Annotated in this window: 56 protein-coding genes, 1 pseudogene, 2 riboswitches and 1 other annotated feature (1 of these 60 cut by a window edge); of the genes and pseudogenes, 4 read left to right on the top strand and 53 right to left on the bottom strand. The window is 39.2% G+C overall.

Features of this window, described 5'->3' with window-relative positions; all coding sequences use genetic code 11:
• From UFO1_RS15895 to UFO1_RS15975, 18 genes are all read right to left on the bottom strand, one after another.
• Positions 1-191 carry the start of a 4Fe-4S binding protein gene (locus UFO1_RS15895; protein ID WP_038672384.1) on the bottom strand. The gene continues 262 nt to the left of window position 1, outside the view, so only the first 191 of its 453 coding nucleotides appear in the window; the start codon lies at positions 189-191; its stop codon lies off the left edge, out of view.
• Position 192: 1 nt separating this feature from the next.
• A complete protein-coding gene (locus tag UFO1_RS15900; RefSeq protein WP_038672385.1) occupies positions 193-1,281 on the bottom strand; it encodes an NAD(P)/FAD-dependent oxidoreductase in 1,089 nt (362 codons plus the stop codon).
• Positions 1,278-1,583, bottom strand: coding sequence for a (2Fe-2S)-binding protein (locus UFO1_RS15905; RefSeq protein WP_038672387.1), 306 nt, complete (start codon positions 1,581-1,583; stop codon positions 1,278-1,280). Before UFO1_RS15905 ends, UFO1_RS15900 begins: the two co-directional genes overlap by 4 nt.
• A gap of 268 nt (positions 1,584-1,851) precedes the next feature.
• On the bottom strand, positions 1,852-3,324 hold the full coding sequence (locus UFO1_RS15910) for a sigma-54-dependent Fis family transcriptional regulator (protein WP_038672389.1): 1,473 nt from the start codon (positions 3,322-3,324) through the stop codon (positions 1,852-1,854).
• 158 nt (positions 3,325-3,482) lie between these two features.
• The gene (locus tag UFO1_RS15915) at positions 3,483-4,130 is read right to left on the bottom strand and encodes an alanyl-tRNA editing protein (RefSeq protein WP_038672391.1); all 648 of its coding nucleotides are present in this window, start codon (positions 4,128-4,130) and stop codon (positions 3,483-3,485) included.
• Positions 4,131-4,170: 40 nt separating this feature from the next.
• Complete coding sequence (ilvA, locus tag UFO1_RS15920; RefSeq protein ID WP_038672393.1) at positions 4,171-5,409, bottom strand: threonine ammonia-lyase; 1,239 nt, start codon at positions 5,407-5,409, stop codon at positions 4,171-4,173.
• Between the two features lie 53 nt (positions 5,410-5,462).
• Positions 5,463-5,687, bottom strand: a binding site (T-box leader).
• Between the two features lie 169 nt (positions 5,688-5,856).
• Positions 5,857-6,480 (bottom strand): DUF47 domain-containing protein, encoded by a 624-nt coding sequence (locus UFO1_RS15925; RefSeq protein ID WP_038672395.1) that lies wholly within the window; start codon positions 6,478-6,480, stop codon positions 5,857-5,859.
• Positions 6,481-6,497: 17 nt separating this feature from the next.
• Positions 6,498-7,523, bottom strand: coding sequence for an inorganic phosphate transporter (locus UFO1_RS15930; RefSeq protein WP_038672397.1), 1,026 nt, complete (start codon positions 7,521-7,523; stop codon positions 6,498-6,500).
• A gap of 82 nt (positions 7,524-7,605) precedes the next feature.
• A complete protein-coding gene (locus UFO1_RS15935) occupies positions 7,606-7,965 on the bottom strand; it encodes an MmcQ/YjbR family DNA-binding protein (protein ID WP_084159850.1) in 360 nt (119 codons plus the stop codon).
• A gap of 139 nt (positions 7,966-8,104) precedes the next feature.
• The gene (locus UFO1_RS15940; RefSeq protein WP_038672399.1) at positions 8,105-8,566 is read right to left on the bottom strand and encodes a chemotaxis protein CheX; all 462 of its coding nucleotides are present in this window, start codon (positions 8,564-8,566) and stop codon (positions 8,105-8,107) included.
• 176 nt (positions 8,567-8,742) lie between these two features.
• Complete coding sequence (locus UFO1_RS15945) at positions 8,743-9,057, bottom strand: immunity 53 family protein (protein WP_038672401.1); 315 nt, start codon at positions 9,055-9,057, stop codon at positions 8,743-8,745.
• Between the two features lie 118 nt (positions 9,058-9,175).
• Positions 9,176-9,511, bottom strand: coding sequence for an immunity 53 family protein (locus UFO1_RS15950; RefSeq protein WP_038672403.1), 336 nt, complete (start codon positions 9,509-9,511; stop codon positions 9,176-9,178).
• A 223-nt stretch (positions 9,512-9,734) separates the two neighbouring features.
• Entirely contained in the window at positions 9,735-10,958 is a 1,224-nt protein-coding gene (locus UFO1_RS15955; protein ID WP_256380551.1) for a WG repeat-containing protein, read from the bottom strand.
• Between the two features lie 167 nt (positions 10,959-11,125).
• Entirely contained in the window at positions 11,126-12,841 is a 1,716-nt protein-coding gene (locus tag UFO1_RS15960; protein ID WP_038672407.1) for an adenine deaminase C-terminal domain-containing protein, read from the bottom strand.
• A 21-nt stretch (positions 12,842-12,862) separates the two neighbouring features.
• Positions 12,863-14,191, bottom strand: coding sequence for an NCS2 family permease (locus UFO1_RS15965; RefSeq protein ID WP_038672409.1), 1,329 nt, complete (start codon positions 14,189-14,191; stop codon positions 12,863-12,865).
• Positions 14,192-14,692: 501 nt separating this feature from the next.
• On the bottom strand, positions 14,693-14,842 hold the full coding sequence (locus UFO1_RS24935; RefSeq protein WP_236639219.1) for a hypothetical protein: 150 nt from the start codon (positions 14,840-14,842) through the stop codon (positions 14,693-14,695).
• A 260-nt stretch (positions 14,843-15,102) separates the two neighbouring features.
• Positions 15,103-16,389 carry a homocysteine synthase gene (locus UFO1_RS15970; RefSeq protein WP_038672411.1) on the bottom strand — a complete coding sequence of 429 codons (1,287 nt, stop codon included), beginning with the start codon at positions 16,387-16,389 and terminating at the stop codon, positions 15,103-15,105.
• A 13-nt stretch (positions 16,390-16,402) separates the two neighbouring features.
• Positions 16,403-17,560: a homoserine O-acetyltransferase gene (locus UFO1_RS15975; protein ID WP_236639220.1), complete on the bottom strand. Its 1,158-nt coding sequence runs from the start codon at positions 17,558-17,560 to the stop codon at positions 16,403-16,405.
• A gap of 79 nt (positions 17,561-17,639) precedes the next feature.
• Positions 17,640-17,740, bottom strand: a riboswitch (SAM riboswitch).
• Between the two features lie 305 nt (positions 17,741-18,045).
• On the opposite strand from UFO1_RS15975, the gene UFO1_RS15980 reads away from it, so the two are divergent.
• A complete protein-coding gene (locus UFO1_RS15980) occupies positions 18,046-19,362 on the top strand; it encodes a 6-phospho-beta-glucosidase (RefSeq protein ID WP_038672413.1) in 1,317 nt (438 codons plus the stop codon).
• Positions 19,363-19,424: 62 nt separating this feature from the next.
• Here the strand turns inward: UFO1_RS15980 and pepF are convergent, their stop codons facing one another.
• The 19 genes and pseudogenes from pepF to thiD form a co-directional block, all read right to left on the bottom strand.
• Positions 19,425-21,329 (bottom strand): oligoendopeptidase F, encoded by a 1,905-nt coding sequence (pepF, locus tag UFO1_RS15985; protein WP_038672415.1) that lies wholly within the window; start codon positions 21,327-21,329, stop codon positions 19,425-19,427.
• A gap of 105 nt (positions 21,330-21,434) precedes the next feature.
• Positions 21,435-22,253 (bottom strand): Cof-type HAD-IIB family hydrolase, encoded by an 819-nt coding sequence (locus tag UFO1_RS15990; protein ID WP_038672417.1) that lies wholly within the window; start codon positions 22,251-22,253, stop codon positions 21,435-21,437.
• Positions 22,254-22,401: 148 nt separating this feature from the next.
• On the bottom strand, positions 22,402-23,121 hold the full coding sequence (locus tag UFO1_RS15995) for a KDGP aldolase (RefSeq protein WP_038672419.1): 720 nt from the start codon (positions 23,119-23,121) through the stop codon (positions 22,402-22,404).
• On the bottom strand, positions 23,121-24,242 hold the full coding sequence (locus UFO1_RS16000) for a DgaE family pyridoxal phosphate-dependent ammonia lyase (RefSeq protein ID WP_038672421.1): 1,122 nt from the start codon (positions 24,240-24,242) through the stop codon (positions 23,121-23,123). The genes UFO1_RS15995 and UFO1_RS16000 overlap by 1 nt, the downstream gene beginning before the upstream one ends.
• A 37-nt stretch (positions 24,243-24,279) precedes the next feature.
• Entirely contained in the window at positions 24,280-24,942 is a 663-nt protein-coding gene (locus UFO1_RS16005; protein WP_038672423.1) for a DUF4310 family protein, read from the bottom strand.
• 1 nt (position 24,943) lies between these two features.
• Positions 24,944-25,729 carry a DUF4311 domain-containing protein gene (locus tag UFO1_RS16010; RefSeq protein WP_038672425.1) on the bottom strand — a complete coding sequence of 262 codons (786 nt, stop codon included), beginning with the start codon at positions 25,727-25,729 and terminating at the stop codon, positions 24,944-24,946.
• Between the two features lie 32 nt (positions 25,730-25,761).
• Positions 25,762-26,100, bottom strand: coding sequence for a DUF4312 family protein (locus UFO1_RS16015; protein WP_038672427.1), 339 nt, complete (start codon positions 26,098-26,100; stop codon positions 25,762-25,764).
• Complete coding sequence (locus UFO1_RS16020) at positions 26,100-26,480, bottom strand: SFCGS family glycine-rich protein (protein WP_038672429.1); 381 nt, start codon at positions 26,478-26,480, stop codon at positions 26,100-26,102. The genes UFO1_RS16015 and UFO1_RS16020 overlap by 1 nt, the downstream gene beginning before the upstream one ends.
• A 21-nt stretch (positions 26,481-26,501) precedes the next feature.
• Entirely contained in the window at positions 26,502-26,810 is a 309-nt protein-coding gene (locus tag UFO1_RS16025) for a PRD domain-containing protein (RefSeq protein ID WP_158442838.1), read from the bottom strand.
• Positions 26,811-26,848: 38 nt separating this feature from the next.
• Positions 26,849-27,979 (bottom strand): amidohydrolase/deacetylase family metallohydrolase, encoded by a 1,131-nt coding sequence (locus UFO1_RS16030; protein ID WP_038672432.1) that lies wholly within the window; start codon positions 27,977-27,979, stop codon positions 26,849-26,851.
• A 12-nt stretch (positions 27,980-27,991) separates the two neighbouring features.
• Complete coding sequence (locus UFO1_RS16035) at positions 27,992-29,935, bottom strand: transcription antiterminator (RefSeq protein WP_371256731.1); 1,944 nt, start codon at positions 29,933-29,935, stop codon at positions 27,992-27,994.
• Positions 29,936-30,249: 314 nt separating this feature from the next.
• On the bottom strand, positions 30,250-31,602 hold the full coding sequence (locus UFO1_RS16040) for a lipase family protein (RefSeq protein ID WP_038672436.1): 1,353 nt from the start codon (positions 31,600-31,602) through the stop codon (positions 30,250-30,252).
• A gap of 38 nt (positions 31,603-31,640) precedes the next feature.
• Entirely contained in the window at positions 31,641-32,537 is an 897-nt protein-coding gene (locus UFO1_RS16045) for a radical SAM protein (protein ID WP_038672438.1), read from the bottom strand.
• 177 nt (positions 32,538-32,714) lie between these two features.
• A complete protein-coding gene (gene sfsA / locus UFO1_RS16050) occupies positions 32,715-33,401 on the bottom strand; it encodes a DNA/RNA nuclease SfsA (protein WP_038672441.1) in 687 nt (228 codons plus the stop codon).
• Positions 33,402-33,414: 13 nt separating this feature from the next.
• Positions 33,415-33,849 (bottom strand): annotated as a pseudogene (msrB, locus tag UFO1_RS16055) (peptide-methionine (R)-S-oxide reductase MsrB); the annotation flags it as partial.
• Between the two features lie 162 nt (positions 33,850-34,011).
• Positions 34,012-34,641, bottom strand: coding sequence for a thiamine phosphate synthase (gene thiE, locus UFO1_RS16060; RefSeq protein WP_038672445.1), 630 nt, complete (start codon positions 34,639-34,641; stop codon positions 34,012-34,014).
• A complete protein-coding gene (thiM, locus tag UFO1_RS16065) occupies positions 34,634-35,446 on the bottom strand; it encodes a hydroxyethylthiazole kinase (RefSeq protein WP_038672446.1) in 813 nt (270 codons plus the stop codon). Before thiM ends, thiE begins: the two co-directional genes overlap by 8 nt.
• Positions 35,410-36,642, bottom strand: a complete 1,233-nt coding sequence (gene cytX / locus UFO1_RS16070) for a putative hydroxymethylpyrimidine transporter CytX (RefSeq protein WP_038672448.1) — start codon at positions 36,640-36,642, stop codon at positions 35,410-35,412. The genes thiM and cytX overlap by 37 nt, the downstream gene beginning before the upstream one ends.
• Positions 36,632-37,441, bottom strand: coding sequence for a bifunctional hydroxymethylpyrimidine kinase/phosphomethylpyrimidine kinase (thiD, locus tag UFO1_RS16075; RefSeq protein WP_038672449.1), 810 nt, complete (start codon positions 37,439-37,441; stop codon positions 36,632-36,634). Before thiD ends, cytX begins: the two co-directional genes overlap by 11 nt.
• 154 nt (positions 37,442-37,595) lie before the next feature.
• Positions 37,596-37,707: riboswitch (TPP riboswitch) on the bottom strand.
• Between the two features lie 374 nt (positions 37,708-38,081).
• Between thiD and UFO1_RS16080 the strand changes: the two genes are divergently transcribed.
• Positions 38,082-38,510, top strand: a complete 429-nt coding sequence (locus UFO1_RS16080) for a hypothetical protein (RefSeq protein WP_038672452.1) — start codon at positions 38,082-38,084, stop codon at positions 38,508-38,510.
• Positions 38,511-38,586: 76 nt separating this feature from the next.
• On the opposite strand, the gene UFO1_RS16085 is transcribed toward UFO1_RS16080, so the two are convergent.
• From UFO1_RS16085 to UFO1_RS16105, 5 genes are all read right to left on the bottom strand, one after another.
• The gene (locus tag UFO1_RS16085; protein ID WP_038672453.1) at positions 38,587-41,751 is read right to left on the bottom strand and encodes an efflux RND transporter permease subunit; all 3,165 of its coding nucleotides are present in this window, start codon (positions 41,749-41,751) and stop codon (positions 38,587-38,589) included.
• Between the two features lie 11 nt (positions 41,752-41,762).
• Positions 41,763-42,881, bottom strand: a complete 1,119-nt coding sequence (locus tag UFO1_RS16090) for an efflux RND transporter periplasmic adaptor subunit (protein ID WP_371256732.1) — start codon at positions 42,879-42,881, stop codon at positions 41,763-41,765.
• Between the two features lie 576 nt (positions 42,882-43,457).
• Positions 43,458-44,120: a glucosaminidase domain-containing protein gene (locus UFO1_RS16095; RefSeq protein ID WP_038672456.1), complete on the bottom strand. Its 663-nt coding sequence runs from the start codon at positions 44,118-44,120 to the stop codon at positions 43,458-43,460.
• A gap of 28 nt (positions 44,121-44,148) precedes the next feature.
• A complete protein-coding gene (locus tag UFO1_RS16100) occupies positions 44,149-44,901 on the bottom strand; it encodes a fumarylacetoacetate hydrolase family protein (RefSeq protein ID WP_038672458.1) in 753 nt (250 codons plus the stop codon).
• A 121-nt stretch (positions 44,902-45,022) separates the two neighbouring features.
• A complete protein-coding gene (locus UFO1_RS16105) occupies positions 45,023-45,649 on the bottom strand; it encodes a YitT family protein (protein WP_038672460.1) in 627 nt (208 codons plus the stop codon).
• Positions 45,650-45,869: 220 nt separating this feature from the next.
• On the opposite strand from UFO1_RS16105, the gene UFO1_RS16110 reads away from it, so the two are divergent.
• On the top strand, positions 45,870-46,127 hold the full coding sequence (locus UFO1_RS16110; protein WP_038672462.1) for a hypothetical protein: 258 nt from the start codon (positions 45,870-45,872) through the stop codon (positions 46,125-46,127).
• A gap of 189 nt (positions 46,128-46,316) precedes the next feature.
• Here the strand turns inward: UFO1_RS16110 and UFO1_RS16115 are convergent, their stop codons facing one another.
• The 9 genes from UFO1_RS16115 to chrA form a co-directional block, all read right to left on the bottom strand.
• Positions 46,317-47,546, bottom strand: coding sequence for an aminopeptidase (locus UFO1_RS16115; protein WP_038672463.1), 1,230 nt, complete (start codon positions 47,544-47,546; stop codon positions 46,317-46,319).
• 187 nt (positions 47,547-47,733) lie between these two features.
• The gene (locus UFO1_RS16120; RefSeq protein WP_038672466.1) at positions 47,734-48,540 is read right to left on the bottom strand and encodes a polysaccharide deacetylase family protein; all 807 of its coding nucleotides are present in this window, start codon (positions 48,538-48,540) and stop codon (positions 47,734-47,736) included.
• A 281-nt stretch (positions 48,541-48,821) separates the two neighbouring features.
• Positions 48,822-50,318: a DASS family sodium-coupled anion symporter gene (locus UFO1_RS16125; protein ID WP_038672467.1), complete on the bottom strand. Its 1,497-nt coding sequence runs from the start codon at positions 50,316-50,318 to the stop codon at positions 48,822-48,824.
• 15 nt (positions 50,319-50,333) lie between these two features.
• Positions 50,334-50,861 (bottom strand): 2-oxoacid:acceptor oxidoreductase family protein, encoded by a 528-nt coding sequence (locus UFO1_RS16130; RefSeq protein WP_038672469.1) that lies wholly within the window; start codon positions 50,859-50,861, stop codon positions 50,334-50,336.
• Position 50,862: 1 nt separating this feature from the next.
• Positions 50,863-51,681, bottom strand: a complete 819-nt coding sequence (locus UFO1_RS16135; RefSeq protein WP_038672471.1) for a 2-oxoacid:ferredoxin oxidoreductase subunit beta — start codon at positions 51,679-51,681, stop codon at positions 50,863-50,865.
• Between the two features lie 18 nt (positions 51,682-51,699).
• On the bottom strand, positions 51,700-52,827 hold the full coding sequence (locus tag UFO1_RS16140) for a 2-oxoacid:acceptor oxidoreductase subunit alpha (protein WP_038672473.1): 1,128 nt from the start codon (positions 52,825-52,827) through the stop codon (positions 51,700-51,702).
• Between the two features lie 15 nt (positions 52,828-52,842).
• On the bottom strand, positions 52,843-53,025 hold the full coding sequence (locus tag UFO1_RS16145) for a 4Fe-4S binding protein (protein ID WP_038672475.1): 183 nt from the start codon (positions 53,023-53,025) through the stop codon (positions 52,843-52,845).
• A gap of 196 nt (positions 53,026-53,221) precedes the next feature.
• Positions 53,222-54,208 (bottom strand): Gfo/Idh/MocA family protein, encoded by a 987-nt coding sequence (locus UFO1_RS16150; protein WP_038672477.1) that lies wholly within the window; start codon positions 54,206-54,208, stop codon positions 53,222-53,224.
• A gap of 31 nt (positions 54,209-54,239) precedes the next feature.
• Entirely contained in the window at positions 54,240-55,421 is a 1,182-nt protein-coding gene (gene chrA / locus UFO1_RS16155) for a chromate efflux transporter (RefSeq protein WP_038672479.1), read from the bottom strand.
• A 256-nt stretch (positions 55,422-55,677) separates the two neighbouring features.
• Here chrA and UFO1_RS16160 point away from each other — a divergent pair, with 256 nt between their 5' ends.
• On the top strand, positions 55,678-56,151 hold the full coding sequence (locus UFO1_RS16160; RefSeq protein WP_038672481.1) for a hypothetical protein: 474 nt from the start codon (positions 55,678-55,680) through the stop codon (positions 56,149-56,151).
• A gap of 80 nt (positions 56,152-56,231) precedes the next feature.
• Here the strand turns inward: UFO1_RS16160 and UFO1_RS16165 are convergent, their stop codons facing one another.
• Both UFO1_RS16165 and UFO1_RS25475 read right to left on the bottom strand, forming a co-directional pair.
• Entirely contained in the window at positions 56,232-57,185 is a 954-nt protein-coding gene (locus UFO1_RS16165; RefSeq protein ID WP_051788969.1) for a DMT family transporter, read from the bottom strand.
• A gap of 145 nt (positions 57,186-57,330) precedes the next feature.
• Positions 57,331-57,483 carry a hypothetical protein gene (locus tag UFO1_RS25475; protein ID WP_173406225.1) on the bottom strand — a complete coding sequence of 51 codons (153 nt, stop codon included), beginning with the start codon at positions 57,481-57,483 and terminating at the stop codon, positions 57,331-57,333.
• Positions 57,484-57,671: the final 188 nt, after the last annotated feature.

Below are 57,671 nucleotides of genomic sequence, written 5' to 3' on the forward strand. Positions count from 1 at the left end.
AATCCTGGGCAATGGGTCATACAGATACCACAACCATTGCAAAGTTCTTCATTTAAAGAAGGACAATCATTTATTTCTTTCACCGTAATGGCTCCTCGCGGACAAGCATCGGCGCAGGGATTACAGGGAATTTGCTGCAAACATTCAAACAAGGCAACTGGACCTTCAGCAAACCGTTCTTTTGATGGCATTCTATCCGACCTCCTCTAAGACAACTTTGCTAAGTCCATTACATATTTTCACACTTGCAGGGCCAGACCGTAGAGCACTTAATTGAGATTTTGCTTCTTGAAGGTCCTTCAAAAACGTAGTAGTTGTATAGCCTAGAGCTGACGCAACGTAAAGTCCTGCTATTTTTCCTTCTACCATAGCCGCCGAGGCTTCTTCCACACCAGAAACATCACCTGCAACATAAATATTCTCGTGAGTCGTTCTCATATTTGCATCCCGCAAAGGCACATAGCCACCTAACTCTCCTGCATACTTCATCTTACAGCCAGCCTGCCACAATAATTCTGTCAAGGGACTTAAGCCAACAGCTAGGCAAAGTCCATCTACAGGAATATATTGATCACTTCCCTCAATTGGTTGCCAATTTTCGTCTAGTTTGCAAATGGTAACGCCTTCTAAATAAGAATCGCCGTGAGCTGATTTCACAGAATGAGAAGTATAAATTGGTACGCCATGACGTTTTAACTTAGCGGCATGAACTTGATACCCACCTACTTGAGGCGCTGCTTCTACGATACCTGCTACCTCAACACCTGCCTGCAATAGTTGATAGGCAACAATTACACCAATGTTTCCTGCTCCTACCATTAATAATCGTTTGCCTGGTATAACACCATGTACGTTCATTAAGGTCTGCACTGCCCCTGCACCATAAATACCTGGTAGATCATTATTAGGAAATGCCATTGTTTTTTCCGAAGCACCTGTTGCAATAATGATTTTCTTTGGCTTTACAGTGCAGAATGCACCTTCATGAGAAATGGTAACAACTCCGTCAGGATAAATTCCAAGTACTGCTGCATTCTTCCAAAGTGTTATATTTGAACATTCTTGACTTGAACTAATTAACTTATTTGCTATATCGATTCCTCGTTCACCAGCAAATTCAGCTTTTGAACCAAAAAACTTATGCGTTTGTTTGATGAGCTGCCCACCTAAGCGATCGGCCCTTTCTACTAAAAGTACCTTTGCCCCAGCTTCTGCAGCATGGATGGCTGCCATTAAACCAGCAGGACCAGCACCAACCACTAGTATTTCTGTAGTGATCATAGTATCTTCCCCTTCCCTTCTTGCGTCTCAACAGCCATACCAGCACGAAGGGGTTCGACACAAACTCGTACATTTGGAATTTTATCTACAGTCATTAAACAAGAAGAACAGTTTCCAATCGCACAAAAAAGACCACGAGGACGATGACGTTCATGACTATGACGCAATACCTTTATATCAGCCGCATGTAATGCAGCAGCAATAGGCTCTCCCTCTACTCCTTCTAACCTTTGACCATTTAAGGTGAAGGAAACCATGGTTTGTTGTGGAAATGTCAAAATTGGATGGTTGACAATTCTCATAGTTAAACACCTCCTGCCTTAAACTATTGCAACAACCGTGCCAACTATATAAAAACATTTATTTTTTTGACACACACTACTGTAATTTATAAATAAAAAAAGCCTCTACATCCTTTAAAATCAATATTTTAAAAGATACAGAGGCGTTTGGAAAAATAAATCTACAGACATAAATAATAGTAATAAAAGCTTTCTTGTTTACTTGAATAATACCTTCCTGCTTTTCGGTTCTCCCAAACTTTATCTAAGCGTTGACGATAGTGTCAGTTTATTGACACTCTAATCCTAATCTTTGCATTTTGTAGTAGAGAGTACTGCGAGGGATGCCTAATTTTTTCGCTGCCGCAGCTTTATTATAATGCTGCTCAGATAATACCTTGGCAATCATTTCTTTTTCTAAACTAATTGTTACCTCAAGAAGACCAGCATCCATTACCCTAGTTTCCGAATCCACTACATGGCAGACCAGTTGATTGAAATTACTCGGTAAGTTATCCATACCCAAGAAATTACTATCTGCTAGAACAACCAACCTTTCTAGAACATTAAATAACTCTCTAATATTTCCGGGCCAAGAGTATTGAATCAGGGAAGCCATAAGGGCCGGATCTACTTTGCTAATCTTTTTATCGTGAAGGTTACCGTAATATTGAATTCCTTTATGAACCAGTTCCGGAATATCATCTAAACGTTCCCTTAATGAGGGCAAAGATACTGCCACTACATTTAAGCGGTAATATAAATCTTCCCGAAATTCACCCTGGCGGATCATTTCTTCCAAATTACGATGGGTAGCTGCAATAATTCGCACATCAATATGGATGGCTTTATTACCACCAACTCGAAAAAAGCTTTTATCTTGTAAGACCCTTAATAGCTTAACTTGCATATCTTTAGGCATATCACCTAATTCATCCAGTAATAAAGTTCCCCCATTTGCTTGCTCTAATAAACCTACTTTTCCCTTTCGATCTGCTCCTGTAAAGGCGCCTGGTTGATAACCAAATAACTCGCTTTCAAATAAATTAGGCGATATCGCTCCGCAATTTATGGCAATAAAAGGTCCACTACATTGACTGGCATCGTGAATTGCACGGGCAAAGAGTTCTTTTCCTGTACCACTTTCACCTCGCAGTAATACTGGCACCTTTGTCGAAGCAACCCGTCTAGCTATACTAATGGCTTCGCGAATCGCTGCACTGTGACCATATATAGCCGCAAAATAATCGGCTTGGGAATGAATCTTATCAATTTCTTGCTTTAAGGATTGCACTTCCTGATGGGTTTGCGATAATTTTTGATTTAATTGTACTACCTCTGTAATATCCCGTTCTGCACAAACTCCACCAATCACTTGACCCCACAAACGTACGGGCCTAGCATTAATGAGCACATGAGTATCAGGACAAGGTGTATGATATTCTTCATGAACGGTTCGACGCTCTTTCATCACTTTAGTTAACATCAAATTCGAGAAAAAGCCTTCGATGGGTTTCTCTATAATCTCATCCGCAGCAATGCCGTATAAAAGCTCTGCATGATGGTTCCACACTACCACTTTATCAGATTCATCAATAACACATACCGCTTCATTTACTGTATCTAGTAAGGCTTCTAACCTAGCTTGCTGCAATTGATATAAAGACAATAGTTCTTGAAAACCCTCGATAATCTTATCTGACTGCTCTGCTTCAATATATGTGGATAATTGTTCCAGCGTCAAGGGAATTTGCATGCTCATAGTAGAATACCTCCCTCATAAATACAAAAAAGATGCCCAATACAGAACGACAATCGTCCCTGTACAAGCATCTTTGCTTGTGTCAGTTTGCTGACACTTTTTTCTTTCATTATAAGATAAGGATTATAAATAGGCAATAGTATTTTTTTAACATCCTGCTACTCAGTCAGATATATTTCAATTCTTTCTTTGTTTTTCCCTAAGCCTTTTCCTCTTTTTAGACGAATTCCCCCTACTTCACCAGTCCGTTTAATATGGGTTCCACCGCAAGGAACCTTGGCGAAACCGTCTATTTGCCAATAACGAGTTTCCTTTTCTTCATCACTAAAGGCACTGGTTATTGGAACATCCGCTTTTATTATTTCCTCCGATTTTTCTTCAAGCAAAGGAAAGGCTGCTGAAATGTTTCCTTCCCATTCAAAATCCACTCGTGCTTTATCTGAAGTAATATTTGCGCCGATTTTTTTAGGATTATGAAAGTGTTGCGTCATTAATTCTAAGATAATTTCGGCAGCAAAATGCAAGCGCATAATTTTGTATCTTTTCTCCCAGTCAACAACAAGGTTAACTGTATCACCAACTTTCAGATCTTGCTCTGTGTCTAACCTATAATATATTTCCTTTTCGACTTTTTTTGCCTCTATAATCTGGTAATCATTCATAGTACCAGAATCTGACGCCTGTCCACCAGAAAAGGCATATACTATAGTTTCATCCAAAGTAATGCCATTTTCATCAATAGAAGTTACTGTTGCAATATGTTCTTTCAAGTATGGATCTTCCCAAAATATTTTTTTGACAGTCATATTGTCACCTCATATGTTAGGATAATTTAACTTATTCTTTCTAATAAATTTTTTGAATTTCTATCCCATGCTTCTGGAATGCTGATTCAATTTCTTCCACATGACAATGTCCATTTGTTTCCACTGTTACTTCTAGCTGAACTTGTTTAAAGCTATCCATAACCTTAGACTGATTATGATCTAATTTTATTACATTTGCATTTGAATCAGAAAGAATTTTTGCAACATGTAATAACTCACCTGGTTTATCTGGTAGATTGACAGTAAAGCAAAACAATCTGCCACGAAATACAAGTGCTTTATTAATGATGGCAGAAATGGTTAAAATATCAATATTTCCACCACTTACTAAACAAACTACCTTTTTCCCCTTCGACTGTAATTTTTTTAGCCCTGCTAAAGATAATGCTCCTGCACCTTCGGTAATCAGCTTATGTTTCTCGATTAAAAGTAGTATTGCCTCTGCTATATCAAAATCAGAAACCGTAATAATCTCATCTACAAATTCTCTAATAAACTCAAAAGTTAACGTCCCCGGCCTCTTAACTGCTGCCCCATCAGCTATGGTATCCACTTTCTCTAGTTCCGTTACTTTTCCCTGAGCAAGGGATTCCTTTATACAGCAGGCTCCATCTGGTTCCACTCCGATTACCTTTATGCTTGGTTTTAGCATTTTTGCAACAAAAGCCACCCCGCTAGCCAAACCGCCTCCCCCTATGGGAACTAGTATCTCATCAACATCTTCTAAATCATTTAGGATATCTAAAGCCACAGTACCTTGCCCAATGATAACATCCAAGTCATCAAAAGGATGAACAAAAACATAATTATGCTCCGCCTCAAGCTCTCTCGCTTTTTTATATGCTTCGTCATAACTATCACCATATAAGACTACTTCTGCACCATAGTTTTTCGTCGCCTCTACCTTGATGATCGGTGTAGTAGCCGGCATAACAACAGTAGCCTTAACTCCAAGTAATTGAGCAGCATAACCAATACCTTGGGCATGATTTCCCGCAGAAGAAGCGATAACACCTCTGCTTTTCTCTAATTCATTTAGTTTACTCAATTTATTATAAGCACCACGGATTTTAAAAGCACCTGTCATTTGCAGATTTTCTGGTTTTATGAATACACGATTTCCACACTCACTACTAAAAACTGGACTTTCAATGAGTTCTGTTTTTTTTATCACGCCTTGCAATTTTTGGTTTGCTATATAGATATCTTCCATTGATACATAAGAATTTTCTAGTTTAAAAGGTTTGCTGTTTGACATAAAGTTACCTCCATATATTTCAATATAAATAAAAAAGCCCGTCCTTGAAAATATCCAAGGACGAGCTATACCCGCGTTACCACCTTAATTGCATAATAATGCCTCTTATCAGTTCTATCAAACCTAAGCCCAATAACGAGGCTACCCCGGTATTTCTTACTACCTTTCAGAAATACAGTTCTAGAGTGATCTTCCCCCACCGCTCATTGTCAACTCACACCAAACGTCAACTCTCTGAAAATTTGCTAGTAGGCTACTATCTCTATCATTACTATTGTTCTTTATGCTTTGAGATGAATTTTATCATTGCGCTTATACAATGTCAATGTTTTTTACGATTTATCCCGCGTTTTTGTAATATTTTTATTTTACGATACCATACCAAGAGACTATTGTTGTTCTTTTTTAATACATACATATTTCTCAAGATTAGGACAAGTTTATCTCCTACGTAATTCGCACTATAACCTTATGCAAAATATCTGTAGTATATCCTAGATGGATGGCCGCATCCTTAATATGATGATATACCTCCCTATATTTCATTGCATACATAAGGTCTCCCCGATTAAAAAGCTCTACCATACCGTCGCGATAATCAGCTTCCACCCGTAACTGTACTTCACGAATGCTTTCTATATAAGTTTGCGACTTAATAGGATCTCCCTTTAATAAGTCAATTGCCTCAGCAAGCTGCTCCGTTCCTTTATATAATTGTTCTACCATTTTTATAATAACTGAGTCAGCAAAGACTTCAAATGCTTCCATTTCTTCTAAGGTAGACTTAGCATATTCAACAATCCTATCCATTTCTACAGAAAGAGAATAAATATCCTGCCTATCAAAAGGAGTAACAAAAGCCTCTACTAGATTATTTTCCATAGTAAATCGAATCCCATCTGCCCGATCTGCCTCACGGAACACTAGCTGATAATCTTCCTTTGATCTACTAGAAATCCATTTTTCTAGACTTTTCATACCACTACAAGTAACCAAAGCTTGATCATGTAACATCTTATTAAAATCCCATTTGACAGGAAATAATCTTTCCCAAAAGTTATTTTTAGCCATAGCACCCTCCTTAATTACTACCCTACTATAGAATATAGGAACGCCGCTACCATCGCAGATGCTGGTATGGTAACGCACCAAGCAACAATAATTTCTTGACCAATCTTCCAATTGACCATACGAAATTCGTCTGCCGCTCCTACTCCTACCACACTACCCACTACTACGTGGGTTGTAGAAACAGGTGCTCCTAAAGCTGTTGACAAAATAACGGAACCACCTGAAGACAATTGAGAATTCAAACTATGGATAGGACGAATGGTATAGATATCCCGCCCAATCGTTTTCATAATTGACCATCCGCCAAGCATGGTTCCCAGAAACATAACCGTACCACCAAATGCATTAATCCATAAAGGTTCTACATGACCAAAAGGTTCATTGGCAGCTGCTAAAGCAAGGGAAATAACGCCAACCACTTTTTGTGTATCATTGGCGCCATGACTATAAGCTAATAAAGCAGCAATAATCCATTGCACTCTTTTTATCCAACTATTTATTGTTATTTTAGCATTCCGCAATATAAGATTCGAGGTAAACTGGAGGAGGAATGCAACTATAAAACCTAATAAAGGGGAAAACAGTAATGCGATCACAATTTTGCTAATTCCAATGACTTGATGTTCTGGTGATAGGAGTTCTTTCCACCCCCATAAAATATATTCTGTGCCACGAGAAACCCATACTGCCCCTACTAATCCCCCTACCAACGCATGAGTAGAGCTGGAAGGAAAGCCAAACTTCCAAGTTACTAGATTCCATATTACAGCCCCCATCATAGCCGCTAATAATATTTTTAGTAATGCTGTTTCTATAGGGACAGCAACAATTGCAGAGACTGTATTTGCCACTGCACTACCACTCGTTACTGCACCAATAAAGCCCCCTATTGCCGCCAAACAAATTGCTTGAACTGGAGTGGCAGCCCCGCATGAAATAAAAGTCGCGACAACAGAGCTTGCATCATGTAAACCATTTGTTAATGTGAAAACAAGCGCCGTCAAGATTACTATAACTAAAATTAATTCAGTAGAAATACCCATCCCTCAATTCAACATAAACTTCTATCTACAATAGAGTACCCATAATACAATATCATTTACTCTTTTTAACAATCTTTCATGCCTATGTTGTTATTTTTAACCTAGCTCGCTTTTCCCGAGTAAGGGACTTAACGACCAAATCATAAGAGTGATCTATGAAACTCCTTATCTCCTTCTCAGGAATACTGCCATCCAGTAATAAGGTGTTCCAATGGCGCTTATTTAGATGGTACCCTGGTAAAACGCTTACATATTGCTGACGTAAAAGTTCTGCATAATTAGGATCACATTTTAAGGAGAGATTTACCTGTCCCTCCCTACGTGATAAAAGTGCAAACATTTTTCCCATCACTTTCATAACAATTACATCTGGGCCAAAAGGATAGTCCTCAATTGCACCTTCCTTACACAAACAGTAAGTAAAAAACTTTTTAGAATCCACATTCACTCCCCCTGCTATAACTCTTTGCCTTACCACAAATACGTAGTAAGTGACTACATTCCATTTAATATAGTAAAACCCTGCAAAAATTCACAAGAACTCTTACAGGGTTTTGCATGTATAACAATGTCTTTGACACTTACCCAGCATTAAGGCCAATGGACATTTCCACTGGGCAATTATCTACTATCATTTCAATAGCAATATATGTACTATTACATACCTGAATTTTTGTATTCTCCTGCAAAAAAACAGGAGGGTTGACTTTTACCATGAATCCTTCCTTATTTAAGGAAGTAGATGCATGAGAAACAACCATATTAAACAATTCACAGACTGCACTTTTAGCCATATCATCAATCGTATTGATTACAGTCCCCATCATCATAACTGATGAAATTTTCTTAGCCGTCTGTTCCGACATATTAAAAACAATATTTCCATCGCTTTGACTTTTCACACCAACCTGCACACTAACTCCAAGACTATCAACAAACTGTTCTTTGGAACAAATTTTACCTCTAACAATATTTACAAATCCAACTTGAGGCATCACGCCCGTAAATGCAATTAAAAAAGGGTTAATAAATTTGGCATCCAAACCTTTGTCCTCCCACACCATAATACATGATCAGAAAATAAATTACTCCACCTAATTTCATATATTTATGCAATTTATCGAAAGTCTAATCAACAGTAGATTAAATATAGAAGATGTACTCTAGTCATTAAAGCCTGTCAGAAATTTGCTTGAGTAATTCTTGCCAAAGCACCTGATTATTTTTTCTTTCTAAAATTTTTATCGACTTTGACTAGCCAGGTTATAAATACGATTAAAATTTCTTCTAAATTTCCAGCCCCACCGGAACCGTTAAAAATACTATTTTCTACTTTACAATGCACCCAATCATCAACACTTCTTTCCACTTTATATACAGGAAACTCCTTGCCATCAACTCTCGTATCAACTAAATTAATAGAAATAAGCCATCCTAGCATGTCAACGCTTTGAATTTTAACATTCCAGTCATGTTCCCAATCACCTTCGCAATTGCTGATGTACCATTCTTCTAACAATTTAATAACATTCATTATTTATCTCCTACCTTGGTATTTTACTTAAATAATGGTCATCCACCTCATAAACTTTAGGGGAAGAGTTACTTGAAAGAAATTATCTACTACAAATCTTCTTGGAATATTCAGAGTATTAAAACTCATATTTGCTGCAAGGCGATTTAAATTCTTCTTTCTTGCTTAAGTCAGTAACCCATTCTTTGAATATCTCTAGTATCTCTTCCAAATTTTCAGGTCCTCCAAATCCTTTGAAAATATTATCATTAACAAGGCACCGAATCCAATTATTATCGCTCCTGTCAAGATAAACAGTTTCAAATGTTTTTTGTTCAAATCCTGTACCCGTCAAATCAATTTTTATAGACCATCCTGGATTATCTACTGTTGTAATCTTCACACCGTAACAATGCTCACAATTGTCATTACAATTTTTTTTATACCAGCCAGCCAACCATTTTACTAAGCTCATTTCTTCAGACTCCTTCTGGATTTGTCTATTCTAATCATTTTCCCGTTTCGAACCGTTACAGATACAATAATACATTTTGATTTTTTTTTCGTCTGCCAAAAGGTATATGTTTTAACATTTTTTATTATATTTATATATTTTTTTACAAAAAGTGAGGTCAATGGATTTTATCCATTGACCTCGTTGTGCTAAATAGTCTTTAAATTTTATAACAATTCCTTTTTTAAGATTGTATATAGTAACTCTTTTCATTGTCTAATAGTGCTTGGTTCCAAAAAATTCCTACATCACTAAATTGCGGAGTAATAGCCATCTTCCCGTTTGTGTCCATATAACCCCATTTGCCATTCTTCTTCACAGCTAAGAGCCCAAAGGATCCCCCCATAAGATCTGAAGAACTGTTAATTTCCGCTGGAACAACAAACTTCCCAGTTGTATCTATAACTCCCCATTTTCCTTGCATCTTTACTTTGGCAAAACCGCAAAAGAATCCGAGTTTTTCTTCAAGAAAAGAATTATTCGCTGGAAATCCAATTTCATCAAAGCGAAATGGTATTACTATTTTACCATTTGTATCAACAAACCCCCATTTATCATGTACATTTACGGCAGCCAGTCCCTCATGAAATACGCTGGAAAAGTCATACTTAGTTGGTACAACCTCTTTTCCCGTTTGATCAATATATCCACGTTTCGTATTTTGCGGTAAAAGAGCATTATTAAATTCCGGGCCGCCAATACTCATTGTACCGGAACCATACCCTACAGCTGCAAAAAGTGAAAATGATGTTTTTTCGACTCTCACTTCTGCAATTCCGTTTTTAAATGGAAAAACCTGATCATAACCTGATGCTATCACATTACCTTTCCGATCTATGTAGCCAAATTTGTTACCGTTTTTTACTGTTGCAACGCCTTCTTGGAAACTGCTATTTACATCAGCAAATTGTTCCTTTATCACTAGAACTCCACTTCGGTCAATAAATCCATATTTCCCATTTACCTTTACGACTGCTACTCCCTCGCTGAAACTATAAGCATCCTCAAAGTGAAATGGTATAATCACCTTACCGGTTTTATCAATATAGCCCCATTTCCCCTCGTTCTTAACTGGTGCCAGCCCTTCAGAAAATAAGCCGGCAGCCTTATATTTAGGTGAAATTACCATTTGATCACCAACTTGGTAATACCCCCACTTTCCCCCGCTCTTGACTAGAGCTAGATTTTCTTTTGGTCCCGACACTTCCTCAAATTCTACTGGAACGGCAACTTTTCCCTGCGCATCATAATATCCCCACTTCCCGTTACGCTTTACCGTTGCAAATCCACCATCAAAGTTGCCCACATCAGCAAACTCTGCAGGAATCACCATCTGGCCATTTTTGTTATAAAAACCCCAACCAGATTCTTTCCTTACTGCAAGGAGCCCTTCTTGGAATGATCTAATTTCTTTGCATTCCGCAGGAACTTTCTATCACAACCTAATCCGCATTCCTGGACTTGATATTCGACTTCACCATCCTGGTAAACACTAAAATACTAGCCAAAAAACCATTTTATCAACTGATGTAACCCTTGAAGAAGACTACGGCTCTGTTAGTTCTTCCCCCCTCATTATTCGATAATAAGCGGAACCAACTTTTGCTCATTTACTTTGATAAGTCCTTTATCCGTCAATTTCAATTCCTGGCTGACAGGCAACGACAACGTACTTATGGACATAATGCTGTTTGTATGCTCATATCCCAAGTGTTGCAGGGCCTTTTTAACACCTGCCATTTCTTTCCCCAGTTCGGCCAATGGCTTATCAGACAAGATACCAGCTATGGGAAGATCGGCTTTTCCTATCACTGCATCATTTTCTACCACATAGTAGCCACCTTGTCTTTCAATGACACAATTGGCTGCTTTTAGCATATCTTTATGATTCTTGCCTAGTACCAGCAAATTGTGATGATCATGAGCATAGGTCGTAGCCACCGCACCGTGCTTGATGACATCACCGCCGACCAGTCCAAAGCCCATATTTCGATTTTTCCCGTGTCTTTCCAGGACTACAGCCAAACAGCAGGAGGTACTTTCCCAATCCAGCACATGATTGCGCACCGGAATTTCGAAGAACTCCTCTTTAGTAAAAGTGGTACCGGAACTAACTATCATAACACGACAAGTAACTAGGCCGTCAGCTTTGTCTGTTTTTATGGTAAAACAGTCCTCTGTTAGCAAGGGTAACTGGACGCTTTTATAAAAGTGGGGTGGAAAGGAATGATCAACTTTTTCCTCAACTGCCACTTCCCCTTGATTAAATACTTCCTGTCCCTTTTTAAAAGTTCGGCAAATATTAAAATCCTGTAGATTGTCTAATAAAACAAAATCCGCAATTTTCCCCGGAGCAATGCTTCCCCGGTCTTTTAGTCCCATCCTTTGAGCAGGGGTGAATGTTGCAGCGTAAATGGCATTTTCAGGCTTCATGCCTAGGGCAATGGCCTTTTTTACAAGAACATTTAAGTGTCCTCTTTGGACTAAGGAATCGGGCATCACGTCATCGGTTACAAAGGCAAAATGTTCATAGAGCCTATGTTCCATCAGATAATCAACAATTTCTTGTTTCAGGGATTTTTCCTGGATTTCAACAAACATACCATTTGCGATTCTCTCTTTGAGTCCTGCCACCGTCTGCTCGGTATGATCAGAATCGACTCCGGCGAATATAAACCTAGACAATTCTAGCCCGACAAGCCGCGGACAGTGGCCCTCTATGGCTAAATGGGGCTTGGTTTTTTTTACATGCTGAATGAATTGATTACTTTTTGAATCTTGTTTATACACAACATCTACATAATTCATCACTTCACCCAGACAAATTACACCATCCATGTCCAGCATTTCCTGCAAATCTTCAAAGGCAATCTCTCTGCCACTTGTTTCCAATTCAGGACTGGTGGAAGGAACAGAACTGGGGATGGCAATCAGCACATCTACAGGGCAGTCCTTGGCAGCGTCTATCATGGCTTTAATTCCTTCCAAACCAAAGACATTGCCCATCTCGTGCGGCTCGGCCACAATAGTAGTTACGCCATTTTTGGCCATTGCCTGAGAGAATGTCAACGGTGCCGCCATGGAACTTTCGATATGCATGTGAATATCAATCAACCCTGGAATTACATACTTTCCTTGTCCATCGATGATTTTCTCAGGCTGGAATATATCAGTTTCTTCTGTGCCAATGTAAAGAAACTTTCCATCTAGTATGGCAATATCACCAGAGACAAATTGTTTAAAATACGCATTAAAAATCCGCGCATTTTTTAGCAATAAATTAATTTTCATTCGAGGCTCTCCTTCTTACACCTATTTCATACTGGTCAGCGAATAGAAATAATACATCAGCACCAAACTTAACAGGTAGTGCCCATAAACCAATTCTTTAGAACGACCGGCAGCTACCTTCATAATGATATAAGCGATAAACGCCGCTGAAATTCCATTGCCAATGTTAAAGGTGAATACGGTAAGAGCAATACACAGAAAAGCCGGGATATACTCGGTAATATCGTTATAGTCAAGATTGCGCAATCCGCTCAACATGCTCATTCCCACATATACCAGAATGGGAGCTGTCGCCGCTGCCGGGATCATCAAAGCCACAGGAGTAATAAATAATACCAGTAGAAAGGCAATAGCAGTCGTAATAGCCGTCAATCCAGTGCGTCCGCCAGCTTCAACGCCCGCACCGGATTCGAGGTAAGTAATTAATACCGGAATGGTGACGAATGAACCTAATGTAGCGGCAATGGAATCTACCAAAAATACCCGGTTTAACCCTGGAAGATCACCGTTCTTATCTAAAAAACCTGCTTTACTGCCAACCCCAAGGGCTGTACCCATGCTGGAAAAGAAATCAGGCAGAAAGAAGGCAAATAAGAAGGGTATATATTTCACATCAAGAGCACCCACAATATCAAAACGGAAAATTACATCACTTATGCCGGCAGGCATACTAAAAAACGCAGTAGGAATTTTGGTAACTCCTAAAGGAATTCCGATTAAAGTCGCCAGCAAAATGGTAATTAATGCGCTGCCGCGAATTTTGCGTGCCTCTAAGATCAATAGAATGACGAAGCCAATCACAGCCAAAATAACAACAGGTTGGGCAAGATTATCGAAAGACAATGCAGTTTTTTTCGCATCGGCAGCAATAATATGAGCATTGCGCAAGCCAAGCACACAAATAAATAAGCCTACTCCAGCACTAATAGAAATCTTGATTCCCTTAGGAATAATGGCAGTAATAAAATCTCGAATACCAAATATGGTAACAATTATAAATAATAGACCACTAAGAAAAACAATGCCGCTGGCCACTTCCACAGGCACTTTCTGCAATTGAACAAGGGTAATCGAAAAAATAGCCACACTCCCCATGCCAGGCGCTAAAACAAAGGGCCTGTTAGTATACAGCCCCATGGCAACCGTGGTCACAAAAACCATCATCACCATTGCTGTAAGGATCTGCCCTGTCGGTAGCCCTGCTTCTCCCATCAATTTCGGAACCACTGCCAATGAATAGGCCATGGTAGCAAATGTTGTAATGCCAGCAATAATTTCCGTTGTAACATTGGTACCAAGTTCCTTCAGTTTAAATTGTTGTTCAAATACTTTACCGAATCCATTGTCCATTATATCTGCCTCACATTTCTTGAATTATCTTTTACGTTTTCCCGTTGTTATTTCGAGTCAGGTGACGGTTCTTCGACTCGAACCCGCCACATACTCATAGTTTTTCTTTGTAAAATATAATACCTTTAACACTTTATTTACCTTTAAACACAAAAATCCTGCAAAACTTATCTACCTTTGGGAAATCTCCGGAATCAGTATAAGCCGGCCCTCTATTATTTGTTTCCTGCTGCATTAAGAAAAGCCTGTCCTTTGCAGGAAAAATATTGGATACTGTAGAAAGAATAGCAAAAATGCAAATTTTTCCCATTACATAGATATACTTCAGTGAATGGCAAGAAGTAGCGTCATCTTTGAGTGAAAGGGTGAGAACTTGTCGAATCTAATCGAAGAATATATCGTGAAGCTCAAGGCGGCGGATAGTCAGCTAGAGCAAATAATCAACCTGCGTCAGGAAGCGGAGCCACAAGTGTCAAGGGGACGGGGTTATCGACATCTTAGTCAAGCTTTTAAAACAATACCTCTATTAATACCCGTAAGTCTTTCAATTTGTCGAATCGATAAATTATACTTCTGTTTTAGCTTTCTTAAGTATGTATTTCTTATTAGAGTAATTCCGCTTTCACTTTTCTTTCTAGCCGTTCGTGGCATACATTCCACCCCCAAGATCATCTTACTTTGGTATAATTTAGTTGTCAATAACCCCGTCCCCTTGACATCCCGTTGATAATTTTTTCGTCTGCCAAAAGGTATATGTTTTAACATTTTTTATTATATTTATATATTTTTTACAAATTTCATCGCCAAATAGTAAAAGGCTACAACTATGATATCCTCTACTGATATCATAGTTGCAGCCCTTTTTACTATATTGTTTTATTTTATAAGGAGGTTACCTCAAGCCTTACAGTTTACTTCGCAACAGCCAAAGCTTGATTCAAGTCTTCAATAAGATCTTCCACATCTTCAATGCCAATAGACAATCGTACCATGTCATCCGGCACTCCAGCACTGGCACGTTGCTCTGATGTGAGCTGAGAGTGAGTGGTACTTGCAGGATGAATGACAAGAGACTTAGCATCCCCAACATTTGCTAATAAGGAAAATAACTGTAGAGAATCAATAAATTTTCTACCTGCTTCTAACCCACCTTTGATACCAAAGGTTAATATAGCACCTGCTCCACGAGGAAAATACTTTTTCGCCAAATCATAATCTGGGTGATTGGTCAACCCTGGGTAGCTTACCCAACTCACACTTTCATGTTTTGCTAAATGCTCAGCAACGGCTTGCGCATTCTCGGAATGACGTTTCATACGTAAATGAAGAGTTTCTAACCCTTGCAAAAATTGAAAACTATTAAACGGGCTGAGGCACGCTCCTAAATCCCGCAGCACTTGAATTCTCAGACGAATGATAAAAGCCAAAGGCCCCAAGGCTTCTGTATATTTTAGTCCATGGTAACTTGGATCTGCCTCACTCAATAATGGAAACTTGCCGTTGTCCCAGTTAAATTCACCACCATCAATCACTAAGCCACCCATAGATGTACCATGCCCACCAATAAACTTCGTGGCAGAATGAACAACAATGTCTGCACCAAAATCCAAAGGACGACATAAATAAGGTGTGGCAAACGTGCTATCAACAATTAATGGGATCCCATTTCGGTGGGCCACTTCGGCAACTTTTTCAATATCAAAAATATCAATTTTAGGATTTCCAATCACTTCACCATATAGTGCTTTTGTCTTTGGCGTAATCGCCTTTTGGAAGTTTTCTGGGTCCCTTGGATCAACAAAGGTTACCTTGATCCCTAAATTAGGCAAAGTATAGGAAAACATATTATAAGTACCACCATACAGCGTCGAAGAGCTGACAATTTCATCTCCTGCTTGAGCAATGTTTAAGATGGCTCCACTAATTGCAGCATGCCCAGAAGCAAAGGCTAAAGCCCCGACGCCACCTTCAAGCGCTGTAATACGTTTTTCTAAGACATCAGTAGTAGGATTAGTCAAGCGACTATAAATATTACCAGACTCTTTTAAACCAAACAAATTGGCAGCGTGCTCGCTATCACGAAAGTTATAAGCAGTGGTTTGATAAATGGGAACTGCTCGTGATCCTGTTGTCGGATCTGGCTCCTGACCACCGTGAACAGCTAAGGAATCAAAACGTAATTTTTCTTGTACTGACATGTTATACACCCTCCTAATTTTTAGTTACTTTACCTATAGTTAGCTTTTTTATAAACTCATTGATCAAGGGCCTTAATAAATGAAAATCAATTAAAAAGCCATCATGACCATGAGGACTTTCAAGTAAGGCATACTCGGCATCCACTCCGCAATCACGCATAGCTTCCACCAATTCTTCTTGCTGGTAAGGAGGATATAAAATATCAGAACTTACCCCCACAACCATTACTTTCCCCGTAATTTGGGCTAAGGCATCCTCATAGCTTTTACAGCTATCTGACAAATTATAATAATCTAAGACTCGTAGTAAATATAAGTAGGAATTCGCATCAAAACGGCGCGCTAAGCTATTCCCTTGATGATCTAGGTAATTTTCAATTTCAAAACATCCATTGCGGCGTTTCCGTCCAAATTTTCCTTCCATAGACAATTCGGATTGATAGGTAATCATACCTACCGATCGGGCAATTGCTAATCCTTTTTCTGGACCATTCCCGCCATAGTAATTTCCACCTTGCCAACCTGGGTCAAGAGTTATAGCTTGCCGTGCTACCTTATTATAAGCAATGGACTGAGAAGATGAATATCCCGGAGCGGCAATTGCCATAACACCATCCATAAAATCAGGATAAGTTACAGCCCACTCCAAAGATTGCATTCCACCCATAGAACCGCCAATAATTAACTTAACATGTTTAATCCCCAGCAAATCTAGTAATCGTTTCTGTACCTGCACCATGTCTAATAAAGTTATTTCCGGGAAATCCATGCCATAGGCAAGCCCATTTTCTAAGTTAGGAGAAGCTGGACCTGTTGTCCCTTGACAACCACCAAGCACATTGGCACAAATAATAAAATACTTATCTGTATCTAGGGGGCACCCTGAACCAACCAGTGGTTCCCACCAACCTTTTTCGTCATGTTGGTTATGGGCGGCTGGATGACTATCACCTGTCAAGGCGTGATGTAAGAGTATAACATTATCGCCTTTTTCGGATATATGTCCATAGGTTTCATATGCTACAATAACCTCTTTTAATATTCCCCCTAATTTGAGGTGCAAGGGATTTTCTGTATCAGCTACTTTAGCCATCTTTAAATAAGGCCGCCACTTAAATCCTGGAAAGTAAGTTAACGTTGTCTGCATGCTACGGCTGTTATCTAACAGCATCCATATACCCTCTCCTCACCATCTCAAATATATAAAAAACCCCTCTTATAAATAAGAAGGGTTTTTTATATAGTAAACCTTCTTATCTCCCAGGATTGCTCCTGCTGGAATTAGCACCACTGCATTACTGCCGGTTGCTGGGTGTCATTGGGCCAGTCCCTCCACCACTCTGGATAAGATTCAAATATTTAGTTGTAACGTTGTAAACCTAATGTTGTTACTATATCATGAAGTATCCCTAATAGCAATACTTATGATTTGTTTCATTGGTGATTTCGTAAAATGTTTTTGCAATATTTGGCATTCATACTATCTTTTTATATCCCTGTTGTATTCATTACAGAAAATGTCTAATGTGTATTCCCTTCTCTTAAAGTGAAACTGTACTAGTACAGTTTCACTTTATCCTAATTGCGCTCCTTCTTTTAGAACTATATGATTATTTTATAGAGATAAAAATTCCAAGTGTATTAGGAGGTTTTATTATGAAGGGGTTAAAAATTGTGACAATCGGTGGTGGCTCAAGTTATACACCGGAGATTATTGAAGGATTTATAAAAAGATATGATGAACTGCCCGTTCACGAACTGTGGTTAGTAGATATTGAAGCAGGCAAAGAAAAATTAAGAATTGTAAGTGATCTTGCCAAAAGAATGGTCCAAAAATCCGGGGTACCAATGGAAATACACACGACTCTAGATAGAAGAGAGGCTCTGCCCAATGCCGATTTCGTAACGACACAATTTCGCGTAGGGCTCTTAGATGCAAGGATAAAGGATGAAAGAATTCCATTAAGCCATGGTTATATTGGACAAGAAACCAATGGTGCCGGAGGAATGTTTAAGGCACTGCGAACCATTCCAGTCATACTTGAAATTGATAAAGATATGGCAGAATTATGCCCGAATGCTTGGCTAATTAACTTTACCAATCCCTCAGGAATGATCACGGAAGCCGTACTGAGATATGGGGCAAATAAGAAGGTCATTGGCTTATGTAATGTACCTATTGGAATGGAAATGGCAATAGCCAAACTATTTGATGTTGACCACAATAGAATAAGAATTGACTTTGCCGGTTTGAATCATATGGTATTTGGTTTAAATGCATATTTAGATGGTGAGAACATCACCAAATCAGTGCTTGATAATATTGCTGCTGGCAAGATGCCGAGTACTGTAAAAAATGTTATCAATATTAATTGGATACCCGAATTTGTACTAGGATTAGATATTATACCTTGCCCCTATCACAGATACTATTTCAAAAAATATGAAATGTTGGAAAAAGAATTAGAAGAGTTTGCCAAAGGGGAAACTAGAGCTGAAATAGTAAAAAAACTGGAGGATGATCTTTTCGAATTGTATAAAGATCCGAGTTTGGACATAAAGCCACCACAATTAGAACAACGTGGTGGAGCCTATTATAGCGATGCAGCCTGTAGATTGATAAACTCAATATATAATGACAAGGGTGATATTCAGCCAGTAGATACGAGAAATAATGGTGCAATTGCCGGAATTTCGCCTGACTCGATTGTGGAAGTAAGCTGTGTGATCACTAAAGATGGTCCTCAACCAATTGCTATCGGTGAGCTACCCATACAAGTAAACGGCTTAGTACAACAGATTAAGTCTTTCGAAAGAGTAGTCATTGAGGCAGCTGTTACTGGCGACTATAATAAAGCGTTATTAGCTATGACAATGAACCCGTTGGTCGCTTCTGATAAAATGGCTAAAGTTTTATTTGATGAAATGTTAGAAGCTCACAAAGAATATCTCCCCCAATTCAAAAGCTTATAATAGCAAAAAACAACGCCAGATCCGAAGGAATGATCTGGCGTCATTTTAGTTAAATTAAGATACTATTTAATTGTGAACGATTCTTCTTTCATTAAAATTTCCAATTCATCTAACAAACGATTAAATTTATGTAACGTAATTTCGATAGGCTCAGGAGTAGACATATCCACACCAGCATGTTTTAAAATATTGATTGGTGTATCTGAACCACCAGCTTTTAAGAAATAGATACTGTACCGTTCTTGGGCTGTCTTACCTTCTGTTTGTAATTTTTCTGCAAAGGCCGTTGCTGCTGAATAACCAGTTGCATATTGATATACATAAAAATTACGATAAAAGTGAGGAATACGAGCCCATTCTATATCAATTTCTTTATCCACAACCATATCACTACCAAAATATTTTACATTAAGTTCATGATACATACCTTCCATCACATCAGCCGTCAAGGTTTCCCCTTGCTCACTTTTTTCGTGAATCGCTTTTTCAAATTCGGCAAACATGGTCTGGCGATATAAGGTAGTGCGAATATTTTCTAAGTATTGATTTAAGAGATATATTTTTGTCTTTTTATCTTCTGTGTGCTTCAGCATATAATCAATGAGTAATATTTCATTTGTAGTAGAAGCAGTTTCTGCTGTAAAGATCACATAGTCAGAAGTAGGATAAGGCTGGTGCTTGGCACTATAGTAGCTATGCATGGCATGACCCATCTCATGGGCTAATGTAGAGGCATCGCTATATTTTCCGTGATAATTCAAAAGAACGAAAGGATGTATGCCATAAACACCCCAAGAATAGGCACCTGAACGTTTTCCTTGATTTTCATAAACATCAATCCAGCTTGCTGCTATACCTTTGTTAAAGTTTTCGATATACTCTTCCCCCAAAGGAGCTAAGGCTCTTCCTACAACCTCCAAGGCCTCTGGATAGGTCAATTTTATATCTATATCCTTTACGATCGGCGCATATAAATCATACATATGTATTTCTTCTACGCCCAAGGCCTTCTTCTTTAAGGCTACATAGCGATGTAATGGGGCAAGATTTTGATTTACGGTACGAATTAAATTATCATATACGGCTACAGGAATATGGTTTGGCGTAAGAGCAGCTTCCTGCGCCGAAGGATACTTATGGGCTTGGGCGAAAAACACATGCTGTTTGACATGCCCATTGAGAGTTGCTGCCAAGGTGTTGCGATACTGACCATAAGAACCTAGTACACCAGCAAAGGCTTCCTGACGAACGCGTCGATCTGACGAGCGAAGGTACGTGGTGTAACGACCTTCACTTAATTGGACTTCCTGTCCTTGCTCATCTTTAATGTTGGGAAACCGAACTTCTGCATTTGCCAAAACATTAAAAACCGTAGCAGGAGTTTCCGCTACTTCCCCTGCTTTTGATAGTAGTGCTTCCTCTTTAGGAGAAAGCACATGATCTTTTTGCTGGATTAAACTATCAAAATAGAAGTTATAAATAGCTAGCCCTTTTTCCTGGCGCCTAATTTCCTGCAATTTTTCCGTTGGCATAGATACAATTTCAGGCTCAATAAAGGAAGTAGCGGCACTAACTTCCACATTTAATGATCGAGCTTTGCCAGTTAATGCCTGGTACTTATTATCAGCCGTATTTTCATCTTGATGCATACGGGCAAAAGGATACAACTTTCCTGTAATCATGGTTACTTCATCACGTAGTGTAAGACATGCAAGCATATCCTTACCCGAAAGATGCAGCTTGCCTTTGTATTCGGCAATCTTAGGCAACATAGCTTTCACCTTGTTGTAGTCTACCTGCCAAGCATCATCGCTTGTATATAAATCCTCAAGATTCCATTTATATTCAGCCTGTATTTGGGCTCGGTCAGCAATCTGAGAATTTTCCGGAGCTCCTACTGCACTAGACGTAGTAGAAAGCATCATCATACTCAATGCTAAGGGGAAAACGTGGGTTTGTTTAAACATAGAACACTCTCCTTTAAAAATAATTCCAGTCCTTTCCTTTATCCTAACACGAGTGAAGCCTCTAGTAAAAGCCTTATTATGCGGAAGTACTTATATTGGATAGTATTATATATTTTCTTTTAATACATACTTCCTTAAAGCGTATTCCACACCTCTTTCTAAATTGCTTTTAGGGATGATAATATCTGCATGCTGCTTTAATTCTGTACTAGCATTTCCCATCCCAATTCCCAATCCCACAGCTCGAAGCATTGCAATATCATTTCCTTCATTTCCAATGGCTAATGCTTGTGACATAGGAATTCCCAATTCTCGGCAGATAGTACCTAACGCAAGGCCTTTATTTACCTCAACATCCACGATTTCCAACCCCCGTGGTGAATCTTGAAAAACAGTGACCGCATCCTTCCATTGGCTAAGCTGCTCTTTGGCATACTGAATGCGCTCTGGCTCATCTTGTAAAACAATACGAAAAGGTGCCTCATTCAATGTCCTTAGTTGTCCCCTTCCCACGACTGTATAAGGAATATTAAAATTCCTCGAAAATTCAATGGTTTTGGGCGTGGCTTCCTGCACAAAGAACATTTCATTACAATACACCTTAATATAGTAACCTTGCTCCTCAAAAAATCTAATAATTTCCTTTGACTTAGCTACGTCGATAGGCCTTCGGGTAATAATCTTTTCCTTTTTTATATCAGCAACGTAGGCACCACAATGAGTAATCAAGGGTACTTCTATCTTTAACTGACTTGCATAAGGAACCACCGAGCAAAATGATCTGCCCGAAGCCAATGTAAATATTACGCCTTGCTGCTTAACCTGCTGAATAACCTGGATGGTTTCTTTGGGAATTTGACGTCTATCATGTAACAACGTTCCATCCAAATCAATAGCAACTAATTTAACATCTAAATAGTGCATATAATATCCCCCTCCTATTCAATAAGAAAATAACTTTACTACATGGAATCAGCACAACTTACCAAGAAATTAGTGTGTAATGTAAGATAAACCACCCTTCCGAAAATTCTTTCAAAAGAGTGGTCTATCATTCTTTTCGTTTTTTACATTAATTTCCTGACAATGAAGTAAGTAACTTAGCAACTTTCTTAGGATCGGTTAGACCTGTTGCCTTGTCTACCAGTGCAGTATAAATGTGAGGAATGATGATTTCAGCACCATTTTCAGCACAAACCTCTACCACCTTGTGAACCGAATGAATATCAATTCCGCCCGTAGGTTCAAATATCCTAATTCCTTGCCGAACAGCCGCTCGTACCATTTCAGCAACTTCGTCTAATCTTGATTGTCCTTCAATAGGATAAAACTTTACAGAATGTATGCCAATTTCATGTAGTATGGCAGCAGCACCATCGCAGGAGATACTATCTTGGAAATTTTGACTTTGTGGTCCTGTACATACAGATACCTTTCCAAGACTTACAGGGCTAATCAACGCATTCACCATTGTATGATCGCTACCGACACCTTTTAATCCTGCTAGGGTATAACCAGCAGCCGGGAACACTTGATTTACATGTACTGGTTTTGTTTTTATAGCCACTTCAGCAACCCGACTCCATTGAGCAGGATCTCCCGCCCCTAAACCAACAGAAACCGGAATGTTAGCTTGCTGAAATTCTAGAATTTTCTCTATCGCTTCATCATTGGAGTTAAAACTTTTAACCATGATTCCAATATATACTTGCCCCTCAGCAGCCTCTACAATGTCCAAGGCATTCTGACGATCCTTAGCTAATAAATTTAAACGAACAGTTACATTTTTCATTATTTTTCTTCCTTCCCCTTGCACTTACTCATGATTTCACGAATACGATTCGCAATTATTTTCTCCTGATCCAATAATAAAGGACGAGGATCAATATTGATGATTCCTATGTTGGCATAATAATTCCTAGTATAAATAGCAGGATCGCCTGCTTCTAATTCTTTAGCCAATGTTATCGCGCTGATTCCCGTAATCTTTTCATCAACTGTAAGTTGCGCTCGATAAATCGCCCGCCCGGCTTCATCCTGCACAAGGGCACCTTTGATACCAGGAACAGCAGCAAGTTCTTGAATCAACCAATTCATGCGATCCATTTGTCCTTGTGAATCATCATCTTTCAATTCATATCGTTCCAAGGCTGTCATCAAACCAACAATGGATTCTTTGCCAACCTTCATTGCTCTGCCAATTCCTTTATATTGCTTATGACAGGCTTTAATTAAATCCTCTCTACCGCAGATCAACCCTGAAGTTGGACCTTCTAGAGCCTTGCCACCGCTATAAATGACGATATCAGCACCCTTAGCAATATAACATTTAAAATCTTCTTCTGCTGCTGCATCAACAAGAATAGGAATATTTCTTTCTTTGGCAATAGCAATCATCGTCTCTAAGGACTGCATCCCTTTTTGTACTGCATGATGAGATTTTATGTAAAATAATGCTGCTGTTTTTTCATTAATTGCTCCAAGAATATGGTCTTTCTCCACGTGATTGGCTTGCCCTACCTCTACAACTTTACCACCGCCTAAGGCAATCATCTGGGGAAGAGAAGCACCAAAATGTACAGAATGGCCCTTCTGAAGAATAATTTCATTTTTTAGACCATCAGTATTAGGTACTCTCTCAACAAGTGCCAAATTTTCGCCAGCAATAACAGCTGCTGTAGCTATCGCAATACCTGGCGCAGCCCCAGCAGTAGGGCAGCCATTTTCAGCACCTGTCACTTGTGCAATTTTTTTACCAGCAGCAATCATCAATTCATGAATATCAACATAATCCATAGCGGCCGCACTCAAAGCCTGAGCAATCTCGGAATGTACTGCACTAGCTCCTAGTACTGTCATTTTACCACTTGCATTAATTATTTTACGCAAACCAAATTTTTGATAAATATTCATTCTTTGCACCCCTAATTTCAAGATAGTCTTTCGCCATCTACTTCGTCAGAATAGGGAAAAAGGCTCCAAGCAGCATTGCCCCTAAAATAGCTCCACCCGCAATAGGTTTCTGCCAAACGTAAAATATGGCTGCGCCAATTACTGCACCTAAACCTACGGGAATGGAAGCCATTGTAGCTGAGATAATAATGAGAGGACCTAAATATCGTCCTGATGCATTACCTGCCCCCATCATAACATCAGCACCGAACGTAGATGAGTTTCCACTGATTGTAAATTTACGAATTAACACGATGATCGTTCCAATTATTAAACCAAGTGCCCCACCAGTAGCTAACGCAAGAGGAAAAGACGCCAGCGGAGCTGTTACTCCCATACCAAGCAGCATAGCAGGAACACCAATTCCAATCCCCGTCTGCAGTGCACCTCCAATATCCAAAATGCCGACGAGGGGTCCTTCCAAAACTCGAGCAAAGAGAAAACTTGCGCCAAAGGCTGCCGCTGCACCATATGCACCGGTTTTCAAACCACCTTCCAACATGGCCACAATGGCAATATCATTAAAAGCACCAATATGATACACATAATACATATGGGTACCAGAAAATATCCCTGCAGAAAGCATAGCTACAAAGAGAACAAAAGCCCATTCAGAATACCAAAAACCTGTTAATTCAGTTTGTTTTTCCTGATTCTCCATTCTATTTCACCACCGATCCAAAGATTTTATGGAATTCGATCAATCCTGTTGGTACACCAATATGAAACTCATTTAATAATCTGGCATCAAATCCACGGAAGAATCCACTAAATACAAACAATAACACTACGGCTACTACCAAGGTCTTCGTAATATGATTCCAACCGCTTTCATCTACACCTTTACCTATTAAAATACCTAAGACAATCCCTGGTACTGCATTTCCCATAACAAGCTGCGACAAGCCTCCCAGAACAGTAGCCCATGTACCGCTCCTTTGCCCGGCATCAATAGCTGCCATCCAGAAAACGATAGGCATAACTGGATTAATCAGCCAGTTGGCTGCTGGGACTAGTACTTTTGTCGCAATAACTTGCAATGAAGCCGGAATCGCCACGGCTGTTGAATTCATCACAGTAACTACAACTATGCCAATGGCAGCACCAGCCAAAGCCATTTTTTTTGGATTATGCAAAGTTTCTTCCACTTTAGGATTTTTAGAAAGCAACGCTGCTGCCGCCCAATTTGGAATAATACGATGTTCTACATCTTGAGTAAAAGCACCAGCACCAACAACAGATGCCCAAGAATTAAATAAAAATCCTAAACCAAAAGAGAAATGAGAAATTGGATCACCTTCACATGCATTTAGCTCGCCAAAAGTCCGAAAAGCCCCCATTCCCTGAACATTTGGTGCATGGAACATTCTAGCAGCACCTGCCCCTACGCCGAAACCGACCAAAGCGCCAATAATAATTGACTCGAAAATTATCGTCATTGTATCCATCCGCCTATCCCTCCCTTAATTAATACCAACTATTACTGCATGCGCAGCACTCTTTGCACCGTTGATAATTCTTCATTTCTTTTCTCAAACTGAATTTCCGTCATATCAATCATCCTGAGACGAACAGTAATATTAACGGCAATATCATACCTTATCCGTTTACGGGGAAATAAAATGCCTAAAAATTTTTCAGTATAACTGGTTTCAATAGCAGATACTACTTCAACCTCTTGTGGCTCTATTTGTAAAACGATATTTGAAAAAGTCTTGGCTACCAAGGGCTTAATTTGAGAAAAAACATCATTAAAAGCTCTTTCTTTGCTCTCACCTGTCCCCCTCAAAGATAACGTATGTTTTAACTCCTTATACATTATTGTACCTCTTTATTTTTTTCTTGTAATTTTATGTACTCTTCCGTTAGCCTTCGGCCCAGTTCTTCAATATCCATAAAGCCAAAGCCAACCACCTTCTTACCTGCTCGAATGGCTGTGACACCTGCATCAACAGAACGAAGACCAAATTCAACAGGATAGCCATACTTGGTTTTTGCTGTTATAGCCCCTGCACCACCACTACCACAAAATGAGATAGCAAAATCAGCTGCTTCTTTGTGCATAGTATCCGCCACCTTCATATCAGCGGCAACACCAGGAATCAAGATTGGTATACCACCAGCCTGTTCTACACCTTGCGCTACCTTCTGGCCTTTACCTAAACGATCCCCGATTACCACTCTAACTTTCTTGTCCATTCATAAATCCCCTTTCCTATTTTAATTACTATTTTTAGCGGTCTCAAAATGCAAGGCTAATAACACGGTTTCAGTCTCATCATTAAATTCACTATCAATTTTTCGTAATATCTTTCTACTAAGCTCCATCATATTCGAACTCACTTGGTCCATTATAAATTGATCTACCGTAGGAAGTCTTTCGCCTTTTTTCACACGCCTAATGGCAGATAGCAAATGAACTCCCATACTTAACCAACGTTCCTCAGATATTTCTAGACCAGCTTGTTTTGCATTGATTGCTACCATCTGCAATAATTTTTTAAACTTGGCCATTTCCTCCAGATCCATAGGCATCTCCAAAGAAATTGTTTTAATAAGTGTATCTATCATCTACATTTCAATACCTTTCCTGCTTTTATTGTGAATTTAGCTTGGAGCAACTGTCGCCCCTTAAAAGTCTTATTTTCTGCATCAATAAATTCAAAAACTCCATCTTCTATCGTGAGAATACTAATATCTGCAATTCTCCCTACTTGCAATGAGCCAATTTCATGCTCCATCCCCAGTATGGAAGCTGGCGCAACAGTGGTTGCTGCAATAACCTCATCCAAGGAAAAATCTAATGCCAAGAATTTTGATAATGTAGTTGTTAAACTATATACTGGACCATTAAAGTTAGCCAAGTAAATATCCGTGCTGATTGAATAGGGCTTAATTCCCGCCCTTTGAGCTTTCTGTAATGTTTGTACACTGAAGCTTGAGTTTCCATGCCCCACATCAAATAAGATTCCACGCTTCAAAGCTTGACGTACCTCAGGAAGTATTTCATCACCTTTAAAAATACCACCTTTTTTACCATGAAAAGCATGGGTAAGTACGTCACCGGCATCCAAAACATCCAAGATATCTCCAAGCTCAGGCGGCCCATTACCAATATGGACCATCAGCGGGAGTCCTACCTCTCGAGATAATGTTTTGGCTATTTTTAAAGGCTCTAAACCGCTATTTCCCAATACCGAACTACTCATTCGTACTTTTATTCCCCGAATGATTGGATATTGACCAATCCGTTCAGCTACATTCTCTTTATCCAGCTTAGTAAGGTCACTTAATTCATCCCGCCCAGAGCACAATCCATCACCAGCTATATTAATCCAAGCTAATACTTGGGTTGTATTCTTTTCAACAACATTTGTAACAAACCTTGGAAACGTTACTGCACCAGCACTTCCTGCATCTACTAGTGTAGTGACCCCTTGCTGTACTCCGACCAAATCAGCACCAATACCTAGCTCAGCATCATCAGGGAATACATGGGTATGAAGATCAATTAAACCAGGCGTAACCAAAGAACCTTGGACATCAAGCATGTCTTTTGCACTATTCTCTAACCCAAAATCCTCTGGACAGTGGATACTAAAAATACGACCAGCATCAACAGCAATATCATATTTCCTATGGATTTTAGAAATAGGATCGATAACCATACCATTTTTTATCAGAAGATCAAAAGCCATTTCTATACCTCCTCACGAAAAATATCGAAGTATTGCACTAATTTCACTTTTTGGTATACTACGATACTCTTCACCTAGCACATTGATCAATTTACACCGCAGTTCCGCTAATCGCTTACTCTCAGGCTGATCACTATAGTTAAAATCAACATAGGGAGAGCCAAAGGCCAGCCTGTTTACCATAAGCAAACTATGAAGCATTAAACCAGCGGCTGCTTGCTCAGAAAGATATTCCTTAAACTCACTTGTAATTAACATACCAAGTTGAAATCCCTTACTAATGATGTCCTGTGAAATGCTTTCAACAAAAGGTAACTCTGTAACATTAATGTTCCGAATCATTAACATAAAGGATTCCGAAAAATCATGTTTTTTTTCTGGAGTCTCCTGGGTATATTCTAATTGGGTACCACATATTTTCTTCAATACCTTATGAATTGCCACTATATCTCGTTGTGTAAGTATGGAATTGACAACAACAAGGGGGCATTCCGTATTGATGGGCAATACACTAATCACCAAATCAATGGGCTGCATTTTGAGGACTTGCTCAATTTCAAGCACAGAACAATACCCGAGCACACTCAAACTTTTTATTTCATTTTCCAATCTGGTCTTCAGCAGCCTAGCCGTGCCTCGTCCTGTACCGCAAACCACAATCGCCCTAAACTGTGACCTCCCATATCTCCTCTCGTATGCTGCTTGGAAGTGAAGGACGATATATGCTAAATCCGGATCTGTCAAAAACACGCTAATTTCCGCAAATACTTCAGAGCATACTTCTTTTACACATCTAAACATTTCTGGATAGGATTGAATGACTTCTGCTACCAAGGGATTCGGATCGATAACGCCATATTCGTATTTTGCTAATTTATCTGTTAAATGGGCAAGCAGACTATCAAATAACTCTGTGTCATCTGTATACGTTACTTTTAAGCATTGACTCACTTTGCTGATTATTTCTGCAGTTATGCCTGTAACTACTGGTTGTTTATAACCATTATGATGAAGTTCATTATGATACATGCCATTGCCTAGAGATTGTAACCAGATAAAGCCAATTTCTGTATCAGATATCTCGGTTCCCAAATGATTAGCGAGTGCTGCGCATTCTTCACTGAAAATACTATAAAAAGGATGCTCTTTTGCTTGTATCGCAACGGTCGTATCGAAAGCGGTAAGACCATTGTTTGTTTTAATCCTTTGAATGACAACACAAAAGCGTATTAGCGCACCAATCAGCATTCGATCAGAAAGATATTGTTCTCCTACCTTCTTAATGTTTGCAGCAATACGCCCAATCGCTTGGCATACAATTTTCAACTGGTCTTTTTCTAATAAAAAAGTGGTTATAACGTTACCTACACGAGATGGAAATTCATACTCACGTGCAATACTGTGCAAAATATATGAAATTTCATTACTATTTAAAAAACTTTGTACTACATATTCCAGCGCTAACCGACGGTTAACCTCTGAGCTAACTGCACGTATACCATAATGAACCTTTCGTTCCATTTCAATGCGCCAGTTCTGAAGAAGCCGTTCTACTCTTTGCATATCAGCAACTACTGTATTACGGCTGACTCCCATTTTCTCAGCTAAAAGATTAATGGTAACAAACTTTTCATTAATCAATAATTCTAATGCAATATACTTGCTTCGTTCCTCTTGATTAAGCAGCAAGGCCACGCCTGCTTCATTATCTAACATACTGCGAATTTTATTGATAGCTGTAATTTCACCCTCAAGCCATATTCCAAGATTGGGCTTGGATTCTAATTGAACCACTTGTTCCTTTTGTTTTTCTAGCCATAAACGGACATTTTCTAAGTCATATTTAATAGTTCGGGTGCTAACATGAAATTCGTCAGCTAAGTCTTTAATTTTAAAGGAGCGTTTTGCATCTATAATTTTTTTTAGTATTTGACGACAACGAAAAGTAAGAATAATCCTCTCCCCCCTTTACTCGTACATACACCAGAACGACTTAGAATTCATTAACCGTATTATATTCTGAATTTTTGCTATAATAAAGTACAATTTGCTTCACCGTATATTAGTGCAAAATCAATTTTTCAAGAATACAAAACTCCTTTTACTTTACTATTTAATATAGAAAAAGACTTGGCTTACACCAAACCCTAGGATATAGGCAAAGTATTCATTCTTTATATTGGAGATCAAGAAGGTCGTATTCTTTCAATTGCATAAAAAAAGCAGGAACACATGTCCTGCTTTTCAAAGGAGCCCTTTTAGTCAAAATTCTATTTGCCCTTATCTGAACCTAACCACTCTTGCCTATCATGACTCATTGTTTTCATATCGTGAATAAATGCCTCCAAGGGCGTCATCTCCCGAGTACTACTTCCATAACTAGCAGCATGAACAACAGCACGATTCTCTACGCGATATACTCTTTGTGTCAAGGTGATATAATACACATTTTCTTCATCCTTAACTTTGTGAGCCTGTACAGTTGGCACTACCACCCATTCAGATTTTTCTGCTAACGCTTTTTGGAAGATGTCCTCATTCGTTTCTTCTCCAGCTAACATATAATTAGAAAATGTAGCGCGATATTCATCTTGTAAAGCTTCTTTCATATAGACAAACTCTGCTTGCAGCTCCTCTGGTAGATCATTTTTGAGCGGTGCTACAAATACTCTTGACGTTTCAGAAGTACTAAAAGACTGCTTAGGCATCGATAACTCCCCCGCCTGTACAGCTTGCAGCCGTTTCTGATAATAGTTTTTTATCGCCAAGTCTAAATATAAGGTAATTTGATGAGGTCCTGGATTTTCAAGAGTAGGTACTTGCCAGCGAATTTCTCGCCCAAATTGTTCATACCCGCCCACTAATTTTTGCAAAGCCTGAGTTACAGGGTCACCAGTAGCCACAACACGAGTTAAGTGTAACAAAGGCTCATATTTCTGGCGAAAGGCATGGTTTCCTACGGCTGGTGCGCCAAAAGTAATGACCTCCACTTGTTCTGGTTTTATCCCCATTTCTAGTAATCTTGCTCCCCCAATGGTAACTCCTGCTCCCCCTAGACTATGTCCTACTAAATATACCTTTTTGTCCCCGTCCTCTTGTAATATGTCTAAAAATGGTTTTTTTGAATTACCAACTTCTTCTACTATTTCTTTGGAAAAACCAGCCTGAACATATTGATTGAATCCCTCATGTACCTTAGGTACTGTATCAGGCATATTTTTTCTCTGAGCATTCTCTGAAAATTCTTCTGGTCCTTTACCAGCAAAATAGACCTTACCTACTCGTAAGTCCGTCTTTACGTCTTTTATATTCTCTGTTCCTACTGCCGAAAGCAAGTATAGGGGAATGGAACTCCCCTCTTGGCTCTTTTTGGCAAATAAAAATCTCGCATCTGCTTTTTTATCTTTCCCAACGTAATACTGAATTTTCCAGCCATCTTGCACTAGAGCGTCCCGAGCAATGATTCCCACTCGATCACTATATACAGCTGTACAAGCTGCGGCAGCCATATATAAAGTACGAGCTTCCTCATATTCCTCTAGGTATATAGCACTTACCAATACTGGCTGTAACAATAAAAAAATAAAACTTATTACATAAATGCATTTTAAAATTTTTTTCAAAACAACCCTCTCCTACTATAACTTGATGGAAAGTAGTCTCACTGTTCTACGTTATTGTAAGGGTCCCATTCTGTCATCGTCGATAAATGCTCCATTGCCTTCTTACAATCCACCAATAGTTTTTCTTTATCTTGAGGCAACGTACCCGCCAGGGCTACATAATTTGAAATGTGATTGCTGCGAAACAAACAATGAGCTTCACTATGCAAATCAATACCAGAAATTAATCGCGACAGTTCACCCATAATTTCTGCGGGAGACAATAAGGTAAATTCACCTCGTTCATATTCGGCCCTTAGCTCGCTCCCTCGATACATCATTAAGGTTAAAGCACTGAGCATATTGGGACGAATCGCATTCACTGCTTGAGCAGTATGATAAGCATGTTCTTTAGAACCTGCCTTCCCTGCAAGGCCGATGATAACCATCAATGACAATTTGATGCCTGCAGCGACTATTTTCTGCCCTGCTTCAATAGACTGTTGTTTTGTAACGCCTTTATTTACATGGAGCAGTACTTCATCATCGCCTGATTCCATTCCATAGTACACTAGTTTCAATCCTGCTTCTGATAAACGCTGAAGTTCTTCGGTTGTTTTTCGTAAAATATCATTGGGTCCCGCATAGCAAGATACTCTGCGAAGTTTGGGGAAATTTTCATGCAGTACTTTTAATATCTCCAACAACCTAGGGGTTGATAAAACTAATGCATTGCCGTCTGCCAAGAAGATACGGCGAATCATATCCTTATACGCTTTGGCTTGCTCGATTTGCGCCATAATTTCTTCCATGGAGCGAGTACGAAAATCAACAGTTCTGTACATATTGCAATAAGTACAACGATTATGAGAGCACCCAATCGTTACACGCAAAATAAAACTATCCGCTTCGCTAGGCGGACGAAATACGGGGCCCTCGGCAGTGTCAAAATACATAGTCTTCTCCTCCTACTAACAACAATTCAGAAACTCTAAACCACAGAAAAAAAACGATTGAAGCACAAAGAAACGAAGTCGCTACGCGGACACAATGAACACAAATGTGTCCATTTAACATGTTTTGTGTTCTTCGTGCATCTTTGTGATCTTTGTGGTTAAATGCTTTTTAAAACCTTACAGTACTATATCGACTCTGTCTCCGATTACAATCTTATCTTCCTCAACATAAGAATCATATGCTAGTAATATAACACCTTTTGCAGCAGCCAGTTTCAAGGCTGCTGCAAAAGCTTTGTCTGTCTTACTATTAGGGCTAAAACTGATGACACCTTTCATTTGGATAAGAAAGAAAATATATCCCTGATAGCCTTCTTCAACGGCTTTAATCATTTCATATACATGCTTGGTCCCTCTACTTGTTGGAGCGTCGGGAAACATAACCATACCATCCTCTTCTAATGTCACTCCTTTGACTTCAATAAACCCCTTATTGCCAAGGGATTCAAAGTAAACATCAAATCTGGAATTACCAAAGGTGACTTCTTTTCTTAAGGTATCTATGGTAGCTATCTCTGAAATACTTCCTGTCTGTAAAGCTTCCAAAACAACATAATTTGGTACTTGGGAATCGATATTAATCAGCCTATCTCCTTTATAAATACAAATAACCGAAAATCTTGTTTTCCTTGCTGGGTTTTGAGAGCATTCTAAAATTACCTTCGTCCCTGCAATAAACAACTCTTTGCATCGGCCTGTATTTTTTACATGAACAATTTCCTCGGTTCCCTCTACCCATACATGAGCAATAAAGCGATTGATTCTTTTTATAAAAGTTCCTACTACTATTTTATTATATTTCATAACAAACCACTATCTATTTCTCCCTATCAAATAATGTAAGATACTTTCCATATCCTTCTTTCTCTAAATCCTCTTTGCCGATAAAACGTAACGCTGCCGAGTTAATACAATAACGTAGCTTAGTTGGAGTAGGTCCATCGGTAAAAACATGGCCTAAATGAGAATCCCCTTCTTTACTACGCACTTCTGTACGATTCATAAAATGACTATGATCTGCCTTTTCCTTAACCGCTTCTTCTGACACAGGTTTTGTAAAGCTAGGCCAACCACAACCAGAGTCATATTTGTCCAGGGAAGTAAATAATGGTTCCCCTGAAACAATATCTACATAAATACCCGCTTGTTTATGATCCCAATATTCATTGCGAAAAGCAGGCTCCGTTCCATTATTTTGTGTTACTTCATATTGAACTTTACTAAGCTTATTCTTCAACTGTTCTTTATCTTTCATTACCTAACACCCCTTTTTATTTGATTCTAGTTCCTATTATTCTACCCCTGAGTTAGGTGAGATATTAAGCTAAAAGCGTAGTAATTCACTAACTTCTATTATAAAAAGTTAAAATCCTGCAACGTCTTTAAGGAACGTTACAGGATATCTTTTGACGCTTTATTTAGTTATGATCTGACGCAGATGCCAAGCAGCTTCCCTCGGATTGGTTGCAGCAATAATTGCAGATACTACCGCGGCTCCATCCACTCCCGTCGCTATTACATGATGAATATTACTCCCATTAATACCGCCAATTCCAACAATCGGTATCTTAATTTTTTCTTTTATCATCCCCAAATCCTCAAGACTCACATGATCTGCATCACTTTTGGTCAGAGTAGGAAATAAGGCTCCAATTCCAAGGTAATCTGCTCCTTCCTCTTGAGCCCTTAGCGCTTCTTCTAGGGTAGATACAGATACCCCAATAATCTTTGTTGGTCCGAGTAAATTTCTTGCTACTGGTAAGGGCATATCCTCCTGACCAATGTGTACACCATCTGCATCTACGGCTAGAGCGATGTCTACACGATCATTGACAATAAAGGGAACACCATAGGTAGTCGTAATACCTTTAACCTGTAAGGCCAACTGAAAAAAGTCCAACGTAGATATGTTTTTTTCACGAATTTGTACTAAACTAACACTGCCCTTAATCGCTTCTTCTACTGTATTAGCAAGATCTTTGCCACTTAATAATTCCCGGTCCGTAACTAAGTACAAGGAATAATCAATTGCCCCTTTATCCATTCGTTATCGTGCCGCCTTTTACTAAGATCTCTGGAGTCATATTCCATACGGCATCAAATAACCGAGCACGAAATGTTCCAATCCCTTCGCCAGCTTTCAAGGATTGTCTCGCGAGCTCCCCAGCAAGCCCCATGGTCAGAACTCCTGCTGCTGCTCCGACAAACAAGTCATCATTTGCGCCACAATAAGAAGCAATGAGAGATGTAGCCATACATCCAGTGCCAGTAACCTCTGACAATATAGGATGTCCATTATTAATTAGGCAAACTTTATTTCCTTGGGCAATATAATCTTGTTTACCCGTAATTGCAATCACACAACCAAGTTTTTGCGAAAGATGTCTAGCTACCTTCTCTCCATCCATTTCATCAGCCACAGAATCGACGCCTTTAATTTCTGTAGCGATACCCGCTAAAATTTTCATTTCTGACATATTGCCACGTATTACATCAGGACGAACTTCTTCTATAATTCGCTTTGCCGTAACCGTACGAAGGTTAGTAGCTCCCACCCCTACTGGATCGAAGACAATGGGAATTCCCTTTTCTTTCGCCTTTTTGCCAACCACTAGCATGGATTCAATACTTCGAGAATTCAGTGTACCTATATTTAACACTAAGGAAGAAGCAAAAGAAACCATTTCTTCAACTTCTTCTATATCATCTGCCATCACAGGAGAAGCGCCTATCGCCAAGGTGATATTTGCACAATCATTCACTGTCACATAATTAGTAATATGATGTACCAAAGGCTTCTTTTGTTTTAGAGCTATAAGGCCATCGGAGATTTTTTGCAGTATTTCCATTGTTTCGTATACCCCCATATTATTTTATAGAGTAATGCGGTAATCAGCATAACAGGTATCGTCGCTCCAAAGATAAATTCCATTTTGATAAACTGATAATACATTCCTACGCCAAGGGCCCAAACCACTAATGCACTCCAGTTGATTAGAACCTCGGGTCTAACTAGCCGATTTTTAATGATAAAATACTCGGTCAAAAGTACCGCAAATAAAGGTGCAAAAACTGACCCGATAGCAATTAGAAAACTTTCGTACTCTTCGATATTGATCCACAAAGCGATCACTGTGCCAATGATCGTCATCACCAAAGCAACCTGTTTCTCATTTAACTCCGGGAAAATATTATTAAAGCTTACACCTGCGGAATAAGCATCCAAGAAAGTCGTCGTTACTGTTGCTAATACTACAATCCCCAAGGCAGATAGTCCCAAATTAGCAGCTAGCATCATAGCTGAAGGCTCTGGGTTGCCAGCAACAATAGCGGCTCCGAGACCAATGATATACATCCAGCAGCTGCCAATAAAGTAGCCAAGGCCACTGCCTAAGGCGGCACTTGTTTTACTTTTTGCAAAACGAGTATAATCTGCAATCAACGGTAACCAAGACAAGGGCATAATTACACTAAGTTCTAACGCTTCACCAAAGGACATACCACCAGCAGGTAGTACGCTTAAAGCGGAACTATCCTTAAATACAACGGTACTTAGTATCACAGTTATGCCTAATAAGAGAAACACGGCCAACATATTAAGCCTCTTCAAGCCGCCTTCCCTACCCAGAGCAATCCATAAAAGAACTAAACCACCAATACCAATGCTCCACAAGGACATTTGATCCATACCCCAAAGCATTTTACTTATTTCATTGGCTGATCTGGCCGCTGAAATAATCATAACGGCTGTCCAACCTACTAGTTGCAGTACATTTAGTATGGAGAATAAATAGGAACCATAGGCTCCGAAAGAAATTCTGGTAGATACTAGGGCTGGTATCCTTTCCTGAGTTCCTATGATGCCACATAACACCATCATAACGGTCCCCACCACATGACCAATGACAATGGCGGTCACACCACTTTGAAAACCAAGAGGAGCCAATAGCCCGCCTGTTAAAATCTCCGCAATCGACACAGCCGCACCAAACCACAAGAATAAATAATGGGTAAAACCAAGTGTATTATTATTTTCATTTGTCATCTAACATACCTGCACCTTTATATAAATTATAGAAATGATGGACGGGACCAACCCCTTTACCGATGGAAAAAGAATGTTCAATTGCGGTATGAATATATTCTTTAGCCCGCGCAACTGCCTCTTGCACCAAATATCCTTTTGCCAAGTTGGCCGCAATAGCAGCTGACAAAGTACAACCCGTACCGTGCGTATTTTGGGTGGCAATCCGCAAGGAGCCAAAATGGTGGAAGGTTTCCCCATCAAATAAGACATCAACCGCATCCTCTTCTCGATGACCTCCCTTTAAGAGAACATATTTGGGCCCTAACAGATGAATGGCTTTAGCGGCTTCTTCCATATCTTTTAAACTATGTATCTTCCTGCCGCTGATTTCTTCCGCTTCAGGAATGTTAGGAGTCAGCACTGTCGCCAAAGGCAATAAACAAGATACTAATGCCTCCATTGCATCAGGCTGGAGTAAATAATATCCGCTTTTTGATATCATTACGGGATCCACAACAACATTCTGGGCATTAAACTTTTTGAGGCCATTGGCTACTGCTCGGATGGTTTCGATGCGAGAAACCATACCAATTTTAACAGCTGAAACTGCTATATCATCAAAAATAGCTTCTATTTGTTTCTCTATAACAGCTACATCAATATCTTGTACAGCAAATACGCCTTGAGTATTCTGAGCTGTCACTGCTGTTATGACACTCATACCAAATACCCCATGAGCACAAAAAGCCTTTAAATCAGCCTGAATTCCAGCTCCACCACTAGAATCGGAACCTGCTATCGTAAGTACCTTTTTAATACAAATTCCCCCTTAAAAAAATATTCAACCACAAAGACACAAAGGACACTATGGAACGTTTGCTTTTGTGTGCCGCGATAGCGGCATTGCGTCTTTGTGGTTTATAATACTCTATCATGTAAAAAAGCACATCCATAGGGATGCGCTTGGTATACAAAAACTCTATCGCTATCCCTCCGCTGGCATTACCCAGATCAGGTTACAGGGTCATAGATTTTATCAGATCTATATCTCAGCCAGCCTCTCCAGCCCCCCTTGCCTTATTCAGTTCAGCATCATCGTAACATATCCAAACTAGTTTTTCAACTTCTTATGCAAGGACACTTACATCTTACTCTACAACACTTTATTATAGTTAACCGATTTGTGCCGTAATAATTAGATCACTGTATTGAAAATACCTAATTCTGTTAATAATAACAAACAACCCTTTACTAATTTGTGCACCCTATAGTCCATACCCTACTTCTACATTCATCAAAAACCTAGGTGCTAAATTAAAAGAAAAAACATAAACTTTATTAGTTCTTATTTTTTCAGTCTTACCATAAGAACAATGTTTATTTTTTCCTATTGCTATGATATATAAGTAGATTTTATATCTCCTATATGAGAAATCCCCAATAAAGGAGGTCTTATTATGTGCAAAGAGTCTTTTAAAGCAGTTTTATTCTGCATACGCTGCAATCAAGAGGCTGTTCATGATATTGACTACAATAACAACTTAATTGTACAAATATCTTGTGAAGAATGTGGAAAAACCATTGGACCTTATCGGCAAATTACTGCAACGCCTCTACCAAGTAACCTAATACATAAAACAACCATTACCTCTTCTCCTGCCCCAACAAATGATACTATTAACCCTGAAAACTTACTCAAAAAAACCTCTTCCCAAACTTATGGCGAATTCCTCTTGTCTCGCATCATAACAAAACCCTCTCGTTTGAACCAAGAAATTCGTAATGATCTGACAACATTCCTTTGCTCTATTCCCGTTCGGTTTATGACGAAGCCAGTACGTATCGCTAAGGAATACCACACTTCGAAAGTCAACCTACATCGATAATGCCATAAAAGAGAAGAAGACTTAGGCTCAGACGGAGTTACACTCCACTGGAACCCAAGTCTTCTTTTTTTATTACTTATTTTGCAGAACCTGCATCATGAGATGCCTGCAATTCCTTTTTATGTTGCTTATGTTTATTTAAAGCACCCACTCCCTGCTCAATTAGAACAAAGAGTACAGGGATTAAGAAAATTCCTAGCAGTGTAGCTGCCAGCATACCGCCAACAACGGCCGTACCCATAGAATTTCTCGCTCCAGCACCAGCTCCTGTAGCAATTACAAGAGGTAAACATCCAATAATAAAGGCTAAGGAAGTCATTATAATAGGACGTAACCTTAATTTAGCGGCTTCAATAGCTGCTTTAATAGGGTCCATGCCCTTATCAACCCTAACCTTCGCATATTCAACGATTAGGATTGCGTTTTTAGCTGATAGTCCAATCAGCATAACCATACCAATCTGCATGTAAACATCATTTTGCAAATTACGTACAAATTGGAATAGGAAAGCCCCAAATATGCCGGTAGGGACTGACAAAAGAACTGCAAAAGGTATACCAAAACTTTCGTAAAGAGCCGCCAAGCATAAGAATACAAACAGCAAGGCAAAACCAAAGACATAAGGAGCACGGCCACCAGATATCTTTTCTTCACGACTCTGATCAGCCCATTCATAACCAAAACCAGTAGGCAAGTTTTCAGCTGCCACTTCTTCTAGAGCAGTTAAGGCTTGACCTGAGCTATAACCAGGTGCAGGATTACCACCAACTTGAATCGTTCTGTAACCATTAAATCTTTTAATTACAGGAGGTGCCGTAATTGTTTGTGGTTTTAATAAGGTATTGAGTGGTACCATCACTCCAGATGAACTACGGACATAGAAGAAGCGAGTTCCTTCAACATCATTTCGGAACTGCTGTTCCGCTTGCATGACTACTTTATAGGACCTTCCGAAACGGTTAAAATCATTAACCTGTACGCCACCAAGGAAGGTTTGTAATGCTGTAAATACATCCTTTACTGGTACGCCTAACTGCTCTGCTTTTTCCCGATCTACGTCAAAACGATAACCAGGAGTATCTATTCCAAAAGTAGAGTAAATCATCCCAATTTCCGGACGTTTACGGGCAGCAGCCATAAATTGTTTAGAAACCCTATCGATTTCTTCAATGGTATTACCACCTTTATCCTCAATCATCATGGTAAAGCCACCTACGGTGCCAATCCCCGGTAAGGAAGGAGCATTAAAGGAAACAACCCTAGCTTCAGGAACATGAGAACCATTCATTAAAACCTTCATAACTTGTTGCTCTACACCTAATCCTGGAGCGGTTCTTTCATCCCAATCAGCAAGTTTCGTAAAAATAATCGCTGAATTTGCTTTCGCAGCACCAGCTAAAATATCATAACCTTGCACTACAATTGTATCCGCTACCCCTGGTTGAGCACGCATATCCTCGGCTATTTTACTAGCAACAGTAGCGGTACGACTCGCGCTTGCCGCCTCTGGTAAGGTAATACTTGAAATAAAGTACCCTTGGTCTTCACTAGGAACAAAGGAAGATGGAACGAGTTGAAATAGTTTACCAGTGATTAATAAAAGTACCACTAAGAATACAACACCCAAAGCAGCTCTTTTGATTAATTTAGCCAAACCTCTACCATACCGCTCTACGGTAGCCTCAAACACATCATTAAATTTGTTAAAAAATCTTTCTAGGAGCCCAGAATGGGCATCCGGATCATGAGGTTTAAGTATTAACGCACATAGGGCCGGTGTTAAAGATAAAGCCACGATGGCGGACAAGGCCATGGAAACTGCGATTGTTAAGGCGAACTGTTTGTATAAAACACCTGTTGTCCCGCCAAAAAAGGCAACGGGAATAAATACAGATGCTAACACAAAGGCAATCGCAACAACGGGACCAGATACTTCACTCATAGCCAATTTAGTTGCCTCTTTGGGGCTCATGCCATTGTACCTCATATGATGCTCTACCGCTTCAATTACAATAATCGCATCATCTACTACGAGTCCTATGGCCAATACCATAGCAAAAAGAGTTAAAGTATTAATGGAGAAGCCCATCACCATAAATGCACCAAAGGTTCCAATTAAGGAAACTGGGATTGCGAGCATTGGAATGAGTGTTGCACGCCAGCTTTGCAAAAACAAAAATACTACTAACAGCACTAACAGCAGTGCTTCTGCAAAAGTTTTCGCAACTTCCTTCATGGATTCGCGTACGAATTTTGTATTATCAACAACCGAATAATAAGCAACATCCGATGGGAACTTCTTGGATGCTTCTTCTAATTTTTGTTGAACCTGCGTAATGGTTTCTAAGGCATTTGCATCAGTTGTAAGTTGAACAGCAAAAGCTACTGCTTGATGTCCATTAAGAAAAGCCTGGAAGCCATAATCTTTGCCTCCCATTTCAACTTTCGCTATGTCTTTTATACGAGTAAAGTTGCCATTCTGAGAGCTAACAATAATATTTTCAAATTCTTTTGGCTCAGTCAAACGTCCTTGTACTCTTGCCGTATATTGAAATTCTTGCTGAGAAGATGTTGGTCTTTGACCAATAGTTCCCGCAGGAGCCTGGATATTCTGAGTACTAATCGCACTGGCGATATCACTACCCGTCAATTTTAACTGAGCCATTTTATCTGGCTGCAGCCAAATCCTCATGCCATAATCGGCACCATACTCCATAATATTCCCTACACCCTTGATTCTTTTCAAATCTTCGACAAGGTAAATACTGCCAAAGTTTTTTAAGAAAGTGCTATCATAGCTTCCCTTAGGAGACCATAATGTAAAGATTAGAGAATTATCAGGAGAAACCTTACGGGTTGTAAGACCTGCCGTTGTTACTTCCGAAGGAAGCGACGCATTGGCTTGGGCTACCCGATTTTGAGTTTGTACAGTTGCCATATCCGCATTCTTACTCAAATCAAATTTTGCCGTTAAAGAGTAAGAACCAGAATCGGAGCTAGTAGACTGCATAGAAACCATATCTTCAGTCCCATTGACCTGTAGTTCAATCAATTGGGCCATTGTCTGTTCTACAACTTCAGCATTTGCACCTGTATAACTACCACTAACACTAACTTGTGGTGGTGTAATTTGTGGATATTGGGCTATCGGCAAATTAAAGGCTGAAATTGAACCAATTAAAACAATAACAATCGATAATACGATCGCAAAAATGGGACGATCAATAAAAAACTTTGCCACCAGATTACCTCCTATTGCTTCGCCGGAGCGTTTAAATCATCCGGGCCAATCATTATTACCGTTACAGGTGTTCCTGGCGGAGTCTTCGCAAACCCTTCTACAACAATACGGTCATTTTCTGTTACACCTTCATCTACTACCCACATATTGCCGACTTTTGTACCCATTTTAACTGCCCTTGTTTCTGTTTTTTCGCCTTCGCCAATAACAGTAACCAAAGTTTTATCCAGCATTTGTTGCACGGCTCTTTGTGGAATTAGGAGAGCTCCTTGGCGGACCTCGCTTTGGACTGCAACACGAGCAAACATACCTGGTACAAGAAGTTTATTAGGGTTGCTAAAAGATGCTTTGAAACTGAGTGTACCTGTGCCAGTCGCTAACCCCTTATCAACTTGCTCAATCTGACCCGATAACGGATATGTAGAACCATCACTAAGAATGAGCTTCAAGTCCCGACCCCATTCTGTTGGAGACGCACCCTTACTATTTTTAGCAAACTGTAAGTATTCATTTTCACTCATACTAAATTTCACCATAACTGGATCAACAGAAGAAATCGTAGCCATAGTTGTTGACCCTGCAGTAACAAAACTACCAATACTTAAGTCATTCACATCAATACGACCATCTAAAGGAGAAACAATAAGAGTATCCTCAATATCCTCTTGCGCTTGCTGCACTTTAGCCCAATTAGCTTTAACAGCTGCTGCATTTTGTTGTTCTTCTGATAATGCATTATCTAAGGTCTGCTGAGAAATTGCACCTTGAGATGCAAGCTGATTATACCTTCCTACATCTTGACGACTCCTCGCTAAAACAGCTTCCGACTGTGCTGCTGTAGCTTGGTTTGTTAATAGTGCAGAATTGTACTGACGGCTGTCAATACGAAATAAAGGCTGCCCTTTAGAAACCACTGCCCCGCCTGTCACCATTTTCTCTACTATATTACCAGAAACTTTGGCTCTGATTTGAACCTCATTCTTGGCCTCTACTGTGCCAACGAATTCATATGCAATCGGAGTATCTTTCCGAACTACCTGCATAGCCTTTACCTCTGGAGCCTGGGGTGCTGGCGCTCCCTGCTTACTGCAACCACTTACAAGCACCATACTAAGAATTATTAATACCATATAATTGCGCCATCTTACTTTTGAACTTATATGAACCAATTCACTTACCTCCTTAACTCTACTGAAATTAACCCTAACCTCGACCGCTATTGTGACCTTGTATTCTCGTACCACAACTTTTTTATGGAACATACCTTAGAAAAGGTATAGAATCATGCTCACACTTATCCAAATCACTCCTTTATCTAATGACTAACTAGTCAAGTTTAACCATTTCGACAAACTTATTACAAATCCTTCCTTCAAGAAAAGAAATTTCAACTTTATTTTATATGCTAATATTTTTATAAAAATATCACCTATTTTATTTTAGAGAGATAAGAAAAGACTTGGCTTAAGCCAAGTCCACAGACGAAGGCAGAAGCCTTAGTCGTTCTTACTTGGAATCAAGAAAGTGTTAAACTTTCTGATTCCGTAAAATAGGTGTTTGTTAAACACCTATTTTATCCGATGAGTAAGCCGCTCTAAGACTCCCATCTTCTATAAGTGGGAGTTAAGAGCGGCTTAGTCCCTGGATAAGTGCGACTAAGATTCAGATGGAGTTAAAACTCCATCTGAATCAAGTCTTCTTTATCATTACTTTTCAGTTATAATTTTCTCATGTATTTTGAGTATCATTTGTCCATATGTATTCCCAGGAACAGCCCATTTTCCATTTAGATTCGTCCAGGTAAGAGACTGTCCAAACTTTTCCGATCGTTTTACCAGATCATAGCGAGGATCAACAACTGACATCAAAGGTGGGCGCGTTGCTGTATAAGCTAGCAAATGCTGAATTTGTGCCCTTACACCAATTTCTGGCGATGGAAACCAAGCACCTTTGACGCCGTTACCAGTAGTCCCTAATCCGGAATAATTATTTTGCATAGGACTAACATCTCCGCCATAACGGAAGTTACCCGTCTCATGTAATGCTTGTGCAAATGCCAGATCCGGCCGAATCCCCTCAATGCCCCCTTCTAAGTAGTAATAGTCGACTAACTGTTTCGGAGTTGTCGTAATTAAAGGAAAGGGATTATGCCGGAGCAAATAACTTACACATTGCTCCTTCGTTGCGATTGGATCTCCCATGATCGTTAGATCAAATACCATTCCTGATTTTAACAAGTCTTTATTTACAACTGTAGGCTTTTTGGTAAGCATCGGATTAAAACTACCAAAAGCAAAGGCACTAGAAAATTGCAACACAAAAAACGTTATCACTAAAATACTAATTCTAAAAAAAATGAACTTTCTCAACTTTACCTCCAATAGTACAATACTTGTATTATACGACAATATTACTCAATCTACCAATTCCTTCGATTTCAACAGTTACAGTATCACCCACTTGCATCGGCCCTACCCCAGAAGGAGTCCCTGTTAAAATTACATCACCTGGATACAATGTCATGACTTCCGAAACACGAGCCACGATTTCAGGAACCTTGAAGATTAAATCACCTGTATTCGAGCTTTGCTTTAATTGGTCATTTAGGTATAGTTTAATATTTATATTACTAGCATCGATTTCGGTTTCAATACATGGCCCCAAAGGCAAAAAGGTATCGAATGATTTCGCCCTTGTCCATTGCCCATCCATTTTTTGAATATCTCTAGCAGTTACATCATTTGCGCAGGTATATCCCAAAATATACCCCTCAGCTTCTTCTGCCTTAACCTTTTTTGCCAATTTCTTAATCACGATAGCAAGTTCAGCTTCATAATGTACATCTTGACTAATGGAAGGATACTCAATATTTCCTCCTGGATGATTTAAAGCAGAAGAAGGTTTTAAAAAGAATAAGGGCTGAACTGGAAGTTCTAAATTCATTTCTTTAGCATGTCCATGATAATTAAGCCCCACACAAACAGCCTTAGAAATAACGCAAGGGCTAAGCAGTTTCACATTTGCTAAAGAAAGTATTTCCTTTGAAATTTGGTACTCGCCAAAAACATCACCATTTAGTACATTAATATGCTCACCCTGCAATACACCAAACTTAATGTTCCCCTCATGTTCGAACCTAACGATTTTCATTTTTCTCCTCCATTCGCTTCATGCTACGGTCTATATAACTTATTTAGAAACTATTTTACAAAAATTCCTAAAGTCCTGCCATGTTTGCCTTTTTTCCATTCATTTCTATATAAAGATCGGTTCACGACTCCCTGCTTCGAATCACCAAGGGATCGTGTTCTATATCCTGGGCCCTTTTCCCCATGATGGAAAAAGCCCATTGGATGGAGGGCCCAAGCGTAAATGCGATAATGATTGTGCCGATCCCCACTGGTCCCCCAAGAAAATATCCAAGTGCAGCTACACTCGTTTCGATGACTGTTCTTACCTTCCACACAGGCCAACCTGTTTTCTCAATGGAACCAACCATAAAACTGTCCCTTGGACCTGCCCCAAAAGCAGCGGAAAGGTAAAAGAAACTTGCCCAACCGATAATCAAAATACCAACTAATAACATTCCTAATTGTGCTAACCAAGAGGTAGGAACGAAAAGCCAAGAACTTGCCATGAAATAATCTATAAAAATACCAATGAAATACATATTCGCAACAGTTCCCCAACCGGGCTTAATTCCCAAAAAGTAACTGATTAGGATAACAAGAATTCCTGTTAACTGGGATACCTGCCCTAAAGTCAACGGAAAGTAAAGAATTAATCCTAGATGAAAAGCATCCCAAGGTGCCGCCCCCAAGTTACTCTTAATCGTCAGTACAATTCCAAGACCAAAAAGTAGTAAACCCCAAAATAAATAAAAGATTCTTTTTACCATCTACCCATTTCCTCCCGCTAAAACTAAAACGATCCATGTTACCCTATTTGCTTATCTTACTTCATAGCTTATTTCATATCAAGAAAATAGTTCTTACGCTTATTTAAATAATAAATATTAATTACTAAGTAATTTCAGAAAGGAATTCCTGTCTATCTGTCGAAGTAAATTAAAAAGTAACATAACCTTGATTTGACTAATAAAATAAGGAGTGAGTACCTTGACTAAACATGATGTGTTCCAACTAGAAATCGGCAATACAGAGCGAAGTATTGAAGAAATTATCGGCAGTATTCGTAAATCCGATTTACCGATTGTCCATATTAAGCAAGTCCCTGCTTCTTCTAATAAAACAAGCAGTGGAGCTACGATTGCTATCGAAACAGCCACCGAAGCAATCAGCGCAGCAGAGTTAAAGCAGCAATTGAACGAATATGGCGGTTGTATGTACCAAGTTGTATCTATTATTAAATCCTAGAATACATATACATAACGTACTACCTGCGTCTAAGAAAAGCGGCTACCCCTTGTGGGGTAGCCACTTTTTTACGGAATCAGAAAGTATAACACTTCCTTGATTCCAAGTAAGAACGACTAAGCCTTCTGCCTGCGTCTGAGGACTTGGCCTAAGCCAAGTCTTTTCTTAACAAGCAGATCACTATTCTGCCTAAAATGCAAAATCGCCATTTTTAAATACAGCAATTTCTTTTCCTTCTGCTGTAATTCCGATGATTTCAAGATCCTTTGTCCCTATCATAAAATCTACATGTGTTAAAGAATCATTTACACCTAAGGCTTTTAGTTCTTCATTACTCATATTTTCTCCGTCTTTGATACATACAGGATAGGCTTTGCCTATGGCTAAATGACAAGAAGCATTTTCATCAAAGAGAGTATTGTAATATAGTATGTTTGAATTTGAAATTGGCGAGTTGTAAGGTACTAATGCCACCTCACCAAGAAAATGAGAACCCTCGTCAGTCTCAACCAGTCCTTTTAAAATTTCGTAGCCTTGTTTCGCTGTAAAATCAACAACTTTTCCTTCCTTAAAGGTAAGAGAGAAATCATCAATTAGATTCCCATTATAGTTAAGCGGTTTTGAGCTGAATACCGTTCCATTCGCCCCAGTCTTCTTTGGCATAGTAAAAACTTCTTCTGTAGGCATATTCGCAAGAAACTCTAAGCCCTCTGGAGTAAACTCTGAGCCGCCAAGCCATACATGATTTTTGGGAAGCTGAATTTTTAAATCCGTACCTAAGGAATTTTTGTACTGAAGGGATTCAAATTGATGCGTATTTAAAAACTCTGCATGTTTTTTCAAATTTCGTTTATGTTCTTCCCAGGCAGCAACAGGATCTGTGGTATCCACTCTTACCGTCTTTAAAATCGCTTCCCATAACGCTTCAACCGCTTGTTCCTCTGATAGTTTTGGGAACACCTTTTTGGCCCAAGCCGTTGTTGGAATAGACACAACACACCATGAGTTCTTATTACTCATGATTCTTTCCCGATATTCCTTAAGTGCCGTATTACTAGCCTTTTGGACTTTGACTAATCTGCCAGGATTGACATCCTTAAATAATTCTGGGTCCGATGCTGCAATACTGACAAAAGCAGCTCCTTGTTTTACATAGGATAAATAAAACTCCTTTTGCCATTCAGGAAATTCTTCAAATACTTCTTCGGGAGCCTGCATGAAGCGAATTTTTGCCAATAATTCATCTTTCCAATTTAGAACAACATCCCTTGCGCCCTCTTCGTAGGCAAACTGCGCTACCATTCTAGCAAAAGAGGCACATTCAATAGGAGACGTAATCACCATTGTCTGCCCCTTTTGAATATTTACCCCTGTTTTTACAATTAGACGTGCATATTTTTCTAGCATTTTAGTATCCATTTTTATCCCTAGTCAATTCCTATCATCTGATAGAAATCACTACGTTTCACTCCTCTCGTATTTACGATTGCCATTTAAGTGTATTCATACCAATGCTGTATTTTTACCCTATAGGAAAAATTTTCTTTTGCTCTTTTCTTATTGTAACATTCAATATAAAATGCTACAACTATTCCCCAAAAGGAGCTTAATCGATCCTATCAAAATCCGTTTCCTCATAAGGAGGCAGCTCTAATAATTCAGGAATTGTAACAAAACTGTAGCCTTGTTTTTTTAATTCATCAATTATCGCAGGTAAAGCTTCCACACTTCCCTCTAAATGAGGATTGACGCCATCATGCTGTAACACAATGTAACCATTTTTCATCTTAGGGATTACTCGCTCTTTCACAGTTGCCGAATCGAAACCCTTCCAATCGTCTGTATCTACTGACCATAGAATAATAAACTGGTTTTTGGAATAAATAACAGAGTCCACGTTCTCATTATGAAAACCAAAAGGCGGTCGCACTAATTTGGGCGTCTTTCCGGTTATGCTATGTATTATGGATGAACATTCTTCTAGTTCTTTTGCTATTGCCTGTTTATCCAGCGTGATTAAACTAGTATGATCTAAAGTATGGTTACCAATCACATGCCCTTCGGCATCAATCTTCTGTAACATTGCGGGATATGCTTGCGCTTGTTTACCAATGACAAAAAAAGTAGCTTTTACATTTTTTTCTTTTAGTATCGCCAAAATTTTAGGAGTCCAATGATCCTCTGGACCATCATCGAAAGTTAACGCAACCTTTTTATCTTCAGCACTACCAGCCCAATATAGTTTTCCAGGAATGTTCTGGCCTCTTTTATACTTATCATGTATTGGCAAGGGTACATCTTCTTTTGCCAAAGGATCTGTCGTATTCTCCGGCTTCTTTAGAGGAGAGCAAGCAGTGACTAATAGAATTAGGATAAGCAAACTATATAGGATAACAATATTATTTCTTTTCATATCATTCCCCCTCAGTTAGCTTAACACTTGATTAACTCTTTTATACGCCACAATTCACAAGCACGCTGTAAGAACACTGAATAAGAAAAACGTTACGCGTCCTTTTTTAACCACAAAGACACAAAGGTCACAAAGGGGTTCTATCCATTTCATTCCCATCTTCTTTGTGTGCCGCGATAGCGGCATTGTGTCTTTGTGGTTCAATCTTTTTAACTAGAAACTTATAAATTCTGATACCATAAAAGAGGAAGCGGCATCTAAAGATGCCGCTTCCTTTTCTATTACACTAACCCTAGCCATTTCCAATAAGTCGCTCCAAGGATTAAAATCAAAGCATAAGCAATGATTGTTAATGGAATGCCTGTTTTAATAAAGTCTTTTACTTCAAAAGTATCAGTACCATAGGCTACCATATTTTGCGGTGCATTCACTGGTAAAATAAAACCAAAGCTAACCACATATTGCAGAATCATGGTCATGCCTACTACATTAACGCCAGGAGTCTGCACTCCTTGCAGCATGGATATTATGATTGGTATCATCGCGGCTGCCAACGCAGTAGCACTAGCAAAACCAAGATGAATGATAATGAGAAATGCTGCAAGAATAGCGAGAATCATTAGAATCGGCATCGTCTGCAAACCAAAAGCAGTAACAATAATTTTTGCAAGCCAGGTAGCAGCTTTTGTTGAAAGAAGAGCTGAGCCAAGGCTGATACCTACACCAAATAAGAGCAATGTCCCCCAAGGTATCTTAGCTTGCGCTTCCTTCCATGTCATAATACCAATACCAGGTAATAACATAATTGCAATCGCAGCAATGGTAGTCGAAGAGGTATCAAAAGGATGAACAATCTTTTCCGTAGCCCACAAAAAGAGAAGTATTACTGATATTATCATTAACTTTTTCTCATTTGTTTTCATAGGGCCAAGTTCGATCAATGCCTTCGCAACGGCCTCTTTCCCACCAGCAATTTCATCCGTTTCTGGAGGCATAAGCTTCATTAATACATAGTACAAAGCTACAGACATAAAAACTGCAAAAGGCACCGCAGCGATGAACCAATCAAGCCAGCTAATATAAATGCCAAGTTGTTTCTCAATAAAACCTAAAGCAATCATATTTTGCGCAGCTGCTGTTTTAATCCCTACATTCCAAATGCTATCTGCTTGTGCAACCGCAATCATCATCATACCAGCAAACTTACTTTTAAAATCTACACCAAAGGCCCCGATAATCCCCATAACAATAGGAACCATACAAGACACACGAGCTGTAGTACTTGGAACAAAAAAACTAAGGATAAATCCTACTAAAATTACGCCAATTAATACTCGATTGGTTTTTGCACCAATTTTTGATAGGACAACCAAGGCAATTCGTTTATCTAACCCCGTCTGCATCATAGCAGCGGCAATAAAAAGTGCCCCACCGACTAGGGCCAATGCAGTATTACTAAAACCGTCTAAGGCCATCGTTAAGCCCTTTGTTGTTCCAATAACTGTTTTTGCATCTGCCACATTTGGTGAAGTACCAATCAAAAATGCCATTAATGCCATAATGACAGCAGCGCTGGCTGGATAAGAAATGGTATCTGTCATCCAAATAATAACGGAAAATACTAATATAGCGAGCATTCGCTGCCCGGCTATCGGTAACCCTTCAGGAGTAGGCATGAGTACAATACCAAGCAATATCAATACACCTATAATCAAACCAAAACGCTTAAAAAAGGATTGTTCTACAGGCTGAATACCTAACTTAGTTCCTGTCTGCATACGACAACCTCCTTGTTATTGACTAACTAAGGATATACCAAGTTGAAGAGCACGTTTATTGATATCTTCTGTTCCTTTAGGAACCCTATGAAGAATCGCTGCTGTTATGGATTCAACGCTAACTGCTTTCGTTGTTGCAACAATCGCGCCCAAAGCAACGATATTGGCAAATAAGGATTTGCCTAATTCTTCTGTTACTTTTTCCGTGATTGGCAGCTGGTACACATTTTTTAAATGTTCTGGTACTGTCTTTACAAAAGTAGTATCAATCATCAATATTCCATCCGCAGGCAAATCCTTAGAATATTTGTCGACAGCTTCCTGTGTCATTGCTAATACAAGATTAGGATTTGTTACTTTTGGATAGTGAATGGCCTTATCAGAAATAATGACTTCCGACTTACTAGCACCACCTCTGGCCTCTGGACCGTAAGATTGGGATTGAATCGCCATCTTACCATCAAGTAACGCTGCTTCTGCTAAAATTATACCTGCCAAAATTAATCCTTGTCCACCAGAGCCAGATAAACGCATCTCAATCATATTATTTAGCTCCTTTCTGTGCTCTATCGATTACACCTTGGTATTGTTTTGTATATTCCGGCGCCTCGCTCTTATGTAATACACCAATGGTAAACTTGCCTGCTAACTGCTCAGCACTTAATTTCTTAGCAGCTTCGACAGTTACTGCGTTGTCACGCTGTGTTTTCAGCATAGTAGAAGCATCACCCTTCTTGTTTTGGCGACCATAATAAATTGGACACTGGGTCACTGCTTCAATCAAGGAGAATCCATCATGGCTAATGCCTTGGGCAATTACATCCACTAACATCTGGCTATGAAAAGCAGTTCCACGTCCGACAAATGTAGCACCAGCTGCTTTTGCTAATTCAGCAACATCAAAAGCACGTTCTAAAGTGCCGTAAGGAGCTGTCGTAGCTTTACTATCCGTCGGTGTAAGAGGTGAATATTGGCCACCTGTCATGCCATAAATATTGTTATTAAATAATATGACAGTGAGATTAATATTACGACGTGCTGTATGAATGAAATGATTACCACCGATGGCAGTACCATCTCCATCACCTGTTATAACAATAACATTCAGATCAGGATCAGCTAATTTTATCCCTGTAGCCAAAGGCAGTGCACGGCCATGAAGAGAATGAACCGTATCAAAATCAAGGTAGCCAGAGGCTCTTGAGGAACAGCCAATTCCTGAAACAATGACAGTTTTGTCTTGATCAAGACCTAGTTTATCAATGGCTTTTATAATGGAGCTAGTAACAATCCCGTTACCACAGCCCGGACACCAAATATGTGGCAAACGAGGACGATAATACTTTTTAATTAATTTTTCCATCTATTGTACCCCCCTAAATTAAAGATTTTTCACAAACTCTAGTAATTCTTTTGGTGAGATAGGTTCAGAGTCATATTTAGACATTGGCTTCACTGGAACTTTTCCTTCTACTGATTTCTTAACTTCACCAACCATTTGGCCATAGTTAAGTTCTGGAACAACAATTACTTTCACTTTTTCAGCCAATTTCGCAATTTCTTTTTCAGGGAATGGCCATACTGAAATTAGTCGGAACATCCCGACTTTAATGCCTTGTTCACGGGCCATATCAATCGCCGCATAGGCAGAGCGTGCTGTTCCACCGTAAGTTACAATGGCAATGTCCGCATCTTCTAGCTTATATTCTTCATACATAGTAATTTCATCAATTGCATTGTCTACCTTATCATGCAGCCTCTTGATTAAGGCTTCTGTCGCTTTAGGCGATCCGTTCGGGAAGCCGGTTTCATCATGGACCAGACCTGTTACATGACAGCGGTAACCTTTACCAAAATCAGCCATAGGAGGTACACCATCACTATCAGCTTGATAAGGTTTAAACTCACTAGGTGCCACCCTTGGTCCTTTGCGGACTGGTTTTGCAACGGTATCGTAATCAGGAACTTCTATTTTTTCACGCATATGCCCAATAATCTCATCTAGCATTAATAGAACTGGCATACGAAACTTTTCAGAAAGTTCATAGGCTTTAATCGTTAATGTAAAGCATTCAGGTACACTCGCTGGCGTTAAGGCGATTACAGGATGATCACCATGAGTTCCCCATCTTGCTTGCATCATATCTCCTTGCGCAGGAGATGTCGGTTGCCCTGTACTTGGACCCACACGTTGTACATTCGCTATAACAATGGGTACTTCAGCAATCGTAGCATACCCAATAAATTCCTGTTTTAAAGAAAAACCAGGCCCACTTGTGGCCGTCAACACTTTTTTACCTGTTAAAGAAGCACCAATGACCGCTCCAATACCAGCGATCTCATCTTCCATTTGAATAAATTTTCCACCAACCTCTGGTAGACGTTTTGCCATTATTTCAGCAATTTCCGTTGACGGTGTAATTGGATAACCTGCAAAAAATGTAACACCTGCAGCTATCGCACCTTCAGCGCAAGCTTGATTCCCTTGCAAGAGCAGTACTTTTCCCACTATTAAATCACTCCTCTATTTTTCTACAAATATTGCATAATCAGGACAACGTGTTTCACATTGTTTACACTTAATACATTTTGTTTCATCAGTAATAGCAATTTTCCCAAGAGCATCTAGCCCCAGTACTTGTTTAGGACAGAATGTAACACAAACTCCACAGCCTTTACAATGTTTCCCTATTGTTTTAATAGCCATGCCTTTCACCTCCATTATCCTTCCCATATTCTATGTACTTTTCTACATGTAATTATATATGGTATAAGAGATAATATAATATAAATACACAAAACTGTAAAGGAAAGCAACCTTAAAAAAACGAATGTCTTTATCTTTTTTGTAAATTATTACCATACATTTTAGGGATTCGACTATTCCCTTTGTAAGAAACTCACTATCTCTCATCCGCTGGAAACCGAAGACCAATCTGCCTTCTGCACTCATCCATAATTTCAATTACCTCTAACGATAGTTGAAAAGAATTAATTGTTGATTCTATCTTATTATTTTTAATTAAACTAATAAATTCTTGCACTTCATAAAACATAAAATCATTTGATTGGTCTTGCTGTAATTCTTCATTTGAGCCATCTCTATAAATAATTTTTACCTGTTTGGGCGTTGACATTTTATTAATTACAATGACTCCCTTTTCCCCCTGTATTTCATTGATCGCTGCTGAGTTTGTTATTTTCGAATGAGATATGATGACTTCCATTTCAGAATAATGAAGAATAATGCTACCTGCACCATCAATCCCAGAATCAAGCATAATTGCATTTGCCGAGACCCTTTCAGGCTTGCCAAAAAGATAAACTGCTGGATAAATACAGTAGACACCAATATCCATAATAGAACCATTGGATAAGGCCGGATTAAAGGCATTCAGTATTTTCCCCGCCTTATACTCATCATACCGAGAGGAATACTGACAAAAGTTCGAAAAGAATTTCCTCACTGTTCCTATTTTGTGGATGTTTTGTTTTATAGCTTGAAAATTAGGCAAAAAAGTCGTCTTTAATGCTTCCATCAATAATACTTGATATTTTTTAGAAGCTTCTACCATAAGGGAAACTTCTTTATGATTAGACGCCATCGGTTTCTCACAAAGTACATGCTTGCCATGAGACATAAATAATATTGCTTGGCCCGCGTGTAGGGAATTAGGACTAGCAATATAGACGGCATCAATAAGATTACTTTGGGCCATCTCCTCTAGATTGGTAAAAACATTTTTGGCCCCATGCTTATCAGCAAAAACTCTTCCCTGCTCTTCTGTTCTAGAATAAACTGCTTGTAAAAAGAATTCACCATGTAAACTAGCACATCGAATAAATTCGTCGGTAATCGAACTCGTACCTATAACACCAAAACGAATCATAATCTCCCCCCCTAAAAATAATATTCTCTATTTATATAATGGATAAGAAACACGCTAATAAAACCACGCACCAAGGCGGAACCTTCCAATACTGCAATAAACCAAAGCATAATAGCCCAATGGCAAAATCTTTAGAATTCCCGATAGAGTTTATCCAAACTGGATTGTATAAGGCAGCAAGTAATATACCAACAACAGCAGCATTAACAGCCCATAATACTTTTTGAAATTGAATTTGCTTACGAATTTGATTCCAAAATGGCATTACACCCCAAACCAACAGAAAAGAAGGTAGAAAAATGGCTATGGTTGCTACCATTGCACCCATCCAGCCATGAATTACAACACCTAAATAAGCAGCAAAAGTAAATAAGGGGCCTGGCACTGCTTGAGCAAGCCCATATCCCACAAGAAATTGACTACTGTCAACCCAGCCCGTAGGTACCATCTCTTTTTCAAGCATAGGTAGTACCACATGCCCACCACCAAATACTAAGGAACCAATACGAAAAAAAACATCAATTACATGAATCCACTCGCCGCCAAAGATCTGGCGCAGTATTGGTAAGCCTAATAATAAAATGAATAGCAATAAAAGTAACAAAAGGCCGGCTTGACGGCTTACCGGAAATGCTACCACCTGACCTTGACTTATCTTAACCGTATCTGCAAAAAACAATCCTAGGATTCCTGCAGCTACTAACACTATAATCTGAATATAAGCAGCAGGCCATAATAAAGTGACCATAGCCGCAGCCAAGACAATGGTAGCACGTTTCTTGTCAGGAGCTAACTTTGTCCCCATACCCCATACCGCTTGTGAAATAACCGCAACAGCCACGATTTTTAGACCATGTATAAAGTTTAATTGCTCCTCTCCTATTTCTTGCAAACCATAATAGGCATAAACAAGAAGCAACACAGAGGGTATCGTAAAACCAAGCCAAGCTAAAATTCCGCCAAGATAACCACCCCGATAAGTTCCAATGGCAATTCCAATTTGACTACTAGCTGGCCCAGGAAGAAACTGGCATAAAGCCACAATATCTGCATAAAAGACTTCATCAACCCATTTTCTCTTCTTTACGTACTCCTTATGAAAATATCCTAAGTGCGCTAAAGGCCCACCGAAAGACATCACTCCAAGATAGGTAGCTACTGCGAGAATTTCCCATAAGCGCCTTACATAAGACTCTTCTTTGTATTGCATCATCTCCCCCCCTGGAAACAAAATATCTCTATGAATAAGCATTCTTCTTCTACTTGTAATCACCTGCATATCTATTAAAAGATAGCATAATAAAATAATAGAGATCCAAGGGATAGCTTTTTAATTTTCCACTATAAATAATTGGCCAAAATTAGTAATGCATAAATTACTAGTAAAAGGTCAATCTATATCTTAAGGAATATAAAAACTGTGTATAAATACGAAAAAAATGTTTTGCTAATGACAAAAGGAGGTTCTTATGAAAACCACACATAACCAAAAATGGCTCAGTATTTTCCTCGGATTAGCATTGACAGCAATGTTGCTACTAGGTGGATGTACAAATATTACCCCTACGGAACCTACTCCTAGTCCTACTTCTCCTACTTCCCCCTCTCCCACTTCTCCTGCTAAACCAGTAACGGATGTAACGGTTGTTCGAGTCACCTATAGTTATGGTGCTACAGACAAAGTCCAGCTCTCTAACAATAATCTTGTATTAAAAGTTGGGCAAACATTAATTTTAGAGCCTGCACCAGGCCTTACTACAAATACACGTTTCACCTCTTCAGGGGAAAACTTCTTTGGTAATGTTATGAAGCAAGATGCAACTGGACAAGATAACACCAAAGCAAGCTTTACCGCAATTGCTCCAGGGAAAGGTAAACTTACCATCATTCCAAATACTAATGATACCGCTAGGGCTACCGACCTTTGGGTCACTGTTCAATAAGAAAAACAAAGCCGCTCTAAGACTTCTCTTTAAAAAGAGAGACCTTAGAGCGGTTTCATCATGTAACTTTATAAAATTAGTTATTTTTCTTGGCAACACGCGGAGTTTGTTAATCCACTATCATTAGGCCTCTCTTTGTTTTTTCGATTTCCTATATTCAGACGCTGCTCTAACATACCTGTTGTTAAGTATACACCACAAAATACTAGCAAGCCTCCAACCCCTTGTGCTCCGGTAACTCTTTCTCCTAATATACCACTAATAATAGCCGTAAAGACAGGAATCAAATTTAAAAATACACCTGCCTTACTAACTCCAATCTTCTGGACTGACAGATTCCAGAAAACAAAAGAACCTACAGAGGGGAATAATACCATATAAAGAATACCTGTAATGGCTATTGTGCCAATTTGCCCAATCTGTATACCCTGATTATAGGCAAAGGGGGCCATCAAGAGCACGGCAATCCCTGTAGATATCGCCGTTGCTGTAATCGGTGGTGTGGATATTCTTCTTGCAATTAGTGTATATAAAGTCCATATTATAACTGCCCCTACCATCAATAAATCACCCCGGTTGAACTGCAATTGAAGCAAACGCCCCATTTCACCATTTGTTAATACCACTAAAGCACCAATAAGGGAAAGTATCAACCCTAATGTCTGTAAGATAGAAATACGTTCTCGATATAAAATGATGGAACAAATGACGATGACCCCAGGATTTAGGGCGCTCACCAATGCGGCATTCGTTGGCGTTGTATATCCTAAGGCCGAATATAAAAATATATTATAACCGATAACCCCTAGTACCCCCATGCAAGACAATAAAAACCATTCCTTTTTCGCCCTATGCCATACAGGTTTTTCAATGTAGTGTGCAATAGGAACTAGAAAAAACATAGCCAAGCTCCATCGAGAAAAAGTAATCCAAAGTGGTGTTATATCTGCAATAACATACTTTCCAAAAACATAATTACCCGCCCAAAATAGATTGCAAATTACAAGTAGAAACCAAACCCGGTATTTTGACATATTCTTTCCACCCCTTACCTTCTGACACCTATAACCTTTTCTTCCTATAAATAAAAATGAGCCCAAGGATGGTTAGTCCTTGAGCTCCATTGCTTTAAATACTTATTTGTACTATATCATATTGGGATTGTTTTGTCACATACTATTATGACATCACTCCCTGATCCCAAAACCATTGTTGCTGTGTAATATCCACTAATTTTGTTTCATTCTTTTCATTATTTAACGTTTCTTCCGAAATTTCCTCTTCATTCTTATCAGCTACTCCCCGATCTAGAACGTTAGTATACCCGCTCATGAATGACTCCTCCTAATCTTTCTTTGCCTACTTTAATCTACTTATAACCTTTACTATTGCCTTAATTGTATATCTCTTATAAATTTAAGTGAAATATCAATTCAGTATATATCGCATTTAGATTATGAATAAGTAGATTTAAAATAGCCAAAAGAGCATAGGATTTGCGCTAATCTATATGTATACGC

The sequence above is a fragment of the Pelosinus sp. UFO1 genome (assembly GCF_000725345.1).
In the GTDB taxonomy this organism is placed as follows: domain Bacteria; phylum Bacillota; class Negativicutes; order DSM-13327; family DSM-13327; genus Pelosinus.

Excerpts from the sequence above, each read along its gene's own strand:
- UFO1_RS15905 (WP_038672387.1), bottom strand. The coding sequence starts at position 1,583 with ATGAGAATTGTCAACCATCCAATTTTGACATTTCCACAACAAACCATG.
- pepF (WP_038672415.1), bottom strand. The coding sequence starts at position 21,329 with ATGTTTAAACAAACCCACGTTTTCCCCTTAGCATTGAGTATGATGATG.
- UFO1_RS16160 (WP_038672481.1), top strand. The coding sequence starts at position 55,678 with ATGAAAACCACACATAACCAAAAATGGCTCAGTATTTTCCTCGGATTA.
- UFO1_RS15975 (WP_236639220.1), bottom strand. The coding sequence starts at position 17,560 with ATGCTGTTAGATAACAGCCGTAGCATGCAGACAACGTTAACTTACTTT.
- UFO1_RS16030 (WP_038672432.1), bottom strand. The coding sequence starts at position 27,979 with ATGGCTTTTGATCTTCTGATAAAAAATGGTATGGTTATCGATCCTATT.
- UFO1_RS15915 (WP_038672391.1), bottom strand. The coding sequence starts at position 4,130 with ATGACTGTCAAAAAAATATTTTGGGAAGATCCATACTTGAAAGAACAT.
- UFO1_RS15980 (WP_038672413.1), top strand. The coding sequence starts at position 18,046 with ATGAAGGGGTTAAAAATTGTGACAATCGGTGGTGGCTCAAGTTATACA.
- UFO1_RS16105 (WP_038672460.1), bottom strand. The coding sequence starts at position 45,649 with ATGGTAAAAAGAATCTTTTATTTATTTTGGGGTTTACTACTTTTTGGT.
- UFO1_RS16090 (WP_371256732.1), bottom strand. The coding sequence starts at position 42,881 with ATGGTATTAATAATTCTTAGTATGGTGCTTGTAAGTGGTTGCAGTAAG.
- UFO1_RS16100 (WP_038672458.1), bottom strand. The coding sequence starts at position 44,901 with ATGAAAATCGTTAGGTTCGAACATGAGGGGAACATTAAGTTTGGTGTA.
- UFO1_RS16010 (WP_038672425.1), bottom strand. The coding sequence starts at position 25,729 with ATGGATACAATGACGATAATTTTCGAGTCAATTATTATTGGCGCTTTG.
- UFO1_RS15900 (WP_038672385.1), bottom strand. The coding sequence starts at position 1,281 with ATGATCACTACAGAAATACTAGTGGTTGGTGCTGGTCCTGCTGGTTTA.
- UFO1_RS16120 (WP_038672466.1), bottom strand. The coding sequence starts at position 48,540 with ATGAAAAGAAATAATATTGTTATCCTATATAGTTTGCTTATCCTAATT.
- UFO1_RS16145 (WP_038672475.1), bottom strand. The coding sequence starts at position 53,025 with ATGGCTATTAAAACAATAGGGAAACATTGTAAAGGCTGTGGAGTTTGT.
- thiE (WP_038672445.1), bottom strand. The coding sequence starts at position 34,641 with ATGGATAAAGGGGCAATTGATTATTCCTTGTACTTAGTTACGGACCGG.
- UFO1_RS15950 (WP_038672403.1), bottom strand. The coding sequence starts at position 9,511 with ATGAGCTTAGTAAAATGGTTGGCTGGCTGGTATAAAAAAAATTGTAAT.
- UFO1_RS25475 (WP_173406225.1), bottom strand. The coding sequence starts at position 57,483 with ATGAGCGGGTATACTAACGTTCTAGATCGGGGAGTAGCTGATAAGAAT.
- UFO1_RS15945 (WP_038672401.1), bottom strand. The coding sequence starts at position 9,057 with ATGAATGTTATTAAATTGTTAGAAGAATGGTACATCAGCAATTGCGAA.
- chrA (WP_038672479.1), bottom strand. The coding sequence starts at position 55,421 with ATGATGCAATACAAAGAAGAGTCTTATGTAAGGCGCTTATGGGAAATT.
- UFO1_RS16135 (WP_038672471.1), bottom strand. The coding sequence starts at position 51,681 with ATGGAAAAATTAATTAAAAAGTATTATCGTCCTCGTTTGCCACATATT.
- UFO1_RS15970 (WP_038672411.1), bottom strand. The coding sequence starts at position 16,389 with ATGTCAGTACAAGAAAAATTACGTTTTGATTCCTTAGCTGTTCACGGT.
- UFO1_RS15990 (WP_038672417.1), bottom strand. The coding sequence starts at position 22,253 with ATGCACTATTTAGATGTTAAATTAGTTGCTATTGATTTGGATGGAACG.
- sfsA (WP_038672441.1), bottom strand. The coding sequence starts at position 33,401 with ATGAAATATAATAAAATAGTAGTAGGAACTTTTATAAAAAGAATCAAT.
- UFO1_RS16165 (WP_051788969.1), bottom strand. The coding sequence starts at position 57,185 with ATGTCAAAATACCGGGTTTGGTTTCTACTTGTAATTTGCAATCTATTT.
- UFO1_RS15930 (WP_038672397.1), bottom strand. The coding sequence starts at position 7,523 with ATGGGTATTTCTACTGAATTAATTTTAGTTATAGTAATCTTGACGGCG.
- thiM (WP_038672446.1), bottom strand. The coding sequence starts at position 35,446 with ATGGAAATACTGCAAAAAATCTCCGATGGCCTTATAGCTCTAAAACAA.
- UFO1_RS15910 (WP_038672389.1), bottom strand. The coding sequence starts at position 3,324 with ATGAGCATGCAAATTCCCTTGACGCTGGAACAATTATCCACATATATT.
- UFO1_RS15995 (WP_038672419.1), bottom strand. The coding sequence starts at position 23,121 with ATGAAAAATGTAACTGTTCGTTTAAATTTATTAGCTAAGGATCGTCAG.
- UFO1_RS15965 (WP_038672409.1), bottom strand. The coding sequence starts at position 14,191 with ATGGACAATGGATTCGGTAAAGTATTTGAACAACAATTTAAACTGAAG.
- UFO1_RS16045 (WP_038672438.1), bottom strand. The coding sequence starts at position 32,537 with ATGTATTTTGACACTGCCGAGGGCCCCGTATTTCGTCCGCCTAGCGAA.
- UFO1_RS16015 (WP_038672427.1), bottom strand. The coding sequence starts at position 26,100 with ATGTATAAGGAGTTAAAACATACGTTATCTTTGAGGGGGACAGGTGAG.
- cytX (WP_038672448.1), bottom strand. The coding sequence starts at position 36,642 with ATGACAAATGAAAATAATAATACACTTGGTTTTACCCATTATTTATTC.
- UFO1_RS16125 (WP_038672467.1), bottom strand. The coding sequence starts at position 50,318 with ATGCAGACAGGAACTAAGTTAGGTATTCAGCCTGTAGAACAATCCTTT.
- UFO1_RS15960 (WP_038672407.1), bottom strand. The coding sequence starts at position 12,841 with ATGAAAATTAATTTATTGCTAAAAAATGCGCGGATTTTTAATGCGTAT.
- UFO1_RS16130 (WP_038672469.1), bottom strand. The coding sequence starts at position 50,861 with ATGATTGAGATGCGTTTATCTGGCTCTGGTGGACAAGGATTAATTTTG.
- UFO1_RS24935 (WP_236639219.1), bottom strand. The coding sequence starts at position 14,842 with ATGCCACGAACGGCTAGAAAGAAAAGTGAAAGCGGAATTACTCTAATA.
- UFO1_RS16020 (WP_038672429.1), bottom strand. The coding sequence starts at position 26,480 with ATGGACAAGAAAGTTAGAGTGGTAATCGGGGATCGTTTAGGTAAAGGC.
- UFO1_RS16150 (WP_038672477.1), bottom strand. The coding sequence starts at position 54,208 with ATGATTCGTTTTGGTGTTATAGGTACGAGTTCGATTACCGACGAATTT.
- UFO1_RS15925 (WP_038672395.1), bottom strand. The coding sequence starts at position 6,480 with ATGGCTAAAAATAACTTTTGGGAAAGATTATTTCCTGTCAAATGGGAT.
- UFO1_RS16005 (WP_038672423.1), bottom strand. The coding sequence starts at position 24,942 with ATGGAGAATCAGGAAAAACAAACTGAATTAACAGGTTTTTGGTATTCT.
- UFO1_RS16115 (WP_038672463.1), bottom strand. The coding sequence starts at position 47,546 with ATGGATACTAAAATGCTAGAAAAATATGCACGTCTAATTGTAAAAACA.
- UFO1_RS16000 (WP_038672421.1), bottom strand. The coding sequence starts at position 24,242 with ATGAATATTTATCAAAAATTTGGTTTGCGTAAAATAATTAATGCAAGT.
- ilvA (WP_038672393.1), bottom strand. The coding sequence starts at position 5,409 with ATGTCAAACAGCAAACCTTTTAAACTAGAAAATTCTTATGTATCAATG.
- UFO1_RS16080 (WP_038672452.1), top strand. The coding sequence starts at position 38,082 with ATGTGCAAAGAGTCTTTTAAAGCAGTTTTATTCTGCATACGCTGCAAT.
- UFO1_RS16025 (WP_158442838.1), bottom strand. The coding sequence starts at position 26,810 with ATGGATCTGGAGGAAATGGCCAAGTTTAAAAAATTATTGCAGATGGTA.